This is a genomic window from Corynebacterium sp. ACRPO, assembly GCF_022347205.1.
Lineage (GTDB): Bacteria > Actinomycetota > Actinomycetes > Mycobacteriales > Mycobacteriaceae > Corynebacterium.
In genome coordinates this window covers 1-57671 of sequence record NZ_JAKRNE010000012.1, presented here as the reverse complement: position 1 = coordinate 57671, position 57671 = coordinate 1, and the positions used below count along the sequence as shown (strand labels likewise).

Sequence of the window (57671 nt, the reverse complement as noted above, 5' to 3'; positions counted from 1 at the left end):
ACTGAAGATGCCGCTGGTATCCTTGGTTTCTTCTCCCCAGGCTCCATCTGGCCGCTGGCTATGACTGGCGCCATTGGTCTCCTCGGCTTGGGAATCATTTTCCTCTACTTCTGGCTGATTGCCCTCGGCGCTGTCTGCCTCATCGCGGCCTGCACCGGCCTGTCCCTGCAGTACGGCCTACCGAAGGAAAAACACTAATTCCTCGATGTAAAGGAATCCCTGCCTAAAACTTCTCCGCCCTCCTAGCCATCATGGCTAGGAGGGCTTTGGCGATCCAGCGTCGTCTGTCGCGTCATAAAGTTCCCGAGATTTCTGAAAAGTTTTGCCGGTGGGGGAGTGACACCTGACTGTGTGACGTATTGTCGACTAGTCTTCTTCTGCATTCTGGCACGTAGAAGCCGATTTTAGCGGGGGTCGTTCGAAAGTTGTAAAGCTGGGCGTTTAGGGGGCTCGTGGAATGTGATTTATCTCTCTGGATGACTGGCATCGGGTGCGCTAATTGGCGCATCGACAAGTGTGGGCCGCAGGCGTCTGGGGTGCTTAGGAATTTCAAGGTAGGGCCCAGCTGGTGGTGTCACCTGCATCAATGGGGCGTCGGAAAGCGGGGCAAAAAGTTCCCGTTTGGAGGAATATTGTTTTTGGCCCTCGCGAGCTGAACGTTCGCTGGATGAAGTATCAAAAACGAATAGAGAAAGCGGGGGGAATCGAGGTGACTTTAGCGCCCAGAACAGCCATAATAGCCACTGTGACGAGCGTAGTTTCTAACCAAGGTATGACAGCACCACGTGCTGCCTCGCTGAACCGACCCAATATGGTCAGCGTGGGCACCATCGTGTTCCTGTCTCAGGAATTGATGTTCTTTGCCGGACTGTTCGCGATGTGGTTTACCTCGCGAGCAAACGGTCAGGAAGGCGATTGGGCGGAGCACACCGCCCATATCAACCTGCCCATGGGTTTCCTCATTACGGCAGTGCTGATTTCTTCTTCTGTGACCTCGCAGTTCGGCGTGTTTGCCGCAGAAAGGGGTGACGTTTACAAGCTTCGACTCTGGTACACCGTGACGCTAGTGCTAGGCGTTGTGTTCTTGGGCATCATGGCGTTCGAGTGGGCCGAGTTGATTCACGCAGGTGTGACTGTCCAGGCCAGCGTCTTTGGCTCGGTGTTCTATATCATCACCGGCTTCCACGCTGCGCACGTGACCGCGGGCCTGATTTCTTTTGCAATCATTCTCGCGCGCGTTGCTAAGTCCAAGTTCACGCCGGCACAGGCGACCGCAGCAATGGCAGTGTCCTACTACTGGCACTTCGTTGACGTTGTGTGGATCGGCGTTTTCACCGTTATTTACTTGGTTCAGTAGCACTGGCCAAGATCCCCAAACAGTCCTCCCGTGTTCGAGTTATCTAAAGGAAAATGATGGATAACAATTCGCAGTCCGTGGCAGTGGAGCAGACCACTGCGGCGGCTAAGAAGACCCGCCGTCGCCGCAAGGCGAAGCGCACCCTTGCCGGTGGCTTCGCTTTGGCGATTGGCCTGTCCGGTGCGGGCGTCTTGGCTTCTGCCTTGACCCCGGACGCACAGGTCGCCACGGCGGAAAAAGATGACCAAGCCCTCGTCCAAGAGGGTAAGGACATCTATGACACCGCTTGTATCACCTGCCACGGTGCCAATCTGCAGGGCATCGAAGGTCGCGGTCCGTCCCTCGTTGGTGTCGGTGCTGGTTCCGTGTACTTCCAGGTGCACTCCGGCCGTATGCCGATGATGTCTAACGACGCACAGGCAGAGCGTAAGGCTCCCCGCTACACTGAGCAGCAGACTCTGGCGTTGGCTGCATATGTTGCAGCCAACGGCGGCGGCGCTGACATTGTCTACAACGATGACGGAAGCGTTGCCCAAGAATCGCTGCGTGGTGCTAACTATAACGGCGAAATCCAGGCAGAAGACATAGCGAAGGGCTCCGAGCTCTTCCGCATGAACTGCGCATCCTGCCACAACTTCACCGGCCAGGGCGGCGCACTGTCTTCCGGTAAGTTCGCTCCGGAGCTGGCTCCGGCAAGTGAGCAGGAGATCTACCAGGCTATGCTGACCGGCCCGCAGAACATGCCTAAGTTCTCTGACCGCCAGCTGACCGCAGACGAGAAGAAGGACATTATTGCCTACCTCAAGTCTGCAAAGGAAACTCCTTCCCCAGCAGGTTGGGACCTTGGTGGTCTCGGCCCAGTAGCGGAAGGCCTGGCAATGTGGATCATCGGCATTAGCGCCCTGTGCGCTGCCGCTATGTGGATTGGATCGCGCTCATGAGCAATGTGAAGAAGAATTACACTAACGCTGAGCTCGACAAGATGAGCAACGATGAACTCGCTGCTCTTGGTACCGAGCTCGACGACGTCACCGTTGCGTTCCGCAAGGAGCGTTTCCCAGTCGAAGGCGACCCAGCAGAAAAGCGCGCTGGACGTAACGTTGCTATCTGGTTGTTCCTGTCCGTCATCGGCGGCCTTGGATTCCTTGGCGTTTACCTGTTCTGGCCGTGGCAGTACAAGCAGCTGGGGGAGGAGGGCCACATTTGGCACACTCTCTACACTCCGTTGCTAGGTATTACTGCAGCCCTCGCAATTTGTGGCTTGGGCATCGCCATCGTCCAGTACGTTAAGAAGATTCTCCCGGAGGAGATCTCCGTTCAGCGTCGTCACGATGGTCCTTCCGAAGAGGTTGACCGCCGTACCCTGACCGCCCTTCTGAACGATTCTTGGAAGACCTCGACTCTTGGTCGCCGCAAGACCGTTCAGGGTCTGCTGGGCGGCGCCGGCGTTCTGTTCGGTCTAACCGTGATTGCTCCGCTTGGTGGCGCAATCAAGAACCCTTGGAAGGTTCGCCACAATATGAACTATGCCGGCGACGGCACCCTGTGGACTTCCGGTTGGACCCTGCACAATGAAGGTGTCAAGCTTTACCTGGCCCGCGACACCGGTACTATTGCCGAGAAGCACTCTGGCGAAACCGGTGAGCACTACAGCACCAAGGGTGTTACCCGCTTGGTTCGTGTGCGCCCGGAGGATCTGGCGGCAGGCGGCATGGAGACCGTCTTCCCGCTGGCAGAAGAAGACGTTAACGATGGCGACAAGTACGATGCCGAGCGCGATGTCTACGAGCACCACATGCACTCGATTCACGGCAACCGCAATGCGGTCATGCTGATTCGCCTGCGTCACAACGACGCTCAGAAGGCAATCGAGCGCGAAGGTCAGGAAGACTTCCACCACGGCGATTACTACGCCTACTCCAAGATCTGTACCCACATCGGTTGCCCGACCTCTCTGTATGAGGCGCAGACCAACCGAATCCTGTGCCCGTGCCACCAGTCGCAGTTCGACGCTTTGCAGTACGGTAAGCCGGTCTTCGGCCCGGCTGCCCGCGCACTGCCACAGCTGCCTATCACGGTGGATGACGAGGGCTACCTCGTTGCACAGGGCAACTTCATTGAGCCTGTCGGCCCGGCATTCTGGGAGCGTAAGTCATAATGAGCAATAAACTCGCCCAAATGGGCAACAACATGGATGAGCGCTATAGCGCCGCCGGCGTGTTGAGGACTCAGCTGAACAAGGTCTTTCCGACCCACTGGTCCTTCATGCTTGGTGAGATGGCGCTATACAGCTTCATCATTCTTGTACTGACCGGTATCTACCTGGCGCTGTTCTTCGACCCGTCCATCACCAAGGTCATTTACGACGGCACCTATGCACCGCTTAATGGTGTAGAAATGTCCCGCGCATACGCCACCGCGCTGGATATCTCTTTTGAAGTTCGTGGTGGCTTGTTCGTGCGCCAGATGCACCACTGGGCAGCTCTGCTGTTCATGATGTCCATGGTTGCGCACATGCTGCGTATCTTCTTCACTGGCGCGTTCCGTCGTCCGCGTGAAGCAAACTGGATTATCGGTTGCGCACTTATCCTGCTGGGCATGATCGAGGGCTTCCTTGGTTACTCCCTGCCGGATGACCTGCTTTCCGGTGTTGGTCTGCGAATCATGTCCGCCATCATCCTGGGTCTGCCGATTATCGGCACCTGGCTGCACTGGGCAATCTTTAGCGGTGACTTCCCGTCCGACCTGATGCTGGATCGTTTCTACATCCTGCACGTTCTGGTTATTCCGGGCATCATCCTTGGCCTGATTGCAGCCCACCTGATTATGGTTTGGTTCCAGAAGCACACCCAGTTCCCTGGACCGGGCCGTGCGGAGAACAACGTCGTTGGCGTCCGCATTATGCCGGTCTTCGCCACCAAGGCTATTGGTATGGGCATGATGGTTGCTGGCGTACTGGCGCTGATGTCTGGTCTGCTGACCATCAACGCCATCTGGACACTTGGACCTTATAACCCATCCCAGGTTTCCGCTGGTTCTCAGCCGGATATTTACATGCTGTGGACTGATGGTGTTGCCCGTGTCATGCCGGCTTGGGAACTCTACATTGGCAACTACACCATTCCTTCCGCGTTCTGGGTAGCTCTGCTGTGTGGCCTCATGGTCGTCCTGCTAATGGCGTACCCGTTCTTGGAGAAGAAGTTCACCGGTGACGATGCACACCACAACCTGCTGCAGCGTCCGCGCGATGTTCCTACCCGCTCCGCTATCGGCGCTGCTGCCATCGTGTTCTTCCTGCTGGTCACCCTGTCCGGTGGTAACGACCACGTGGCACACTTCTTCCAGATTTCGCTGAACGCTATGACCTGGGTTGGTCGTATCGGCCTCATCGTGCTTCCTCCGATTGCGTACTTCATGACCTACCGCATTTGCGTTGGTTTGCAGCGCTCTGACCGGGAGGTTCTCGAGCACGGTATTGAAACCGGCGTTATCAAGCAGATGCCGAATGGTGCCTTCATCGAGGTTCACCAGCCGCTCGGCCCGGTTGATGCCGAAGGCCACCCGGTTCCGCTCGAGTATGCAGGCGCTCAGGTGCCGAAGCAGCTGAACCACCTCGGACTCGCTGACTCCGAGACCCAGGGCACCTTCAGCCCTGATGATTCGGCCCTCATGCACCGAGTGCACGAAATCCACTCGGATAACCACGACGAGGAAGCGGAGATGTTCCGCCGCCTCAACGAGGCTAACCGCCGTGAGGACGAGGAAAACGGCCGCATTTAGCCGCTTTTCCTGAGGATTACTCGAAACGCGCTCACAGAACCGCCCTTGCTCCTGCTGAAGGAGCAAGGGCGGTTTGCGTATGTACAGATAGATTCCGACCCCAGTCCTCATCCTTCTGGCTGCTACAGGAGTTGTTGAAGGGGAGCTGTTGCGTGCCTGTGAGTATTTATGAATCTAGAAGCATCTGAAGAACTGCTGAAGCTTGTTGTGCAGCCGGTTTAGTACATGTTCTGGTGCGCGGATTGTCGATAGTTTGCGGTTTTGTCGTGCTTTACAGTTTCAGGAGCCTAGTGCGTGGGCTCAGGTGGGTGTGCATGCCGAAAGGCTTTATTGTCTAGAGGTACGCTGCGCTCGTCGCTTGAGTGCCTTTGGGGCTTCAAGAAGCGGTTTAGCTAAAACGACCGCAAGGAAGGGTGGCAAAGCGGGGCGCCGTCGTGATGAAAGCGAGGCTCTAGACGTGCGTTAAAGGAGTGACATCGTGGGGGAGGAGGGACTGTCAAAATGGCGTAGTGTTGAAAGTCACAAATTAGAAAAGTCTTAATTGTTAAGCTTACTCTTAGTGAGGACACTTCTTGGTCGGATGTCCGGCATCCGCTGTCATTTGTGCTGCTTATGGTCTCGAGGCGGTGGATTCTGGCGGGTGCTAGCATCCATATGGAGGTTAAATCTCGGCAAGGTCAACGGAAGGTAACGAAGCGATAACAAACGTTACTTTGGTGTCGCGAATGGACATTGCTTGTAATGATTTCGTAACCTATTCGAGACATTGAGTTACCGCCCGAAAAGGTGCTCAATCTAAACAGAAGAATTACAGCGCCGCATCTGGCCCTTCCTACTGAGGGGCCGAGTGGAGGAAATCCTAAAGGAACGGATTCCCAACGAACGCTAGTCCCCCAGGGTCAGAGCTTCCTTTATTAGGGAAGTAGGCGCGCAGGAAGATTTGGAGTTTTACTCATGGCACAGCACCGTCGTCAGGGCATTAAGAACACCCGTCGCATCGCATCTACTGCAGCACTGGCTGCAACCGCAGCAGTCGTCGCACCGGGCGTCGCACAGGCAGCAGAGGTCGTCGTACCTAATACCGACTACCGCTTTGAGGTAGCAGGTCTGGAAAACGTCCCGAACATTGACCAGGTGCCGAACATTGACCGCTACGTTCCGTCCCTGGGTCAGGTTTCTAACCAGCAGAACACCAACTACGCAGCAGCTGGCCACAAGCAGGCCGCTCCGGCACAGCAGACCGTTGGCCAGAAGGCACTGGCAGCAGCCCGCTCCGTCATCGGTTCTCCGTACGTATACGGCGCCGCTGGCCCGAACGCTTTCGACTGCTCCGGTCTGACCAGCTGGGCATACGCTCAGGCTGGCAAGGAGATCCCGCGTACCTCTCAGGCACAGGCTGCCGCCGGTACCCCGGTATCCCTGGATCAGCTGCAGCCGGGTGACATCATCGCTTACTACGGTGGCGCTTCCCACGTTGGTATCTACACCGGCCACGGCACCATCATCGACGCCCTTAACTCCGGCGTGCCGGTTCAGGAGCGCGACCTGAACTACATGCCGATTCACTCCGCAGTTCGCTTCTAAGTGGCGGCGGATCTTGCCCTCCCCTTCGCGGGGAGGGCTTTGTCGTGCATCAGGGGGTAAAACCCGCTATAGTTAGTACGATTTTTAAATTTCTTAGTCTAAGGGTCCTTACGTGTCTAAACGAGTACTTCCTGCAGCTGCACTTGCAGCGGCTCTTGCTGTTACGTCGGTTTCTGGGATTTCGCAGGTTGTTGCGCAGGAGGCCGCTCCACAACAGGAGAGTGCCACCGAAAATGTAGACGCCTTGGTGGAGCGCGTAGGAGAAGTTGCGCGCAAAGTTTCTGCCAAGAACGAAGAAGTAAAAGAGCTCGAGGTCAAGCTTGAGGTGAAGCAGGCTGAGGTTGCTGAATCCGAGCAGGCCGCCGCTGAGGCACAAACGCGGGCGGACGATGCGAAGGGGGATGTTTCCACCCAGCAGGACCGTGTCAATGGCATCGCACAGTCGCGCTACCGCGGTGATTCCCGTTCGGCAGTGTCTGGAGCTTTGGCTGCAGAAGATCCTTCCGATGCCGTAGAGCGCATGGGCTACCTCGGCGCGCTTTCCCGCAAGGCCCAGCGCACTCTTGATGCAAAGGCTAATGCCGCTTCCATGGCGGAAGAGCAAAAGCATAAGGCTGCCGATGCCGCCGCGAAGGTGCGCGAGGAAAAGAAGGCGCTGGAAGAGCAGCGCGAGGAGCTTCTCAAGGAAAAGGAGGAGTTGGAAAAGCAGCAAAAGGACATCGAGAAGCAGGTGGACGCTCTCGATGAACAGCAGCGCGAGGCCTGGGAAGGCCAATTCGGCGGATCTGATAAGCCGGATATGGATCTGGGGGAGGTAGCTGATGGTGCTGTCTCGGCTGCCTTGTCGAAGCTGGGCGCCCCATATGGCTGGGGTGCGGCTGGACCCGACCAGTTCGACTGCTCTGGATTGATGTTCTGGGCGTATCAGCAGATTGGTAAGTCCATTCCGCGTACATCGCAGGCTCAGATTGCAGGTGGCACATCGGTACCGTTGGAAGACCTACAGCCGGGCGATATCGTGGGTTATTACCCTGGCGTAACTCACGTCGGCATGTATATCGGTAATGGTCAGGTAGTCCATGCCTCTACCTATGGCGTGCCCGTTCAGGTGGTGCCGTTGAAATCTATGCCGATTACCGGAACGGCGCGGTACTAAGTGGCCCGCGTTCTGCTGGTAACTAATGACTTTCCGCCCAAGATTGGCGGGATTCAGTCTTACCTGCGCGATTTCGTAGCAACCTTAGATCCGCGCGATGTCGTAGTCTTTGCCTCAACCCAGGAATCACCGGCGGAATTCGATGCCGCGGTGGACTACAAGGTCATCCGCTGGCCTCGCCGGGTGATGTTGCCGACGCTTGCCACGGTTCGTCGGATGCAGGAGATCATCCGCACAGAAAATATTGACATCGTCTGGTTTGGTGCAGCCGCGCCCCTTGCTTTGATGGGCAAGGCTGCAAAAGAGGCGGGGGCGACCCGTGTAGTAGCTACGACGCACGGGCACGAAGTGGGGTGGTCAATGGTGCCCGTTGCTCGGCAGTGCCTGCGCCGCATTGGTGACTATGCTGATGTGATTACCTATATCTCCGACTACACCCTGCGTCGGTTGCGTCGACCATTTGGACCGAACCCGTGCTGGGAGCACCTGCCTTCCGGAGTGAGTGTGGAGGGCCTTTCTCCAGCCACGCCGGAGCAACGTGCAGCGGCAAAGGCAGAGTTCGGAGTCAGCGGGCCGACCATCGTCTGCATTTCGCGGTTCGTTCCACGCAAGGGGCAGGATCAGCTTCTACGCGCTATGCCTCTCGTGCGTGAAGAATTTCCGGATGCACAGCTCCTACTTATTGGGCGCGGACGCTACCGCGCGGCTTTAGAACAATTGGCGGAAATCTACTGTCCAGACTCAGTGATTCAGGAAGCGGAAAGCATTGAGACTGCTTTGCACGCAGCGGATGTTTTTGCCATGCCGGCACGCACCCGTGGCGGAGGGCTAGACGTCGAGGGCTTGGGCATCGTCTATTTGGAGGCGCAGGCGTGCGGCTTGCCAGTTGTTGCCGGAGACTCCGGTGGTGCACCAGAGACGGTGACAGGGGAGACGGGGGTCGTCGTCAAGGGCGGATCTGTGCCGGAACTAGCTGGAGCGTTGAAAGCTCTCTTGGCCGACCCGCAGCGTAGGCTTCACATGGGGCAGGCGGGGCGTCGCCATGTAGAAGAGAATTGGACGTGGCGGATAATGGGGCAGCGATTGCGGCAGCTGATGTCTTGATGTGACCCTAACCCGGTTGTCGGTATATTCTGTTATGCATGCTTAAGAAGAACTCCGCCGATCTGACTATCGGCTTCGACGTCGGTGGCACCAACGTGCGCGGCGGAGTGATCACTCGGGAGGGTGAGATCCTCGCGAGCCGCACGGTTCCCACTTCCATGGACGTCGAGCAGCTGGAAGCGGACATTGTGGGCATCGTCGATGAGCTGCGCGCCGACTATGAGGTGGACGCCGTCGGCCTCGCCTTGGCGGGATTTTTGGATCCTACGTGTGAGGTAGTGCGCTTCGCCCCGCACCTTCCCTGGCGGCACGCCAACGTCCGAGAATCGCTTTCGCAGAAGCTCGGTATGCACGTGCGTTTGGAGCATGATGCCAATTCCGCCGCGTGGGGTGAGTGGTGCTTTGGAGCTGGCCGCGGAGCAGAGGATTGGGTTTTCTTTGCGGTAGGAACAGGAATTGGCGCGACGTTGATGACGCATGACACCATCTACCGCGGTGCGTTTGGTACCGCCCCAGAATTTGGGCATATCGTGGTGGTCCCCAATGGTCGGCAGTGCTCCTGCGGCAAGCGAGGCTGCTTGGAACGTTATGCCTCCGGTACCGCGTTGCCGGATACCTGCGCTGATCTGCGTGGAAGCTATGAGACCTCGCTGCCGGCTGATCCCACAGGCAAGGAAATTACCCAGGCGGCGCGGCGCGGAGATCCACTTGCCGTCGCGGTGATGGAAGACTTCAGCCGGTGGCTGGGCCAGGGCCTATCCATTGTCGCTGATGTATTGGATCCGGAACTTATTGTGCTCGGAGGCGGCGTATCTCAAGATGCGGACCTGTACCTCGAGGGCGCTGCCCAAGCCATGGGACAGGATGTTGTCGGGGCAGGGCACCGTCCCCTCGCACGTGTGGCCACCGCAGAATTAGGGTCGGCAGCGGGTATGATTGGCGTAGCCGATTTGGCCCGCAGCGGCCGTTAAAACTGACAAAGGACGACCTGGCGATGAAAAACAAGTGGTACTGGGCTTTTAAGCACATCTTTTTCGGACCTGCTCTGCGAGTATGGAATCGCCCGTGGAGTGAGGGCATCGAGAAAATCCCCGCTGAAGGCCCTGCGATTTTGGTGTCGAATCACCAGGCTGTCATGGATTCCTTCTTCTTTCCTTTGGTATGCCCACGTCAGATCACTTTCCCGGCTAAGTCGGAGTACTTCACCACTCCTGGCCTTGTTGGCAGCCTGCAAAAGTGGTTCTTTACCTCGGTAGGGCAAGTCCCTATCGAGCGCGATAGCGAGGACGCTGGCGACGCCATTGTGGAAACCGCAGAAGGTATTTTGTCCCGCGGCGATCTCTTCGGTATCTATCCGGAAGGAACTCGTTCCCCAGACGGCCGGGTGTACAAGGGTCGCACCGGTATGGGTCGCATCGCGATGGAGACTAATCAGCCAGTATTTCCCATCGCGATGATCAATTCGCGCAAGGCGAATCCCATTGGCTCGTGGATTCCCCGCCCCTTCAAGGTTGGCGTGCGGGTAGGAGACCCCATCTGGCCGCATGAGTGGGCCAAAGAGCGCGGGATGAATCCGGCCGAGCATGAGACTGTCCGCGCTTTCACGGATTTTGTGATGCGCAATTTGGCCGAGCTGAGCGATAAGCCTTATGTTGATGTGTACGCCTCCGATGTGAAGGCTTCGCTCAAGGCCGGCCATGGTTACCCCGCCGGCGCTGAATACAAGGGGAGGTAATCACTATTCCCAAGGCCCGCTTAGCTTGGCCAGATACCGCTAAAGGCGTATCCATTATCGGCGTTGTGCTCTTGCACGTCACGCTGGTGGTTCCGGAAGGTGAGCTAACGTGGTTGGCTGACCTAAACGTGTGGCTGGACCCGCTCCGCCTGCCCTTGTTTTTCCTCGTATCCGGCTATTTCTCTACCAAGATCTTCCGCTATTCATTCAGCGAGCTCTTTACCCGCCGCCTGTGGTTTTTCCTCGTGCCCTATACGGTGTGGATGACCGTTGAGCTGTGGACTAAGCGCATCGAGTACCACTGGGTATTTGGTGATCCCTATCTGCAGCTTACGGATCTGCTCTATAACCTGCTGTTGGGTCATACCATGGCGTGGTTCATTCACGCGCTCATCTTTTTCAACATATTTTTGTGGGCCGTACGCAAGTTGCCCGCGTGGGCAGGCATTGGCCTGAGCTTTGCGCCGCTGCTGTTTATAGCGTGGCAGCATCATTACTACTTTATTGGCAAGGCAATCATGTTCTTGCCCATCTTCGTCGGTGCGGCTTATCTCCGCGGGCCTATTACGCGGTTTGCCGACGCCGCCGAAGCACCCTTTAAAGGCACCTTCCGCAAGGGCTCTCTGTGGGCATATGGTGCGGCAATCATCAGCTACATCGCGGGACTTACCATTCGGCAAACCTGGAATGCCGTCGAAGGCGAGGTAGCGGTGCAGTGGCCACTTCCAGGCGGGGACATTCTTGGCCGAGGCGATCTAGACCTGTTGATCCGCTTTGCGGAGCAGACGCTTGAAACCCCAGCGGGCATCGTTGGTGCTGTACTTATTAGCCATGTTCCGGCTCTGTCCACTTTTGTAAAGTTCGTGGGCCGGCATACCCTGCCCATTTACTTGGCCCACCCAATCGGCATGACGCTGGGGTACGGCTTCTTCATGGCCCACCGCGACTATGTGGTGAGCCTTGCTGGCCAGTGGCCGATGGAAAATACCTGGTTCTGGATCGGAATGTGCTTCTTCTACTCCGCTGCGGCATCGGTAGCGCTCTGGGCCCTGGGAAAGGTTCCTATCCTTGGCTGGACGCTGGTTCCGCCGCGGATTGATAAGCGCCGACCCGTCGTAGAGCCAATGGTAGCGAGCAAAGAACCAGCAGAGCGGTAACGATGGCGTAGTCATTGCCCACGATGTGCTGCCACCATGCCCAGTCCAGCTCTTGGTCATTGGCATGGGGGACAAGCCAATGACCGCGGGCCAAAAGCGCCAGCCATGTCAGCGCAGCGAGTGCCCAGTGGTGCTGCGCCACTAGCAGCACGCCTGCCAATACCAGCCAGGTGAAGTGATGCGACCATGACACTGGCGAGCACAGGAGCGATACGGAAGCGGACAGCAGCATGAGTACCGCCTGGTTCTCGTGGGAGAGGCGCTCCATGGCAAACCATACGATGGCAACGACGAGGACAACGGTTACGAGCCACAGTTTTTCAGCGTGTTCAGGGGCTAGGCGGCTAAAGACACCGCGCAGAGATTGGTTGGAGCTATAGGCAAGTCCACCGATGCGGTTGGAATCGCGCAGCGTTTCGCTCCAGTACTGGATGGAGCTATGTGGATTGCAGGCGAAGGCGATGAGCCCAGCTGCCAAAAAGGAACCGAGAGCGGCGAAAAATGCGCGCCATTCGCGGCGGACGAAAAATACGGCGAGGAATACCGCGGGGGTGAGCTTGATCGCCATAGCGATACCAGTAAGCACGCCCCTGCCGCGTCCGGGGCGCAGCCAGAGAATATCGACCACAACGAGTGCGGTGAGCAGGATGTTGACCTGCCCGAAGCTAAAGGTCTCCGTAATCGGCTCAGTAAGCATCGCCGCTAGAAGCGCCCAGCCTGCCCAGCCCGGGCAGCCAAGAGAGCGCAGTACCAGGGCAACACAGACCCACAGGGCAAGAAAAGAGGCGACAGATACGAGGATGCTCGCGGCGGTGAGGGGAATCCAGCTCAGCGGGGCAAAAAGCAGCGCCGCAAAGGGTGGATAGGTGAAGGGAAGAGAGACATCGCGATTGCTGCCAACGAGGTAGTCCTTGGCGTAGAGGTCGCTGCCAAAGCCGGCCCCGCCTTCGCGGTAAACGTCCAGGTCAATGTGGTAATAGGTGGAGAAATCCCCGGAGAAAAGCTCCGGAATATCGATGAGCCACCAAAGAGCAACGAGGGCAGAGAGGCACAAGGGCAGAGCAGTAAACCACAAAGATTTCTTCACGCCAGAAGTGTACAACCGTCTCTTTAAGGGGCCAATTTATCGCCGCAGACTAGGCGGCGCTAGGCTTGGGAGACGTGCGCTACTTCTATGACACCGAATTTATCGAAGATGGACAAACCATTGAATTGGTCTCCATCGGCATCGTCGGTGAGAATGGCAGCGAGTACTACGCCGTGTCTACAGATTTCGATCCGTCCAAGGCCAATTCTTGGGTCAAAGACAATGTATTGGCCAAGCTGCCTAGCCCGCGGGACCCAGTATGGAAACCTCTGGCGACCATTCGCACGGAGGTCTTCGAGTTTCTTACCCAGAGCTCAACCCCGGTAGAGCTGTGGGCGTGGGTGGGCGCTTATGATCATGTGGTTTTGGCGCAGCTGTGGGGCGATATGGCTGGACTGCCTAAACGCATGCCCCGCTATACCCGCGAGCTGAAGCAGTACTGGGAGTTTGCGGGGCGTCCCAGCCTGCCGGCTGTCCCTAAGGGCAATCACGATGCGCTTGTCGACGCCCGCCATAACCTCGCCAAGTTCCGTGCCTGCGCCCAAGTTCTTCCGCTCTCTAAAGGCAATAGAATTAATATCTAGAATTTAACTAACGCGCGATAGGCGCTTGATGGTTAAATAGCAGTGTGAGTTGGACAGTAGATATTCCGCAAGGCGTTCTCCCAGACCTCCCGCCATTGCCCGCCGGCATCGAAGAGGTTTTCCAGGACGTCATCAAGCGTGACGCAAAGCAGCAGCCCAGCTGGGATACTTCCCAGGCCGATAACGTGCGCAAGATTCTCGAGTCCGTGCCGCCCATCGTGGTTGCGCCCGAGATCGAGGCGCTCAAGAAGAAGCTGGCAGACGTTGCCTTGGGTAACGCATTTTTGCTGCAGGGTGGCGATTGCGCGGAAACCTTTGAGTCCAATACTGAGCCGCATATCCGTGGCAATGTGAAAACGCTGCTGCAGATGGCCGTGGTGTTGACCTACGGCGCATCCGTGCCCGTGGTTAAACTCGGACGCATCGCCGGCCAGTACGCCAAGCCACGTTCTTCCGATACGGACTCCAATGGTTTGTTGAATTACCGCGGTGACATTGTCAATGGCGTGGAGCCGACCGATGAGGCTCGTCGCCACGACCCGGCCCGAATGATCCGCGCTTACGCGAACTCTTCGGCGGCAATGAACCTCGTGCGTTCTTTGACCTCTTCCGGCACTGCGGATCTTTACCGCCTGCATGAGTGGAACCGCGAGTTCGTGCGCAAGTCCCGCGCTGGTGCCCGCTACCAGGACTTGGCCCGGGAGATTGAAAACGGCTTGAACTTCATGAATGCCTGCGGCGTGCACGATGACACTCTGCGCTCGGCCGATATCTACTGCTCGCACGAGGCTTTGCTGAAGGACTATGAGCGCTCCATGCTGCGCTTGGGCCAGGACAATAACGGCGATACCAAGCTCTACGATCTCTCCGCACACCAGGTGTGGATCGGTGAGCGCACTCGTGGCATCGAAGATTTCCACGTGAACTTTGCGGCGATGATTGGTAACCCAGTGGGCATCAAGCTGGGGCCGGGCGTCACCCCGGAGCAGGCCGTGGAGTATGCGGAAAGGCTGGACCCGAATCGCGAGCCGGGGCGCCTGACCATGATCTCGCGCATGGGCCACGATAAGGTGCGCACGGTTCTGCCTGCCATTGTCAAGGCGGTGGAAGACTCCGGTCACAAGGTGGTATGGCAGTCCGATCCGATGCACGGCAATACCTTCACCGCTTCTAATGGCTACAAGACTCGCCACTTTGACAAGATCGTGGATGAGGTCCAAGGCTTCTTTGAGGTTCACCGCGAACTGGGCACCCACCCGGGTGGCGTACACCTTGAGTTCACCGGTGAAGACGTCACCGAGTGCTTGGGCGGCGCCGAGGACATTACCGACGTGGATCTGCCGGGCCGCTACGAGTCGGCCGTGGATCCGCGCCTTAATACGCAGCAGTCGCTCGAGCTCTCCTTCCTTATCGCGGAGATGCTACGTAACTAAATCCACAGGTGCGGCGTCGTGCCGTAGAGCGAGGAGCCGAACCACCACCCGCCGATAGCCACTGCGCCCACCGCAATCGCGACCACTACTAAGTACAGCACTAGTGACAGCGGATTGCGGTTGGTCAGCGGACGCTCGGCGGGTTCTTCATGCGCGCTCTGGACCGGCTGCTCGGGGGCAGGAGCAGGTACCGGTGCAGGCGCAGAGGCAGCTGCCGGCGCAAATGGTTTGAGTGGGGGCTCGGACGCGGAATACGGCTGTGCCTGGGGGCGTGACAATGATTGCGGCTCCGGTTCTGGAGCGGCCCCGGCCTGCGGCAAATCCAGTTTCGTCTCAAAGCTAAGGCGCTGCGGTGGGATGACTTCAGTCGGGCCACCGTCGAGATGCTCCGTTTCACCCTGTGGAATGCTGCGGGTGGGTTCGAAAATTTCCGTGGCTCCAGTGCCAGAAAAATCCGTGGGTGCTTGTGCCGTGCGCGCCGCGGCAGCGTTCCTTGGCACGGGGATGGTCACGTCCGGAAGATCGAGCTCTCGGCAAACATCATCGAGCGCCTCGAGGAATTCTCCGGCGTCGGCGAAGCGCTCGCGAGGGTCGCGGGCAGTGGCGGTGGCCACGAGGGCGTCGACAAGCTTGGGCACCCCAGAAATCCGCGAGGACGGCGCGGGGACGTCGGAATCCAAACGGGCCGTGGCATGCGCTAGGGGAGTATCCCCCGAGAATGGAACGGTGCCGGTAAGAAGCTCGAAGAGGACAATGCCGGCTGAATACACGTCCGAGGCCGGTGTAATTTCTTCGCCTGTGACCTGCTCCGGCGCGAGATAGGACACGGTGCCCACAATCATGTCCGAGGTAGCCTCGGCATTGGTGGCACGCACCAGCCCAAAATCGCCCACCTTTACCCGGTGGTGGGAGGTAATAAGCACATTATCGGGCTTGATGTCGCGGTGGATGAGCCCGGTTGAATGCACCTCTTCCAAGCCGCGCAGAACATTGCGCAGGGTAGAGGCGGCCGCCTGCACTGGAAAGGGGCCACCCTCAGCCAATAGCTCGCGCAGCGTACCGCCATCGATGAGCTCCATGATGAGATAAATGGGCTCGCCGTCAGCGGAAAAATCGTGAATAGCTACGAGATTGGGATGCTGCAGGCGGGCCATGGCGCGAGCCTCGCGAGAAAAACGCTTGATAAAGACCGGGTCATCGGAATAGCGCTCGTCCATGACCTTGGCCGCGACCGCTCGCCCCAGCCGCATGTCCACGCAGCGATAGACGGTAGACATGCCACCGCGGGCAATGGGGCGATCGATCCGGTAACGGTTCTCCAGAACGTCACCAATTTCCAACCTAGTCATGCTTCCCAGTATGGCTGATCATCTAGCCCGCGTTAAAGTAGAAGACGTGACTAACCAAGAAAAATCCCTCGATTCCTTGCTCGCAAACGAAGAACTGCTCAGCATGCAGCAGGTGGCAGAAAAGCTAGACCTGCCCATCACCCGCGCTTATGACCTGCTGCAGGACCGAAAGTTCATTGTCTGGGATTCCCCAGAAGGAAAGCGCGTACCGCTAGCTTTCTTTAATGACAAGGGCGTCATTGCCAAGCATGTAACCGCCGCAATTACCGTGTTGACGGACGGCGGCTATAAGGACAACGAAATCTTCAAGCATCTCTTTACCGAGGATGACTCGTTGCCGGGCCGCCCGATCGATGCTTTGCACGGTCATCTTGCCCGCGAGGTTATTCGGCGCGCGCAGGCTGCTGCTTTTTAGGCACGCCTTCAAAGATCCACTGGGTGGCAAACCATGCCACCACAATCATGCCGATGACCCAGAACCAGTTGTAGAGCTGGTGATTGCCATCGCCGGAGAAAGAGACGCCAATAAACAGGGCCACCCCGGTGGTGAATTTGATGAGCCAGAGCGGCGGCCGGAAAGTGCCCATCAGGGTAAAGATAGAGGCGTAGTACCACGGCAGGGTCACGGCATTGAAAACAAAGGCAACTTGGTATGCGGCCGCGGTGCCCATAACAGCGTCGCGGTTGTCCTTGCGGCAAAGCCACCACACCGTCACCAGCCCAATGAGCATGCAGGCCATGGCGATGCTGCGCAGTACGGCCAATATGGCGTTATAGGAGGCATCCGGCATAAATATTTGGACCGCTGGGAAGATAATATCGGTGGCCAAGGTGGGACCTGCCAGCGGGTTAATCACCTTGGAATTGCCGCTTACCTGCGATAGCCAGCCCCACGACGTGCCGGAAACCCACGTGATGAGGGCCACTGCGGCGATGATTTCTGCCACTGCGGCGATGCCAGATAGCACAAAGACAGCAAGTTGTCGCCACTTACTGGAGCCCTTGGGAGCGTAGTGGTGGAGCATCATCCATACGATAAACGGTGCCGCAATAACCGCAGTTGCCTTCATAGCCACGGCCGTGCCCACGAGGATGAGGGCGGCGTGGAAGCGCTGATGCAATGCCGCTAGCAGGCCGATAGACACGAGCCCCACCATGAGTGATTCATTATGCATGCCGCCGATAAGGTGCAAGATAATAACTGGATTAGCTACACCAAGCCACAGTGCTACCGCAGGATCCGCGCCGAGTTTGCGGGCGATGCGGGGGATTGACCAGGCGATGGTAACAAACCCGAGCAGAGAAAAAACCTTATAGATCACCACGCCTGCAGTGACGTTATCGCCTACCAGGCTGGTGACCAGTTCTCCTATCCACAGGTGAAGGGGACCATAAGGCGTGGTGGTATTGCGCCAATCTTGAGATACCTCAAGGAGGAAGGGTCCGGGGTTAACGGCGGCACCTTCGGTATACGGGTCGAAGCCATCGCGAACCATAGCACCTTGCATGAGGTAGGAATACACATCGCGTGAGGCCAATGGCCCGGCTAATAAAAGGGGAGCTACCCAGGCGATGAGGATGCGCTGGATGTCGCGCAAGCCGCCCTCAGGCAGAGGATTTTTGAGCTGCGGGCGAATGATGGTGCGCCCAGCTAGCACCCACGCTGCGGCTAAGAGGAAAATACCCACCCAGTACAGCGCGAGGCCGAGATTGCGCCCGTGCCCATAGGACAAGAAGCCAATATTTAATGCTTCGAGGAGTCCTCCACGGTTGCGGGTGGCACCGCCAGAGAAGGACGCGAGCAGTAAAATGCAGGAGGCAGATAGCCCTAGCGGCAGCGCGCGCGGAATGGGAAAAGAGTACGTCTTTGCCACGGCACAACCTACTTGCGGCGAGCAGTAGCCTTGATAGCCAACTGCTCTAGGGTTTCGGTGACCGCGGGATCTACCTGTGCGGAGTGCAGGTGTTGCAGTCCCGATTGTGTTAGGGAATCGATGCGGCGCTCAATTTCTTCTGGTGCGCCCGAATCAGCGATGATCTGGGCCAAGCGCGATAGCTCCTGGGGATCTGAGGTGCGGCCAATGAGCTTGCGCAAGGTAGCAGCAGCTTGTGGATCAGACTCATCCGCGCGCTGGAGCGCTAGCGCTAGAAGTTCGGTTCGCTTGCCTTCGCGCAGGTCATCACCGGCAGGTTTGCCGGTCACCGCGGGATCGCCAAAAACACCCAGCTGATCGTCACGCAACTGGTAGGCAATGCCAATATCGTGCCCATAGCCGCGGAAGGCAGCGATAAGTTCCTCGCTTGCCCCGGCGATAGCGGCGCCCAAGTGCAGCGGGCGTTCAATGGTATAAGCGGCCGTCTTATAACGGTTGACCGAATTGGCAAGCTCTACCGATTCGGAACCTGCCGCCTCCAAAGAGATATCCAAGAGCTGCCCGCCGATAACCTCAGTGCGCATGCCGCGCCAGGGGCCGCGAGCACGGTGCAAAGCGGCCGCACTCAGGCCGGAATCTTGGAACATGTCCTCTGCATACACCAGTGCTAAATCGCCTACCAAGATTGCCACGGAGGTGCCGAAGAACTCTGGATCCCCTAGGTACTCCGATTCGCGGTGCAGCTTTTCGACGCCCCGGTGCACCGTAGGATTGCCGCGACGGGTATTGGAAGCATCGATAATGTCATCGTGGATAAGGGCGCAGGCCTGGATAAATTCCAAAGAGGCGGCCGCGCGGAGCATGGCCGCGGGATCTTCTTCTCCTCGACCTGCGGCCAGGTAACCCGCCCAGGCATAGGTAGGTCGTACTCGCTTGCCACCGTCAAGCACGAAGGATTCCAAAAAGCTCACGGCCTTGGTCACAGGGGCGCCGATTTCGGCCACCTGCTCTCGGCGTTGATCGAGAAAGGTGGCGAGTTCCTCGCGCACCGCACCGGGGATGTCCGCAAGCTCAGGAATATTCTGCATAGTCACACCCCACACGATACCGGCTAGGCTGCGCAAGAAATAACAGAGGTTTACAGCGGCAGGCTTGCGCCCAATATGGCAAAGGGGCGAGCATCGGCGGGGTAGAGATGATCACGGAGGACATCGAAGAAGCCGACGGCTCTATAAAGACGGAAGGCACCGTTATCCTCGTTCGGCACCTCGGGTGTGGACAACAGCGCATAGCGCGCCGGGGCATTCCACAGCAATCCTTCCAAAAGCTTTCTGCCTAGGCCGTGCCCCTGGTACTGCGGCAAGACGTGGATCTCAGCCAGCTCAAAGTAGTTGCGCACAATGTCCCACTGCTCTTCGGTGGGCCCGCCTTGTAGGCGGAGCCCGCGGCGAAGTTCAGCGTCCCACCAGCTATCTGGGGAGCCTAAGAACCCATAGGCCACGCCGACGATGCCATTTTCATGGGTGACAATCTGCGCGCCGAATCCGGGGCGGGTCACGTCATTTCGCCAGCTTGAAATGCGGCTATGCAAGATTGCGGGATTGTAGTGCATTGCCTCGATGTAAATCTCAACCAACTGTGGGGCTAGCAGGGAGAATTCCGGCGGGGTTAGGCGGCGAATTTCAAAGCTCACTCTTCCTATGACACCAGAAGTCTGTGGCGGAGGGAAAGCAGGGCTCGCTATGTTCTTCGAAATTCACAAAATTGAATCGAACAAGAAGGCTGGAAAAAGCGTGTGGCCAGCTATTAACGTTGCTTAAATCGAACAGGTGAACTATGCTCGGGGGTGAAATGTCTAGCGGCTTGCTTAGGGTCAGGGGCAGTTCAACGACGTTATTTATTTAGTTAAGGACAGAGGCAATGGCACAGATTATTTCGGCAACGCGTACCCATTCTCTTGGGCGAGAAGGTGGTAAGCGGGCACGGTTCCTCTTTCAGGCACGAGAATTATTAGACGCCGCGCGAGGTTATGCGGCTGAGGGGCGATTCGATCAAGCCTTAGAGGTGGCGTACCAATCGGCTCTCCGTACTGCTGGCGCACGTGTAGCTGCATCTGTAGTGGCTCGGCGCCGCCGCCTTCCCTCCAGTGCATGGGATCGGTTAGCGCTCGTCGGTGTGGAAGGCAAACGGTGGGCTGAATCCTTTAAGGGATATTCGCGGACTCGTGCGCGCGTGTCTTCGGGGCTGGATGAAGCGCCGAGCGAGGAATATGTTTATGGTCTCATGCAGCATGCCGCACAATTTTTGGATGAAAGTGAGACAGGGACTACTTTCGGCGCTTTTGCTGCGTAGTCACTCCGTGGGGGCGCTCACTACCTTTTGGGGAACATACTGATTATTCTGGGCGTTAGTATAGGTAGAACCATTACCGCCCGAAGCTCAATCCCTAGTTGGAGGAACAGTGTCCCTTTCTGAGCAGGAGCAGCGTACGCTCCGTGAAATTGAGGAATCGTTACTTGCTGACGATCCTAAGTTTGGCGCTTCCGTTTCTGAGCCTACGTCGTTCGGCGGATCCGGCGGTGCGGTAACCCTCCGAGGTGTAGCGCTCGTTGTCGTTGGCCTTTGCATGCTTGTCGGCGGTGTTGCTCTCGCGCAGCAAAGCCTGTGGTTTATCGTGCTTTCTATCGCGGGCTTTTTGGTGATGTTTGCCGCAGGTGTGTGGATGCTGCGCGGAGATGGATCTGGGCATTCCGCCCAGGGCCATTATTCCAGCGCTCGTGCAAAGAAATCCGCGTCCCGCAGTGGTGGAGTCAGTGGCAAGTTGGAGGAAAACTTCCGTCGCCGCTTTGAGGAGCGTTAGCGCTTTTTAATTTAGTTCGCCCCGGTTGACCCAGTGAGGGTCAACCGGGGCACTTTTGTATCTCGCCAAAATTCCCCACTTTGCCCCACGGATGAGGCGCTGGGTGGGCAATCGTGGGGTAGTTGCCCCATGGGCTTAGGTAAAAGTCCTCGATAACACAGCATATGGGGTCGGTGGGTGGAGTGGGGCGCATTATATTGGTGTTACGGGTGGGGTGAGTGGGGTGATTGTAGTGAGCTGTCAAGGCCTTTCGCGGGATTTCTTCCCACTGGAAAAACCATTATCTAGCTGCACGTAATCGAGAGCTATCTGAGGGACACGCCGCTTTAAGTGGGTTAGGTGGGGGAAAGTGGGGTAGAGTGGGGCGCAGCGGAGGAAAGAGGGGCTTAAGGGCCTCGATTCTGAAGTAAGAGAATCCGGAGTTTTCGAGTAAGGAAGGTGGACGCCGGGATGTTTCTCGGAACCTACACTCCGAAGCTCGATGACAAGGGACGTCTTACGCTTCCGGCAAAGTTTCGCGATGAACTCGCGGGTGGCCTCATGGTCACCAAGGGGCAGGACCACTCGCTGGCCGTGTACCCGCGGGAGGAATTTGCGGCACGCGCGCGGAAGGCTGCGGCAGTTTCTCGAACCAACCCAGAAGCACGTGCTTTCATCCGTAACTTGGCAGCAAGTGCGGACGAACAGCGGCCGGACGGGCATGGGCGCATTACGTTGTCCGCGGGGCATCGGGAATATGCGAACTTGTCTAAGGAGTGCGTTGTGGTTGGCTCTGTGGACTTTCTCGAAATTTGGGACGCAGCCGCGTGGGCTGAGTACCAGTCGCAAACTGAAGATGCTTATTCGGCAGCAGATGCCGATGACGTACTGGCGGGCTTGCTCTAAGCCTGCACAAGAGTGCGTGTAAGGACTCTGTCCGAGGCGGATGATTCTGGTGTACTTCCCCGATATCAGAAACCTGCCTCGGACAGGGCCCTATACGCACTCGCATGCTTTCCACCACTGGAAGTCAGGAAATTTGAGAAAGGGGGTTGCGGGGAGACATGGCTACCAAAGACCTAAATTATGACGTGTCGGATAACCACGGCCACGTGCCAGTCATGCGCGAGCGCATGTCCGATCTCCTGCGCCCCCAGGTAGAAGCGGCGGGGGATAAGGCAGTGCTTGTCGACGCCACCTTGGGTGCCGGCGGCCATACCCGCTACTTCCTGGAATCTTTCCCCAAAGCTCGAGTCATTGGCGTTGACCGCGATAAGCAGGCGTTGCGCAATGCATCCGAACGTCTTGCGCCCTACGGCGATCGCTTCGTCGGCGTTAATGCACGATTCGATGAGCTGGGCAGCGCCATCGCGGAAGGGGAGGGCGATATCTTTGATTCGGCCCGCACCGTAGGCATTGCCGGCGCGCTCTTTGACCTTGGTGTTTCCTCGATGCAGCTAGACCAAGCTGACCGCGGATTCGCTTATAAAGCGGATGCGCCGCTAGATATGCGCATGGATCCTTCGCAGGGGATCACTGCGGCGGATGTACTCAATACCTATTCGCACGGTGACTTGGCTCGCGTCCTCAAAACCTACGGTGATGAGCGTTTCGCGGGAAAAATTGCCTCCGCCGTGTTGAAAGAGCGCGACAAGGAGCCTTTCGAGAACTCCGCGCGGCTCGTTGAGCTGCTATATGATGTCATTCCCGCTGCGACCCGCCGTACCGGAGGGCACCCCGCCAAGCGCACCTTCCAGGCGCTGCGGGTTGAGGTCAATCGCGAGTTGGAGGCTATCGAAAATGTCCTGCCGGTCATAACCCAGGCACTTTCGGAAGGCGGCCGTGCCGTATTCATGAGCTACCAATCTTTGGAAGACCGCATCGTTAAAGCAGCCTTCAAAGAACTGACCACTTCCAAGACGCCGGCTGGATTGCCGATGGATCTGCCGGGCACCGCGCCGAAGTTCAAGATCGTTACGCGCGGGGCGGAAAACGCCTCTGAAGAGGAAGTTACGGAAAATTCGCGAGCCGCGTCGGTGCGTGTTCGTGCCATCGAAAGGCTCGAGGGAATGCCAGAATTTCTACCGCCGGGAGGCAGGCAATGAGCACCATCCCACGCCGCAACCACCTAAAGACTGACAGCCGCGACAGAGAGGCCACTCGCACCATGGGCGCCAGCCGAGACTTCACCACCGGAATCGATACCGGAGCCCCGACGGCGCTGCGCGAGCGTCCCAGCACCAAGCGTGCTCCGAGCCGCACTCGCGTGCCGCACCGCAGCACGAAGCGCCTAGGTTCGAAGCAAGTAGTGAGCTTCCGCGGACGCCAGCTGCAGCCGCAAACGAAGAAGAACGGGCTCCTTACCCGGTTGGGCGTCATTTCCCTCACCCTGCTTATCGTCGGTGTGGCCTTGGCCATGTGGCTGTCTGGTCTGTCTACCAAGCAAACCTTTGCCATCCAGCAGCTCACCGTGCAGGAATCCCAACTGGATAACCAGATTGAGACCCTCAACCGCGATGCGGAGAATCTCAGCTCCTCGGCTGATATTGCGCGCCGCGCGGACGAAATGGGAATGGCCATTCCTAAGCAGCCGGGTATTGCGGAAGTTGGCGGCGATGGAAAGATCGTCGACAAGCGCGAAGGCACCCCGGATACCGAAAAGCTCATTGATGTCAACGGTGAACCAATCCGCCCGGGCCAGGCTTCCAGCGACCCAAAGGATACGGAGGGGATGTCGGATTCCCTCAATGCCGTGCCGCAGGGGCAGCAGCGCACCAGCAACGGTGGCGATGCCGACCGTAATTCGGATCGTGAGTCCGGCGAAGCTAATGCCGCCCAGAACAATGCGCGACCCAACCTTCCGGCCCGTGCGCCGTATGCCAGCCGCGCCGAGTAGCTAGGAAAGAATAATCGGTGAAAAAGATGATGCTCGCGCGTGGTGGCGCGGGCATTCTCACTTTTGTAGGGCACAATCAATACACGCAAGAAATTGTGGCGGAAATAGGGAAGGTGACACTGGACTGTGACTACGCCAAGTAAGGCTAGGCGCCGCCCGCGCCGCTCTGCCAGCTCCGCGGTGCCGCAAAAGAAGATGATGCGCAAACGCCTGCGCATCATCGTATCCGTGGTGCTCGTGGCGATGGTCGTCCTTGCCGGCCGCTTGGCCTGGGTACAGCTTGTGTGGGGCCCGGATCTTTCCGCCAAAGCCGTCACCCAGCGTGAGCGCGTCTATATTGAGCCGGCCCGGAGGGGAGAGATCTTAGACCGCGATGGCCAGCGCTTGGCCTACACGATGAAGTCTCGTTCCTTGACCGTCTCGCCGACCCGCCTGCGCGATGAGCTAAAAGACAAGGCCGAGATCGAGGCCCAAAAAGATGGCTCGACCGAGGGCATGGATGATAAAAAGCTGGATAGCTTCCTCACCAAGAAGATGGAGGAGACCCTCAAGGACATGTCTGAGGGAATCCCGAAGCTGATTGAGGATTCCGGCGCCTCGACCTCCAAGGTGGATAAGGACGACATCCTCAATAAGCTCAAAGCCGATACCCAGTATGAGGTACTGGTGCGCAATGTCGATCCGGATGTTGCCGTAGAGATCGCCAATAAGTACCACGGAGTGGCAGCGGACCGCCAAGACATCCGCCAATATCCCAACGGTGCCATTGGTGAAAACGTTGTGGGCAAGGTGTCGATGGATGGCCATGGACAGTTCGGTTTCGAGGCCGCGCGCGATACGGAACTTACCGGCATTGACGGCCAGTCCACCGAGGACGTATCCGCGGATGGCCAGGTAATTCCAGGCACGCTGCGTGACGTCGTGGATACCGTTGATGGTCGCGACGTCACCCTCACTTTGGATCTGGACCTGCAGACTTACGTTCAGCAAAAGTTGGAGAAGGCTAAGGCCAACTCCAAGGCTTCTGGTGCGGAAGCAGTGGTCCTCGATGCTGCCACCGGCCAGGTGCTTGCCATGGCCAATACCGATACCGTGGATCCCAATAAGAATGTTGAGGATCAGCTCGATGAAGGCAAGGACTTTGAAAACCGCAGCGTCTCCCATCCTTATGAGCCGGGTTCTGTAGCCAAGGTGGTTACCGCGGCTGCTGCACTGCAGGAGGGTGTGACCACCCCGGATGAGGTGCATCAGGTCCCCGGCTCCATCGATATGGCGGGCGTGACGGTCAACGATGCATGGGAGCACGGCACCGAGCCGTATACGACCACCGGCATCTTTGGTAAATCCTCCAACGTCGGCACCTTGATGATCGCCGATAAATTGGGCCAGGAAAAGTACGCCGAGTACCTCAAGAAGTTTGGGTTGGGCAATACCACCGGCGTTGAGCTGCCGAATGAATCGGCCGGTAGCGTGCCGGACTTGGAGCAATGGTCCGGCGGCACCTTCGCTAACCTGCCTATTGGTCAGGGCCAGTCGTGGACCACCTTGCAGATGGCCAGCGTGTATCAAGCGTTGGCCAATGGTGGCGAGCGTATCGAGCCGCGCATCATTGACTCGGTCAAGGGGCCGGATGGCAAGGACGAAAAGCTAGAGGAACCGGAAAAGAACCAGGTGGTAAGCCCGGAGACCGCCAAGACTACGGTGGATATGTTCCGCGCCGTCTTCCAAGACGATGATGCAGGCCTGCAAAACGGTACGGCCGGCAATGCGCAGCTTAAGGGTTATCAGCTTTCTGGCAAGACCGGTACGGCCCAGAAGGTGGACCCAAATACCGGGGCGTATTCGAATTCCGCCTATTGGATCACCTTTGCCGGCATTGCACCGGCCGATGATCCGCGCTTCGTTGTTGCAGTCATGCTGGATGAGCCCAAGTCCGGCGTGGAGGACAATGGAGGCGGCGGCCAGTCGGCGGCACCTATCTTCCGCGATATCGCCTCGTGGCTACTTAATCGTGACAATATTCCGACATCGAAACCAGCACCGCGGCTGACCCTGCGGGCACAATAGGAGCTTAGTATGACCGTTTCTTTGGATACTCTCGCCCAGCTTTCTGGCGGCCGCGTCATTGGTGATGCCTCCGTGGAGGTCGCCGCGTGCGGGCTGGATTCTTCCCGTTTGCCGGAAGGCGCGCTCTTTGCTGCCTTGCCGGGCACGCGCGTACACGGCGCGCAGTTCGCTCGCGATACCAAGGCTGCAGCTGTGCTTACCGACGCCGCTGGGCTCGCCCTGCTTACCGAGGCCCAGGAAACCCGCCCCATCTTAGTAGTAGAGGATATTCGTGCCGTGCTCGGCCCAATCTCCGCCGAGATTTATGGCCACCCCACCCGTGACCTGACGGTCATCGGCGTTACCGGCACCTCCGGCAAGACCACCACCAGCTACCTGCTGGAGGCTGGACTGCTGCACGCAGGGCATTCAGTGGGCCTTATCGGAACCACCGGTACCCGTATTAACCGCACGCCGGTTCCCACCTCGCTCACCACGCCTGAGGCGCCGACCTTGCAAGAGCTTTTCGCACGCATGAAGAACGAGGGCGTTACCCATGTGGTGATGGAAGTATCCTCGCATGCGCTGGAGCTGGGACGCGTGCGCGGAACTCGGTTTGCGGTAGGTGGGTTTACGAACCTGAGCCAAGACCACCTCGATTTTCACCCCACCATGGAGGACTACTTCCAGGCTAAGGCGAAGCTCTTCGCTGGGGAACAGGCGGCCGAGCGTGCCGTCCTCTGCATCGACGATGAGTGGGGCGAGCGCATGCGCGGCGTCGCCAAGAGCGCGGGCCACAAAGTCACTACGGTTGCCACCCAGGGCGCTTCGGCCACGATCAGCGCACGCCAAACCGCCACTGAGGCCACCGGTGCCCAGGAAGTAGCCCTGAATTATGACGGCGCCGAATTCACCTTCCGGCTGCCGCTGCCTGGCGAGTTCAATATCGCCAATGCTTGCTTGGCGCTCGGCATGGCCGCCGCGGTAGGAGAGGACCCAGCGGAGTTCCTGTCGGGCGTGGAGAAGGTCGCAGTCCCTGGCCGTATGGAGCGCATCGACCGCGGCCAAGACTTTGTGGCCGTGGTGGACTACGCGCATAAGCCGGCGGCCATCGCTGCGGTGCTCGACACCCTGCGCGGCCAGCTGGAGGGAACCAAAGGCCGCGTCGGCATTGTCGTCGGCGCCGGCGGAGACCGTGATAGCTCCAAGCGCCCCATCATGGGCGCAGCCGCAGCCAGCCGCGCTGACCTTACCGTGGTTACCGATGACAACCCGCGCTCCGAAGACCCTGCCACCATTCGCGCGGCGGTGATGGCGGGCGCACGTGACGCCTCCCCGGAGGGCGATATCCGCGAGGTAGGCTCCCGCGCCCGTGCCATCGATGAGGTCGTCGATTGGGCCGAGCCGGGCGATGCCGTCATCGTCGTAGGCAAGGGCCACGAAGTGGGACAGCTCGTGAACGGCACAACCTTGCACTTTGATGACCGCGAGGAAATGGCCCGCGCCATCGAGGAAAAGCTGGCCGGAACCCCGCACCGCGATACCCTTGGGAATGCGAAGGAGTAGACATGATTCCACTTTCTATTGCCGATATTGCCGAAATCACCGGGGGCAGCCTCGATTGCGTGTCTGACCCAGACCAGCGCGTTACCGGGTTCATCGAATTCGATTCCCGAAAGGTAACAAAAGGCGGGCTTTTCCTTGCCTTGCCCGGTGCCCGTGTGGATGGCCACGACTATGCAGCAAAGGCCATCGAGCAGGGCGCAGTGGCGGTGCTAGCTGCGCGGCCGGTGGGGGTTCCGGCGGTCGTCGTCAAGCCCCAAGGCCGCGTTACCGGTGATGCCGCCAACGCGGATATCTATGCCCACGACGAGGACGGCTCGGCCGCCGCGGTGGTGCAGGCGTTATCCGATATTGCGCGGGAGGTCACCCGCCGCTTGACCGCCGAGCAAGGCCTAGACATCGTGGGCGTAACCGGCTCGGCCGGAAAGACCTCCACCAAGGACCTACTGGCCACGATTTTCCGCGCTGAGGGTGACACCGTCGCTCCTCCCGGCTCCTTTAATAACGAGGTCGGCCTGCCGTATACCGCGTTGCGCTGCGATGAACACACTCGCTTCCTGGTTGCCGAAATGTCTGCCCGCGGCATCGGACATATTCGCCACCTGACCACCATTACCGCGCCCACCGTCGGCGTGGTACTCAACGTTGGTACCGCTCACCTGGGTGAGTTCGGCTCACGCGAGAATATCGCCCAAGCCAAAGGCGAGCTCGTGGAAGCATTGCCCTCGGCCGCTGAGGGCGGCGTCGCCGTACTCAATGCCGATGATCCCTTCGTCGCCGGCATGGCGCCGCGCACTTCGGCCAAGGTCGTCTACTACTCGGCCAATAAGCCGCCAGCTTCCGACGCCCAGTACTACGCCAGCGATATCCAGCTCGATGACGTCGCCCGCCCCTCGTTTGTGCTGCATGCGCCGGGAACGGACCCGCTTCCGGTAAAGCTGCAGGTCTTTGGCAAGCACCAGGTCTCTAACGCTTTGGCAGCGGCCGCGGCTGCCATCGAATCGGGCATGGACCCGCAGGTGGTAGCTAACGCGCTATCCGGACACCAGAATGCCTCGGAACACCGCATGGACGTGCGTACCCGCCGCGATGGAGTAACCACCATCGACGATTCCTATAACGCCAACCCCGATTCCATGCACGCGGCCATTGCGGCGCTGGCCTATACCTCGGCCGCCCGACCGGATGCCCGCGCCATCGCCGTGCTCGGTGAGATGGGCGAGCTCGGAGGAGAAGCAGTGGCCGCCCACCGTGCATTGGGAGAAGTGCTTTCCAAATACCACGTTGACCACCTCGTGGCCGTGGGAGACAACGATAATATGAGGGCCATGGTTGAGGCCGCACAGGCGCGGGGTATAAATACTACTATCAGCCCGGATGTTGACGCCGCTGCGGCGGCGGTCGAAGACATCATTAGGGTAGCGCCTGCCGGCATCGAAGATTGGACGGGGCGCGAGGCCAAAGATGTAGTCCTTATCAAGTCATCGAATGCCCAGCGCCTGTGGCGCGTGGCAGAACAGCTCAATCGCCGTTAGTCCTCAGTACAAGGAGAAAGACCTTTAGCAATGACTCAGATCATTATCGCGGGCATCCTCAGCTTCCTCGTCGCGATCTTTACCACTCCCATGTTGGTGCGCTACTTTTCCGGGGTAGGCAAGGGACAAGAAATCCGCGAGGACGGACCGCAGCTGCACCTGCGCAAGCGCGGCACCCCCACCATGGGCGGACTGGCGATTTTGCTGGCCATCACCGTGGCCTACCTCGTGGTGGGAATTTACGCCCGCGTGACCGGTAACGGTGGTTTTAGCCCCTCCGGTCTCTTGGTCTACTTCCTCACGATGGGCCTTGGCGGTCTGGGGTTTGCCGATGACTTCATCAAGCTATTCAAAAAGCGCAACCTCGGCCTGAACAAGACCGCCAAGCTGGTAGGTCAGCTGGCCGTGGCGCTCATCTTCGGCATCCTGGCGCTGCAGTTCCCAGATGCACATGGATTGACCCCAGCGTCTACCAACCTTTCCTTCGTCCGCGATTTTGATACCTTCGACATCGCCGTGGGCGGCGCGGTCATCGGGACCATTGTTTTCTTGGTCTTTCTCTACCTACTCATTGCTGCGTGGTCAAACGCCGTAAACCTCACCGACGGACTCGACGGCTTGGCCGCGGGCACTACCGCGATGGTGATGGGCGCCTATGCTCTGATTTCCTTCTGGCAGTTCCGCAACTCTTGCGCCGTGTCGCCAGCGGCAGGGTGCTATGAGGTTCGCGATCCGCTCGACTTGGCCGTGCTGGCTGCAGCTGGTCTGGGCGGTTGCTTGGGCTTTTTGTGGTGGAATGCCGCACCGGCAAAGATCTTCATGGGCGATACCGGTTCGCTAGCACTCGGTGGCCTCGTCGCCGGCCTATCGGTGACCACTCGCACCGAGCTGCTCATGATCATCATCGGCGCTATCTTCGTGATTGAGACGGTCTCCGTGGTTATCCAGATCATCGTCTTCCGCAGCACCGGTAAGCGCTTCTTCCGTATGGCGCCCATCCACCACCACTTTGAAAATGGTGGCTGGGCCGAGACCGCCGTAGTCACCCGCTTCTGGCTGCTGAGCGCCATGGCCGCTATTGCCGGCGTATGCATCTTCTACGGCGACTGGCTGTCTGCCGTCGGCTTTGCCTCCTAAGACTCACGCCTTTTAGCTTTATCGAGGAAAGAGGAATAGAGATGACCGAGTTGCCATCCTCGTTGCGCGGGCGAGTGCTCGTGGCCGGGGCGGGAGTATCGGGGCGCGGTTGCGTCGCTATGCTGGCAAGCCTCGGGGTGGATACCACCGTGGCAGATTCCAACCAGACCGCGCTGGCGGAATTGGCGGAGGAATTCGGGGTAGCAACCGTCTCCGTCGATTCTGCCGCCCAAGGCGATTTTGACCTTGCGGTTACTTCGCCGGGCTGGCGTCCCGATTCGCCCTTGTTGGTCGCCCTCCAGGACGCTGGGGTAGAGGTCATCGGCGACGTGGAGCTCGCGTATCGCCTGGATCGTGCGGGTGTCTTCGGCGCGCCGCGTACCTGGCTGGTAGTTACCGGAACCAACGGCAAAACCACCACTACGGGTATGTTGGCCCAGATTATGCAGGCAGATGCCAAGCGCACCGGCAAGCGCGCACTGGCGGTGGGCAATATCGGCGTTTCGCTTTTCGACGCCCTCACTGCCACCCCTCGCGTCGACGTTCTCTGCGCCGAGCTATCTTCTTTCCAGTTGCATTGGTCCAGCCACCTGCGCCCGGATGTGGGCGTGCTACTGAATTTGGCTGATGACCACCTGGATTGGCATGGATCGTTCGATGCCTATGCCCGAGCGAAGGCCAAGGTGCTCTCTGGTGAGGTTGCCGTGGTGGGCAAGGATGACTCCGAGGCGGTCCGCTACGCCGCGGATACCGCAGACCTCTTCCGTTTTACTGCCGCTGAACCTACACAGGGAGAGGTGGGCGTAAGTGCCGGCCGTCTTGTCTCGCGGCTTGACGGGAAGCGTGAGGATCTCGCGTCCGCAGAGGGCATTGAGCCCGCCGGCCTGGCAGGAGTTCTGGACGCTGCGGCCGCAGCCAGCGTCGCGCGTCTGGCAGGCGCCACCCCGGAATCCATTGCGCAGGGGTTGGCCGCATATACCGTCGCCGGGCACCGCGGCGCTGTGGTCCATGAGCATTCCGGCATCACGTTCATCGATAATTCCAAGGCCACCAACCCGCACGCGGCGGATGCGGCGCTCAAGGGGCTCAATTCCGTGGTCTGGATTGCCGGCGGGCAGTTGAAGGGCGCGGAGGTAGACGGGCTCGTCGCCAAGCACGCCGCCCACATCAAGGCCGCGGTAGTCCTAGGCGTGGATAGGGAAGAGGTAGCCCGGGCCCTCGCGGCGCACGCGCCGCATGCCCCGGTGGACGTCATCGAGACGCAGGAGCCTTGTGCAGCCATGAATGCTGCGGTGGAGGCTGCACTGCAACACGCCGACGCCGGGGATACCGTTCTTTTGGCGCCAGCTGCGGCATCGTTGGATATGTATACCGGCATGGCTCAACGCGGTGATGTATTCGCCGCGGCCGCGCGGGAACTTACCCGTAACTAGAGCTATAGATTTAAGGATCAGGAGAACACATGACGGCCACCTCCCAGCAGCGCCCGCGCTCCAAGAGTTTTGGCGACCGCGTTCGCGAGCTGCGCGAGCGCGCCCGCCAGGAAGCAGGCCTTGATTACCAGCTGCTGCGCCTAATCATCTTTTTCCTCGTGGGCATCGGCGTGCTCATGGTCTTTTCTTCCTCCATGGCTACCTCCCTGACCGAGGACGGCGGAGTATGGAACCAGGCATTGCGCCAGTGCGTGATGGTGTTCTTGGGCCTCGTTGCCTTTTGGTTTGGTCTCAAGGTGTCGCCGCATACCCTGCGCAAATGCGTGCCGTGGATTGTGGGCTTGTCCATCATTTTGCTCATCGCCGTGCTGATCCCCGGCGTGGGCACCGGCCGCGAGGAGGTAGGTTCCCAGTCCTGGATTTACTTGGGACCGTTCTCCCTGCAGCCCTCGGAGCTTGCCCGCGTCGCCGTAGGCATGTTTGGTGCCACCGTGTTGGCGGATAAGGAGCACAAATCCATGAAGGTGACGGATCCCTTCATGATGTACTCCCTCATTGCCGGCGTTATGTTCTTGCTCATCGTCCTTCAGGGCGATTTGGGCATGGCTTTGTCCTTTGCCCTCGTGGTTGTCTTCACCCTGATTTTCGCGGGCGTCGACTGGCGCGTCCCCGCGACCATCGGCGTCGCAGCCGTGTGTGGTTTGCTGTTTATCTTCCTTTCTGGCGGCTTCCGCTCCAACCGCTTCCACACCTATTTCGACGCCCTAGTGGGCAATATCTCCGATACTCAAGGTACGGGTTTCCAGTCCTATCAGGGCTTTCTCTCGCTTGCCGACGGCGGCTTCTGGGGCGTAGGCATCGGCCAATCCCGTGCCAAGTGGTTCTACCTTCCCGAGGCGAAGAATGACTTTATTTTCGCCATCGTGGGCGAGGAACTCGGCTGGTGGGGCGGTGCGCTCGTCATCGTGCTATTCGCCGCGTTGGGCTATGTGGGCCTGCGCACCGCAATGCGGGCGCAGAACCAGTTCCAGTCCCTGCTCGCCGCAACGCTGACCATCGGTGTGGTTACGCAGGCCTTCGTGAATATCGGCTACGTCATTGGTTTGCTGCCGGTGACCGGTATTCAGCTGCCCATGATTTCTGCCGGCGGTACCGCGGCTATCATCACGATTGGCTCGATGGGCATTCTGTGCAATGTGGCGCGTCATGAGCCGATGCAGATTTCCGCCATGCAGAACTTTGGCCGCCCGCTGTTCGACCGCCTCCTTTTCATCGGCGAGCCGCAACCGGTGCCGAAGCCGAAGAAGAAGGGCCGTCACGCTCGTCCGCAGGAGCCGCGATCCCGCGTGCGCGAGGAGCGCTTTGGCCGCCCCGTGACCGGAAGCGGCCGCCGCTATCCGCGCGCCGAGCGCCGCTATCGCTAGGTGGCGCTGGTAGCCTTTAGGCTATGAATTCCACGCCTATTTCCGTCGTCATCGCAGGTGGCGGCACCGCCGGACACATTGAACCCGCCCTCGCCGTGGGCGAAGCTTTGCGCGAGCGCCACGGCGCACGCATCACCGCTCTCGGTACCGAAAAGGGCCTCGAGCGCGATATCATTCCCGCACGCGGCGTGGACCTTAGCCTGATAACCCCCGTGCCAATCCCGCGCAAGGTCAACGCGCAGCTCTTCAAGCTACCGTTCAACCTCTCCCGCGCGGTGGGAGAGGCCAAGCAGATACTCAAGGACGTCGAGGCGGATGTCGTCTTCGGCACCGGCGGCTACGTGGCCGGGCCGGCTTATATTGCTGCGCGGTCCCTCGGTATCCCGTTCTATGTTCTTGAGACCAATGCCTTGGCTGGAATGGCCAATAAGCTCGGCGTGAAGATGGGTGGCATTGGGCTCAACGCCCACCCGGATTCTGGCATGCCGGGCGAGGTCGTTGGCATCCCCGTTCGCCCGAGCCTGGCGGAGGACCCGAATGGCAACCTGGCCGCAGACGCGCGCACCAAGTGGAACTTGGCCGAGCTTCCCACCATTCTCATCACCGGCGGCTCCCAAGGCGCGGCCAGCATCAACCGCGCCGTTGCTGGAGCGGTGGAGGACTTGGCGCAGGACTTCCAGCTCCTGCACGCCTATGGCAAGAAGAATGACCCGCCCGCAGAACACCCGAACTACGCCGCACTGCCGTATATCGAGGACATGGGCTCCGCACTTGCGGTAGCCGACCTCGTCGTGTGCCGCTCCGGCGCGATGACCGTTGCCGAAGTATCCGCCGCAGGCCTGCCGGCCATCTACGTTCCGCTGCCGCACGGCAATGGCGAACAGGCGCTCAATTCCCGCGAGGTGGTCGAGGCAGGCGCCGCCATCCAGATTCCGGATGCGGAGCTGACCGCAGAGCGACTCATCTCCGAGGTACGCGGCATTCTCGATGACCCGCAACGCCTCGAGTCGATGACGCACGCCGCCGCCCATGCCAGCTCCGGAGACGTGGCAAATTCCATCGCAGACCGCATCGCCGCCCGCGTATCCGAGGCCGAAGACGCGGCTGGAAGGAAGGATAAGTAAATGACTGATCCCGCACACTACGATCTGCGCCGCGTCCACCTCATCGGCATTGGTGGTTCCGGCATGTCAGGGCTCGCGCGAATCCTCGCCGCTCGCGGCGGAGTGGTCACAGGTTCCGATGTCAAAGACTCCACCCCGGTTGAGGTGTTGCGCACCATGGGCGCCAAGGTCGCCATCGGTCACGCCGCGGATAACCTGCGACTGTCTGGTGAACTGCCCACCGTCGTGGTTACTTCTTTTGCCGCCATTCCCCAAGACAACCCGGAGCTAGTGGCCGCAAAGGATAACGAAATCCCGGTAATTCGCCGCTCCGATCTGCTCGCCGCCTTGATGGAAGGCCACAAGCAGGTGTTGCTGGCTGGCACCCATGGCAAAACCTCCACCACGTCGATGACCGTGAGCGCGATGCAGCACGCTGGTCTCGATCCTTCCTTTGCCATCGGCGGCCAGCTCAATCGCGCGGGTACCAATGCCCACGGTGGCACCGGGGAAGCTTTCGTTGCCGAGGCCGATGAATCCGATGCCTCCCTGCTGCGCTATAGCCCCGACGTTGCGGTCCTCACCACCATCGAGCCCGATCACCTCGACTTCTTCCACAGCGAGGAAGCGTATATCCAAGTCTTCGATGACTTTGCTGATTTGGTCACCCCGGAGACCGGCTACCTCGTTGTGTGCGCCGAAGACGAGCACGCTGCCCGGGCTGGCGAGCGGGCGCTGGAGCGCGGGATCAACGTCGTGGCCTACGGCTCGCCGGAGAAGTCTTTTACCTCTACCGTGCCGCTGGCCGCCGAGCTGGTCCGCGAAGAGACCACCGCGGAAGGCATGGACACCACCGTCAAGCTCGACCTTCCTGGCGTTTCTGAAACCGTGCGCTACGAGCTGCAGATCCCAGGCCACCACATGGTGCTCAATTCCATGGGTGCCTTGATCGCCGGTGTGCTCTCCGGCGGCGCCCCGGCTGCCATCGCCGAGGGATTGGCTGTCTTTAGCGGTGTGCGCCGGCGCTTTGAGTACCGGGGGAGCGTCGACAAGCAGGGCAAACCCGTGCGGGTCTTTGATGACTATGCCCACCATCCCACCGAGGTTGCGGCAGTGCTGCGGGCCGCACGCGCCAAGGTCGAGGCTGAAGGCCACGGCGGGCGCGTCATCGCGTGTTTCCAGCCGCACCTGTACTCGCGTACCATGGAATTCGACGCCGAGTTTGCCCAGGCACTCTCGCTTGCCGACGCCGCCGTGGTACTCGACATCTACGGCGCTCGCGAACAGCCCGTGGAGGGAATTACCTCTCGCATCATTACCGATAAGATGCCCGCTGATATGCAGGTCATCTTCGAGCCGGATTTTTCCGCCGCTGCCCGCGACGTCGTGTCGGTGGTGGAGCCGGGCGATGTGGTGCTGACCATTGGTGCTGGCTCGGTAACCATGGTGGCAGCAGAAATCCTCGATGAATTGCGGGCAAGCTAGTGCGTGTATCCGCAAAGCTCATCGCTGGGGTCATCGCCGCAATTGTCGCTGTGGCCCTCATAGCGGCCGCCGTGATGTGGACAGTTCCCGTCCTGAAGGTACGCAATTTTCAGGTGGAAGGTGTCCACCAGCTTGATCCCGCACAGGTGGAGGAGGCCTCTGGGGTTCCCAAGGGCGAAAATTTGCTACGCGTGAACGCGCGTGAGGCAGCTTCCGGCGTTGCTGGATTGGACTGGGTCGATTCGGCGACAGTCTCCCGCGATTTCCCTTCGACCTTGACCATCAACGTGTCCGAGCACAAGGCCGTGGCGTTTGTAAAGCGCGATAATAAGCCCTACCTGATCGATGATAAGGGCGAGGAATTTACCTCCGCTGAGCCTCCGGCGGGCGCGGTTGAGGTGACCGGCTCCGTCGATAGTGGCTCCCCGCAAACTCAGGATGCCGTGCGGGCGATCGCAGCGCTTTCCGACGATGTCCGCAACCAAGTAGCAAAGCTCGAAGTAGCGGGCGAGTACTCGCTGACTTTCACCACTAAAGATGGCCGGCGCGTCTTCTGGGGTGCCAGCGATTCCAACGATGAGGACAAGGCGCATGCCTTTGCCACAGTATTGAAGATGGAAGGCCGCGAGTGGAATATTTCCAACCCTGAGTTGGTCACCACACGCGGATAGGGCGACGGGTGCCCCCGCAGGTGCTTTTTATCGCTCTTGTGGGCCCGTGCAGCACCGCTTAGGCGTGTGCGCTGCACGGGCTCTTTTTAGTACCTGAACCATGGGGCGGATGATACGGGTGTGACTTATAAAACCGCAGGTGAGAAACCCTAAAGTGGAACTTGAGGGTCTCGACACGCGGAAAATGTGCGTGAAAATTACACCGCTGTCGTTAAAGATGGAAAGGAACGCGATTCGCCTTCGGCGGAGCGCATTACATTCCTCGTTTAATGCACGTGCAGACTTAAAGTAGCGAAAGGTGAGACCTACTCACATGATCTCTTCCAATAACAATCTCGCGGATATCAAGGTCGTCGGCGTCGGCGGCGGCGGCGTCAACGCCGTCAACCGCATGATCGAAGAAGGCCTCAAGGGTGTTCAGTTCGTCGCCATCAACACCGACTCCCAGGCCCTTATCTTCTCCGATGCAGACACCAAGCTCGACATTGGCCGTGAGGCCACCCGCGGCCTCGGTGCCGGCGCTAACCCTGAGGTAGGAAAGACCTCCGCAGAAGATCACAAGTCCGAAATTGAAGACGCCCTAGAGGGCTCCGATATGGTCTTCGTGACTGCCGGCGAGGGTGGCGGCACCGGCACCGGTGCTGCTCCAGTCGTGGCGTCTATCGCGAAGAAGATGGGTGCGCTGACCGTCGGTGTTGTCACCCGTCCGTTTAAGTTTGAAGGCGCTCGCCGTACCCGCCAGGCCATGGCCGGCATTGAGGAGCTGCGCGAGGTCTGCGATACCCTCATCGTCATCCCGAATGACCGCCTGATGCAGCTCGGTGGGGAAGAGCTTTCCATCGTCGAGGCTTTCCGCGCTGCCGATGAGGTGCTGCACAATGGTGTGCAGGGTATTACCAACCTGATCACCATTCCGGGCATGATCAACGTCGACTTTGCGGACGTTCGCTCCGTCATGTCTGACGCTGGCTCCGCGCTGATGGGCATCGGTTCCGCCCGCGGTGATAACCGCGCCATGACCGCTGCTGAGCAAGCCATTAACTCCCCGCTGTTGGAATCCACGATGGAAGGCGCCAAGGGCGTGCTGCTGTCCATCGCCGGCGGCTCCGATCTTGGCCTGCACGAGGTTAATGCCGCCGCCTCCATGGTGGAAGAGCGCGCTGACGAAGACGTCAACCTCATCTTCGGTACCATCATCGATGACACCCTGGGCGATGAAATCCGCATCACCATCATTGCCACCGGTTTCGATGCCGAGGCGAATATGACCCAGGCCGCTGCGCAGCAGCAGCCTGAGCAGGAACAGCGCAAGCCGGGCTCCCTTTTTGACAGTCGCCAGCGCGAGGCCGCAGAGCCCGTCACCCCGGCACCGGCGCAGCCCGCTGCCGCTCAGCCGGTACAGGATGACTACTCCCCGCGCCACTCCTACGAGCCGCGCGCCGGCCAGGAGCGAGAGCGCTACACCCCGCAGCGCCCTGCCGAGGAGCGTCGCCCAGAATCTAGCGGTCTGTTCACCAACTCTGACCGTTTCTCCCGCGAGGAGCGCCGCGATGACTACCGCCTGTCCCGCCCATCCCAGCGTCGTGATGATGACGGCGACGACGATCTGGACGTGCCTTCCTTCATGCGCTAAGCGCAAAGCGCTACGCTGGTGTGCATGCCAGTAAACGAGGAACATCGCACCACCCGCCCCGTCCGCATGGTTTTTACTAGCCGTGCTGGCGGGGCGTCTGCTATTCCATACGATTCCTTTAACTTGGGGCACCACGTCGGCGATGACCCCGACGCGGTTGCCGCTAACCGCGAGCGCCTGAAGCGCGTGACCGGTCTGGACAATATCGTGTGGATGGAACAGCTTCACACCAATACCGTCACCGTCGTTGATGGTCCACAGGACGAGCCCGTGCCAGCCACAGACGCAATTGTCACCACCCAGCGCCGCTTGGGCTTGGGCGTCCTTGTTGCGGATTGCACGCCGGTACTGCTTGTCGACGTCGCCGCTGGTGTCATCGCCGCCGCCCACGCCGGCCGCCTTGGCGCCCGCAACGGCATTGTGGTCAATACCGTGCGCGAAATGCAGAAGCTTGGCGCACAGCCCGAGCGCATTCAGGTGGTTATGGGGCCGGCTGCTTCGGGAAAGAACTATGAAGTGCCCGAGGAAATGGCCACTGACGTCGAGCGTCGTTTGCCCGGCTCCAAGACACAGACGTCGAAGGGCACGTGGGGCATCGATGTGCGCGCAGGGCTGATTCGCCAGCTTATGGGGCTAGGTATCACCGCGATTGAATCCGACCCGCGCTGCACCATCGAAGACGAAGACTTCTTTTCCTATCGACGCGAAGGCGTCACCGGCCGCCAGGCTGGACTAATTTGGTTGGAGGCTAAGTAATGTCAGACCGAAAGGCACAGCTAGAACAAAACCTAGCGGCCACCCGTGCCGAGATTGAACGGCTAGCAGCGCAGTCAGAGCGAAAACCACCGCAGCTGTTGCCGGTGACGAAGTTTCACCCAGCTGCCGATATTGCCCTGCTGGCAGATTTAGGGGTTACCGATGTCGCCGAAAACCGGGAACAAGAGGCCCGTGCCAAGGCCGCTGAGCTGCCGCAGCTGCGTTTCCACATGATTGGCCAAATCCAAACCAAGAAGGCCAACCACGTAGCCCGATGGGCAGCCAGCGTGCATTCGCTTGATTCCCTCAAGCTCGCCCACGCGCTGGAGCGGGGAGTTTCCTTAGCCAAGGAACGAGGCGAGCGTGAAAGCAATTTGCCGGTATTTATTCAAGTCTCCGCCGACGGTGATGGTGCTCGCGGCGGTGTTTCTCCTGAGGCGCTCGATGAGCTCGTGCGTGCCGTAGAAGACGCGCAGCACCTAGAACTCGCCGGACTCATGGTGGTTCCGCCACTTGATGCCGATGCTGGCGAGGTATTTCGAAACGTCCGCGGAGAGGTAGATCGTCTATCCTCTGAGCTTAACCGACCGCTGAAAATGTCTGCTGGAATGAGCGCGGACCTGGCCGAGGCAATTGTTGCGGGCAGCGATATCGTGCGTGTCGGAACCAGTATCATGGGACCGCGACCAGTAGGTTAAAAATATCGCAAAAGCGCATTTCACAGCGTAAATCACATGAGTCACACCAGACACATTTTACGCGTTTAGACTTGTACAAATTTAGGTCAGAGGGAGACCCAAAAATGTCATTCATTGATAAGACGAAGGATTTCTTCGGGCTGGGCCCGGTGGACATCGAAGAGGACGATGCCTACTACAACGAGGAGCCGCGTTACTCCGAAAATAGCTCCTCGGCCTACGCGCCTCGCCGCGCCCCGCAGTCCTATGAGCCGGCCCCAGTGCAGGAGGAATTCGTTCCGACCATCGTGGCTATTTCGCTGACGTCTTTCAATGATGCAGCCAAGGTGGGCGAACCTTTCCGTGACGGTGATGCCGTTGTCTTCGAGCTGACTGACGCAGAAAAGGCCACCGCCAAGCGCTTCATCGACTTCGCTGCCGGCCTCTGCTTCGGCCTGGAGGGTCGTATGCTCAACCTCACCAAGGGCATGGACACCGAGCGCAAGGTCTTTTCTATCGTGCCTAAGTCTGCGGACATTGCAAAGCACGAGCTCGAGCGCGCCGCAGGCTTGCGCTAAAGCAGCAGGTCTCACTTAGCCCCCGTGGGGTGCCGATTGGGCATCTGCGGGGGTTTATTCGATAGGCTCGGTTATTGTGACACAACTCGGAATTATTCTTATCCTGCTCGTGCGGATCTATACGTGGGTGCTCATCGCTCGCATAATTATTGAAATGATCCAGTCCTTCTCGCGGCAGTTCAACCCTCCACGCTGGTTCATGGTTGTAGCGGAGCCTCTGTTTGTAATTACGGATCCGCCGGTCAAAGCGTTGCGCCGCCTGATCCCGCCTCTGCAAATGGGTGGCGTAGCGCTTGATGTATCGGTGCTTGTGCTGTTCGTCTTGCTCTCGATACTCACAATGATTTTGCGGATAATTTTCCTGAGTTAGCACCCCCGTCGCCTCGAAACCTGTGGTAAACGTTGAGACTCGGCGGGGCGTCGATTATTGTGGGCGTTTGGTTACGATAAATCGCGATAACCCGTATTATGAACCACATGTACCTTTGTGGGGAAGGTTTAGTTAGACCTGAACCGCACTCCTAAGGCCCTGGAAGCTCCGGGGTTGTACCAACCTGAAGGGGAAGAGAAGACATGCCACTGTCACCAGCTGATGTTCACAACGTCGCGTTCAGCAAGCCGCCAATTGGCAAGCGCGGCTACAACGAAGACGAGGTGGATCAGTTCCTCGACCTCGTAGAGGACGCCCTTGCCCAGCTGCAGGATGAGAACGAAGACCTGCAGGCGCAGGTTAGCGATCTGAACTCCCAGGCCAAGGCGGGTGCTGGCGCCGGTGCTGCTGGTACCGCAACTGCGGCTTCCACCCGTACCGATGAGGCTGCGCTGCGCAAGGAGATTGAGGCCAAGCTGCGCGCCGAGTACGAAACCAAGCTGGCGGACTCCAAGTCCGAGGTTTCCCGTGCCAAGGAAGAAACCAAGAAGGCACAGGAGCAGGTTAAGGCTGCCCAGGCTGAGGCTTCTAAGGCGCAGGCGTCTGGCTCCGCTGCTGCTTCCTCTTCTGCAGACCTGAAGGCAGCCCGCGAGGAGGCTGCTCAGGCGAAGAAGGATGCAGAGGCAGCCCGCGCGGAGGCAGCACAGGCTAAGAAGGAACTCGAGGCCTCCAAGAAGGAAAACGACGAGCTGAAGAAGTCCGCTTCTGCAGCTGGTTCTTCCAAGGCTGGTGCAGCGGCTGCGGGTATCGCAGGCGCTGGTGCTGCTCAGACCGCCGATGGCCTGGCTACCCCAGAAACCCACATGCAGGCTGCCCGCGTTCTGGGTCTGGCACAGGAGATGGCAGATCGCCTGACCTCTGAGGCTCGTGCAGAGTCCGAGTCCATGCTGTCCGAAGCACGCACTGCCGCCGAGAAGCAGCTGACCGATGCTGATTCTCGCTCCAAGGCGCAGCTTGCCGACGCCCAGAAGAAGTACGACGCCCAGCTGCAGGATGCAGATTCCCGCTCCAAGAAGCTGGTATCTGACGCTGAGGCTAAGGCAAAGCAGACCGAGTCCGATGCTTCTTCCCGTGCCGAAGCACAAATCCGTCAGGCCGAGGAGAAGGCTGCTTCGCTGCAGGCCGATGCCGAGCGCAAGCACACCGAGGTTATGAACACCGTCAAGCAGCAGCAGACCGCACTGGAGGCTCGCATCTCCGAGCTGCGCACCTTCGAGCGTGAGTACCGTACTCGCCTGAAGACCCTGCTGGAGTCTCAGCTGGAAGAGCTGGCTACCCGCGGCACCGCCGCACCGAACGGCGAAGCTGGCAACAACTAAGCCACTCTGTTCTTCTTAGCGCCCCCGCCACCGCAGCGGGGGCGCTATTGTTGTTTTAGACCGTAGTGTCTTAGCCCGCTCCTACCGAAAGGAACCATTGTGCTCGTTGCCGCTTTAGTTCTCGCCCTCGTGGCATTCGTGGCCTTGGTCAACTTCGTTATCTCGGGAGCCGATTGGTCGTTGTATATCGTTTTTGCCGCTGCTGGACTCGGACTTGTGTGTTTCATCCTGGACTGGGCGCATAAGCATCGCGCTGACAAAGCCCAGGCAACTGAATCACCTGAGCAGGAGGCTCTGCGCGCAGCCTTTCGCGAGGACTAACGCCGCGAGACCCCAAGCCTCCGGTAGCAGGCATGCCAATAAGGCGCACTAGGCGCCTCATTTCGCGGTCGGGCTCTAGCAATCGGGCGGTTGCCACCGAATCTGTCCATTCGTTCGGGTCAGCCGCCCGCGCAGCGGAGGGGCATTGGGATCGTCATCGTTGGCGCCATTGTGGTACGCGCAAGCTGTGGATAAGTTCGCGATATTGGTCAATCCACCGTGCAACCACGGCTCCAGATGGTGAATTTGGCATTCATCGGCAGGCTTAGCGCACCGCGGCCATGGGCATACCGGATTTTCCGCGCCCGCCATCAACCGCTGCTTGGCATTGGCGAAGCGCTCCGTGCGGTACAGGTTCACCGCGCCTTCATAGGGGCTCATTAGGGTTATGAGCCCATGCTCCTTGAGCGTGCGTTGCAAGTATTGCGCCCCCGTAAGCGTCGCTCCGTTGGTCATCTGCAAAGTGATTTCTTCACCATCACCGTTGACGATGCGCACGTAGTCTTCCAGCCGCACGATGACATTGGTTACCACCGTGCTTCGTTGCGCCGTATCTCCTCCGAAAAACGTATCTTCCACTACATCTAACGGCTTCCTATCCTGGTTTTCCACCGCCGCGTGAAGATCCGCAATAAACGAAGACGAGCCGTCGATCGCTAGCGTCCACGGCGCATCCTTGCGTCTGATGATGCGTATACCAGGCTTCACCTTGCGCTTTTTCTTCGGAACCTTGGATTGCGCCAGCTTTTCTAGTGCCGCTGCTGTGGCCTTGGTGGTGCATAGTTGTTCGCGGAGAACCCAGGCGTCGAAAAGCGTGGGCATCTTGCGCGCATACTTTTCAATGATGGATAGAGCAACAATGGAATGCCCATTGTGCTGAGCACCTTCGATAGCACGACGACGCTTCCTCGTGAACTTGGTCGTGCCGCAGTACGCCTCTTTTAGCAATGCCAACTCGCGGGCCGTCTTTTCAGCGGCACCTCGCGCGCAGAGGTCCTCCTCGGACATGCCTGCGCACCCGAGGACGATGTCCATCCCGGGTGCCATGGCTGCGAGGTAAGTATCTAGCGCGTTCACGACTCACAATTTATTTCCCCGCGCAAGCCCTCACAAGGGAAAATTTTTAGCCTGTGGATAACTTATTGTGCACGAAGATTCAGGGGCGCTATACTGTGGCCTACACGCAGTGATCCGGCCATCACCGGGGAGCAATTCAGAAGAACAGCCAGTGTGGCCCAGTAGAACTGAACGGGTGGGACCGTCAACTCCTTCACCGAAACGAAGCGGAGCCTGCGGGCTCAAGCAGGGTGGTACCGCGAGCCATATTGGCGCGTCCCTGCACCGTGTTAAGAGTGAAGGATAATTATGGCGAAAAAGATTTACCCCAAGGTCGACATGACGGGTGGCTCCAGCCGCTTCCCAGATATGGAAGAGGAAGTCCAGAAGTACTGGAAGCAGGATGATACCTTCCAGGCTTCGCTAGAAAAGACCAAGGACTGCCCAGAGTACATCTTCTATGATGGTCCTCCATTTGCCAATGGTTTGCCGCACTATGGCCACCTGCTGACCGGTTATGTGAAGGATATCGTCCCGCGCTACCGCACGATGGCTGGCAATTTCGTTCCTCGCGTCTTCGGCTGGGATACCCACGGTCTGCCCGCTGAGCTGGAGGCGGAAAAGCAGCTGGGTATCACTGAAAAGGCGCAGATCGAGGACATGGGCTTGGAAAAGTTCAATGAATACTGCGCTAAATCCGTGCTGGAGTACACCGACGAGTGGGAAGAGTACGTCAACCGCCAGGCCCGCTGGGTGGACTTTGAAAACGGCTACAAGACCATGGATATCAACTACATGGAATCGGTCATGTGGGCGTTCAAGGAGCTTTATGACAAGGGCCTCATCTACAAGGGCTTCCGAGTTCTTCCGTACTCCTGGGCGGAGCACACTTCTTTGTCCAACCAGGAGACCCGCCTGGATGATTCTTATAAGATGCGCCAGGATCCGACGCTGACGGTTACCTTCCCAGTGGAGGGCGCGCGCGAGGGAAGCGCGGCAGAAAAGACGTTGGCGGAGCACCCTGCGCTTGCCGACGCCTCCTTCCTCGCCTGGACCACCACCCCCTGGACCTTGCCTTCGAACGAGGCCTTGGCGGTTCATCCAGAGGTTTCTTACGTGCTTTTTAAGGCTACGGAGGGCGATTTCGCTGGCCGTACCTTCATCATGGCGGAAAACCTGCTGTCCACCTTGGAGAAGGAACTGGGTGAGGCCGAGGTACTGGAGTCCTTTACCGGCGCGCAACTCGAGGGCTTTACCTATGAGCCTATCTTCGGCTTCTTCCCGGATCTGCGCAATGCCTACCAGGTCTTGATCGCTGATTACGTCACCACAGAGGACGGCACCGGTGTGGTACACCAGGCTCCTGCGTTTGGTGAAGACGATATGAATACCACCAACCAGTACGACATCGAGCTGGTTATCCCGGTGGATGAGGATGGCAAGTTCACCTCGCAGGTTCCGCCGTATGAAGGCCAGCTGGTCTTTGATGCAAATAAGGACATCATCAAGGACTTGAAAGCCGCTGGGCGAGTGGTGCGACACGTAACCATCGAGCACTCTTATCCGCACTCATGGCGCTCGGGCGAGCCACTTATCTACATGGCACTGCCGGCCTGGTTTGTGAAGGTAACCGAGTTCCGCGATCGCATGGTGGAGCTTAACCACAAGGAGATTGAGTGGCTGCCGGAGCATATCCGGGATGGCCAGTTTGGCAAGTGGCTCGAGGGTGCACGCGATTGGAATATCTCTCGTACCCGCTACTGGGGTGCGCCTATCCCGGTGTGGATGTCTGATGATGACAATTACCCGCGCATGGATGTCTACGGCTCCTTGGATGAGCTGGAGCGCGATTTCGGAGTTCGTCCGGAGTCGCTGCACCGTCCGCACATCGACGAGTTGGTGCGCCCGAACCCGGATGATCCGACTGGTAAGTCGATGATGCGCCGCGTGCCAGACGTGCTGGATTGCTGGTTTGAGTCCGGCTCGATGCCGTTTGCGCAAAAGCACTACCCATTCGAGAATAAGGAATGGTTTGAAACCCATTCGCCGTCCGACTTCATTGTGGAGTACTCCGGTCAGACGCGTGGTTGGTTCTATGTGATGCACGCACTGTCCACCGCGCTTTTTGATCGCCCGGCGTATAAGAAGGTCGTGGCCCATGGCATCGTGCTGGGCAACGATGGCCTTAAGATGTCTAAGTCCAAGGGCAACTATCCAAACGTCAACGAGGTCTTTGATCGCGATGGTTCGGATGCCATGCGCTGGTTCCTGATGTCTTCGCCTATCCTGCGCGGAGGCAACCTCATCGTGACCGAGCAGGGCATTCGCGAGGGCGTGCGCCAGGCTATCCTGCCTATCTGGAATGCCTATACCTTCCTGCAGCTCTACGCAGAGAAGGAAGCAAAGTTCGATACCAGCTCCACGCATGTTCTGGACCGCTATATCTTGGCCAAGACCCACGATGTGGTGGCCAATGTCAACGCGGCGCTTGCCGATACCGATATCGCCACGGCAACCGAAGAGGTGCGCCTGTTTGCCGACGTCCTGACCAACTGGTACGTCCGTCGCTCGCGCGATCGTTTCTGGGAGGGCGAGGACGCCCATCCTGAGGCGTTTAATACCTTGTACACCGTGCTGGAGACCGTGACTCGCGTGGTGGCACCGCTGCTACCGCACGTGGCGGAGGTAATCTACCGCGGGCTTACCGGTGAGCGTTCGGTGCACCTGGCAGACTACCCGCAGGCCGCGGATTACCCGTCTGATGCAGGTCTCGTCTCTGCGATGGATGCGACTCGCGCGGTGGCCTCGGCAGCGTCTTCGGTGCGCAAGTCCAATAAGCTGCGCAATCGCTTGCCGCTGCCGAAGCTGACGGTGGCCCTCGATGGGGCGCAGCGCCTGGCGGACTTTGCCGATATCATCCGCGACGAGGTCAATGTCAAGGAAGTTGAGCTTACTGACGACGTCGATTCGGTAGGTACCTTCCAGGTGGTCTGCAACGCGAAGGTCGCCGGCCCGCGCTTGGGCAAGGACGTGCAGCGCGCCATCAAGAACCTCAAGGCTGGCAACTATGAGCGCCGCGGCGACGAGGTTGTAGTGGACGGCGATATTGTGCTTGGCCCGGATGAGTACACCGAGCGCCTGCAGGCAGCGAATCCGAAGTCGACCGCGCGTATCGAAGGCCTTGACGGCCTGGTAGTACTCGATACCGAGGTGACCGAAGAGCTTGAAGCCGAAGGTTGGGCGGCGGACGTGATCCGCGGTCTTCAGGATGCCCGCAAGGCTTCTGGGTTCGAGGTTTCCGACCGCATCGCGGCCGTACTTTCTGTCCCTGAGGAGAAGAAGGCCTGGGCGGAGCGTCACGCCGACCACATCGCCGGTGAAGTGCTCGCCACCGATTTCCAGGTGACCACCGAGGCGCTCGATGGTGCGGAAGTGCACGAGGTGGTCAAGGGGGTTAGCGCTACCGTCGTCAAGCAGTAGCGCGTACGTTGCCACCTAAAAGAATGATTGCCCAGCCAGTGCGGCTGGGCAATTTTTTATGAGTGATAGGACTTAACGGACCGGGCCGGGCAGGTGAGAGCGCCAACCGAGGACCACGTTAACGAGGCAGCACAGTGCGAGCACGGCGCCAATGAGGAATAGGGTGGTAAAGCCGAGCAGCGGGGCAAGTGCGCTGAAGGCCATGGGGATAAAGAAGCCGGTATAGGACACCGAGTAGTAGACGGCGGTGAGGCCGGCGAGTTCTTCGGCACGGGCGATGCGCTGGACCTCGGAGAGACCGGCGACAAGGGCGAGGCCGTAGCCTGCGCCCATGACCGCTGCGCCGGCGATTCCGAGCGGCAGGGAGCGAGTATGGGAGGCAACCGCGCCGAGGATGGTGCCCACAGTGATAACGCCCATGGCAACTGCGGAAGCGCGGGCGGAGCGGCTGGTATCGATGACCTTGCCGAGCATCTGGATGCCAACGCCGCAGCCCAAGGTGATAACTGTCATGAGGCCCGAGAAAGCGATGGGGGCATCGCCGGCGGACTTGGACAAAAGCTGGGGCAGGAGGGCATAGGCGGCGCCAGCGCAGCCGAAGACCCACGGTGCGACCGGCAGGACAATGCGCACGAAGCGGCGGTGCGCTGCGGAGGGAATGTGCAGCATGCGCAGCATGTCGCGGATGCTCAAATCAAGGAAGGTGTCTTTTACCGTAGCGCCCCGCGGTGGGCGGGTTTCCGGGGTCTTCATCAGCCAGATAGCGGTGGCGACGGTGAGGAGGATGTGCAGGATATACGCCAAGTGGGTCGGCCACGGACCCCATTGGGCCAGCACCGAAGCGAGGCCGGCACCGATGAGGAAGCCTAAGGTCAGGCACAGGGAAGCGTGGCGCGGGCCGGCAGCAGGATCACCGCCAGCGCGGGTAATGAGCTCTGCCACCCACGTGGAGCCGACCGCCATGACGATGCCTAATGCCAAGCCACACATGATGCGGCCCACGGCGATGACGAGCGGCTCGTTCGGCGCGATGGATAAGAGGAACGAACCCAACAGTGACAGCGGTGCGGCAGGCAGCATAGTGGGGCGGCGGCCAATGTAGTCCGAAAGCGGGCCAGAAATGAGCAACGCCGGCACGATGCCGAGCACATAGGCGGCCAAGAGACCATTGACGGTAACCTGCGAGAAGTGCGACTCCTCGCGGTACATCACTAGGAGAGGGGTGAACTCATTGCCGCCCCACGCGACAGCGACCATGCTGCCAGCGACGGGAAACCATGAGTGTTTGGCAAACTTTTCGGTCATAGTTGATTCCTCGAGTTGGTTAGGTGGGTGTCCAATGCGGAAAGGTAGGCGTCGAGGTCGCCGGTGCGGAGGGCATCGGCAAGCGTGCGGTGCTGATCTACGAAGGTGCGGGCGCGGGCTACGTTGCGGCCAATGGCCGTGGCGGTAAAACGCTGCTGGCGTTCGCGCAGCTGGTGTCCCAGCCCGGCCAGCAGGGTATTGGCACCGCCATCCATGATGATCTGGTGGAAACGCGCATCAAGATGTGTATAGGTATGCAGGTCCGCGCTATCCAACGCAGTATCTTGCTCCGCGATGGTCGCATCTAGCTGATCAGCGATGTCCGCGCGCTCGGCATCAGACATTGCGCAGATCTTTTCAGCGCAGTGCCTATCTACAAGCAAGCGTGCCTCATAGACCTCGCGGATTTCTTGCGGGCTGATCGGCACGATGAGCGCACCCCGCCTGGGGTAGAGCTGTAGAAAGCCTTCGACCTCTAGGCGCAGGAAAGCCTCGTGCATTGGGGTGCGGCTAATTCCCATTTCGGTAGCCAGGGAGGCCTCGGAAAGCATCTGCGAGGGCTCGAAGGAGCCGTCAATGATCTTCTCTTTGACGAAGTCATAGGCGCGCTCCGCGGCGGGCTGCATTCGTTCATTGGACATGCATCCATCTTGCATACAAGCTTGCATGCAAGCAAGAATATGAGGGGGATTTGTGGGGAACGAATCTAGTCATGCGAACGTGTGACGTGGCACGTATCAGGGTCGAAGAGTAAGCCGTGGCCCATGCCGACCCAGCCGATGAAGGGGGCGTCGGCAAGCGTGTGCGGGGTGTGGACGTGCCCAAGGATCCAGGCATCGGCCTCGCAGGCCTGTAGCTCAGCCACGGAAAGCGGCAGGCAGGTGCCTTTAGAAAACTCACCGGTGACGGAAGAATGTAGGAGGCCGAGGACCGGGCCGTCGCTGCGGCGGGGAGGAAACTGGAGGCGGCGCGGGTCCGGATCGGTGGCCACCGCTGCGGTTAGAACCGTGGTGTTTCCTATATGAAAGGTATGCACCTGCGTGCCGTGGACCGTGACCTCGGGCGGGAAGTCCAGGTTGTGGTGGGTATCGTGGTTGCCGGAAATGAAGTGGACTTCGTTGAACAGGGTGACAGCATGGGCCATAATGGTGCGGATCTGAGGCACGAACTCGGCCGAGTCCGCGTTGCGGTCAATGATATCGCCCAAGCACACGCACGCCGTGGCCCCACTATTGGCGGCAACCTCGAGTGCTTGCAGGGCCCAGTCCAAGCCGGGGGCGCCAGGGAGACCCAAGTGGAGATCTGAAAAGACGAAGATGCTAGCGGGCATGTGCGGCCTTTCGATTGTGCTACCAAGACGAAGGGGATACATGCAATTGCGATTGTTTCCGCAGGGCTGTGGGGTCGATATGTTCGGCTCGGGCAGTAGGGAGTGAGGAGAGTTGTGGACTCCGTGTGCAACTATGGAGGCTTCATAGGCTGAGGGGTGTTTTCTGGAGAAAGTGTCCTTGAAAACCTAAATAGATGACTTTGCGAGCGGGTGGCGATGAGATGGAAAGAAATAAAAGCTTTAATTAACGGCGCACAAACACCCAGGAGTGCATGTGGAGGTGTGCCTATTAGACTGGGCCGCATGCAACGCTGGGTTTTACATATCGACATGGACGCGTTTTTCGCCTCCGTCGAGCAGCTGACCCGGCCTACGCTGCAGGGGCGTCCCGTTTTGGTGGGAGGCACCAGTGGGCGCGGCGTGGTGGCCGGCGCCTCCTATGAGGCGCGCGTGTACGGTGCGCATTCGGCCATGCCGATGTACCGCGCACAGCAGCTAGTTGGACTTCGCGCGGTGGTAGTGCAGCCGCGCCGGGCGGTGTATTCGGCGGCGTCGCGGCGCGTCTTCGGCATCATCGCGCAACACGTGGAGGTAATCGAGCAGCTTTCTATCGATGAGGCCTTTATGGAACCCGCCTCCTTGGAGGGGGCGAGCGCGGAGGAGGTCAAGCGCTGGGCGGATGAGCTGCGCGCGCTCATTCGGGAAGAGACGGGTCTGCCGTGCTCCATTGGGGCGGGATCGGGCAAGCAATTTGCCAAGATCGGATCGGGCGAAGCGAAGCCTGATGGCACCTTTGTTATCCCAGCGGAGCGCCAGCTAGATATGCTGCACCCCCTTGCGGTGAACAAGTTGTGGGGAGTCGGCCCGGTGACCGGCGCGAAGCTCAAGTCCATCGGCGTCGAGACCATTGGGCAGCTGGCGGCGATGACGCGCAAGGAAGTAGAAATTTCCATCGGCAGTGTGGTGGGGCTGCAACTGTGGCAGCTAGCCCGTGGCATCGATGACCGTGAGGTGGCGCCGCGTGCTATTTCTAAGCAGATTTCTACTGAGCACACCTACCCGAAAGACCTGCAGACCGCCCCCGAAGTCGATGCAGCCATCACTCGCGCGGCGGAGGGCGCTCACCGCCGGTTGCTTAAGGATGGGCGCGGCGCGCGCACCGTAACGGTGAAGCTGCGCATGGCGGATTTTCATATCGAATCGCGCTCGACCACCTTGCCCTACGCGACTGACGACGCCGCCGTGCTTACCGCTGCCGCCTTCAAGCTTGCCCGCTACCCCGATGAGCTGGGGCCCATCCGCTTGGTGGGGGTGAGCTATTCCGGGCTAGAGGCCGCTCGCCAAGACGTGCTTTTTCCAGAGCTCGACCGCGAGATCGTGCGTCCTGCTCCGGCGGATACGGACTATGAAACTGGGGTAAGCGACGACGCAACGCCGACCATTCCAGCGCCTACAGTGACGGTGGAAGAAGAAACCGATAACCAGTGGCACGCCACGCAGGATGTTTTCCACCCTGATTACGGCCACGGTTGGATTCAAGGCGCCGGCCACGGGGTGGTGAGCGTGCGCTTTGAAACGCGCGCCACGGGGCCCGGGCGCACCACATCCTTCGCGGCCGACGATCCCGCGCTCGTGCCGGCAGACCCGCTCGACTCGCTGGATTGGCAGGACTGGCTGACCAGCGAGGACTAGCCCTCCTGAGCGAAAAGATCCGCCGGATCGGTGCCGGTGGCCAGCGCCGCCGCGAGCAGGATTCGCGCTTGGCTCGGGCGGAACCATCCGGCGTTGATGGCGCCACGCTTCCCCAGGCTCGCGCCACCGCCGTCGCCACCGTAAGCCAGCGCCGTCGGGCCATAGGGTGTGCGGGTAGAAATGATGACGGGGAGGCCGGCGCGGAGGGCGTCGGCAAGCGCGCGGCCCATCTCCTCGCCCATATTTCCCGAGCCCATGGCCTCCACAATGAGACCGGTGGTGGGGGAGTTTACGGCGGCGTCGACCAGCAGGCGCCCCGCTCCCGGATAGGCGGGGATGATCTCGATACGCTGCGACGCCAGCGGGGCAGGATTCAAACGCGGGGTGGTGCCAGGAACGGGCAGCGACTCAAACCCGCGCAGGTCACTGGTGTGCCGCTTGCGCGCACCGCGCGCCGGGATGGTCTCCCCGCCAAAGCAGAGGAAAACCCCAGGGCGCCCGCTGGCCGCAAGCTCGCGGGCAGCGCGCAGATTGGTGGGGCCGTCGGCCGCGGGGTGATCGTAGGCGCGCTGCGCGCCCGTAAGCACGATGGGTTTTGCCCCTGCACAGAAAGTCTCCAACGCCAGCGCGGTTTCCTCCATGGAGTCGGTGCCATGGGTGATGATCACGCCACCGATATCCTCGCGCGCGGTGTGCTCGTTGACTACTGCAATGAGCTCATCGAGGTCCGCCAAAGTAATAGAGGACGAATCGAGCTGGCGAAACTCCACTACCTCGGCGTCGATTTCAGCGGCAAGGTCTGCGCCGGAGATGGTGGGAACCAGGGAACCATCGGCCACGGTGGTGCACGCGATCGTGCCGCCGGTGGCGATCAAAGCAAGTTGGGTCATGCACTCAAGGTTAAAGAAATCTCCGCCCACGCGGCGGGCGCAGCCCGGAAAAAGCTGGTGCAGCTGTAAACTGATGGGAGTTTAGAACCCAGACGTGAGGAGTTAGAAGTGAAATTCCGCAAGTTTAGCGCCGCGTGCCTCGCACTGACCGCGGCCACCGCCCTGGCCGCCTGCTCTTCCGATGACGAGCAGGACGATACCGCCGCCGCCAACACCGAGGCGCAGGAATCTGCCTCTTCTGACGGCGATTCCGCTGCCCCAGCGCTGCCGTCCCCGGCGGATCTCAACGCCATCTTGGCCAAGGCCACGGATCCGAACGCTTCTGAGCAGGAAAAGACCGCCACCGTGCAGGGCGGCGAGACCGCACCGGAAATCTTTGACACCATGGCACAGTCCAAGCAGGAATCCGGCGCCGAGTTCGAGGTCGTTGATCCTGTGCTTCCGGGCTATGACCCGCAGTCCGTGCTGACCACCGTGAACTTCACCACCGCTGACGGCCAGCAGCAGACCGCTGACCAGGTGGAATTCGTCTACGAAGACGGCACCTGGAAGCTTTCCAAAGCCTGGGCTTGCACGCTCATCCAAAACACCGTGCCGCCGGAGCAGGTTCCGGAGATGTGCGCGGATACCGGCGCCGGTGCCTCCGCACCTGCCCCGGCACCGGCCGAGGGCGACGCTGCCCCGGCTGAAGGCGACGCCCCCGCGGCCGGCGCCGAGCAGGCCCCAGCTGAGGCCCCAGTAGAAGCCCCGGCCGAGTAACTAGGAAAAGTTCAGCTCCGTCAGGCTCGACTGCACCACGCGCAGCTCCGAGCCGGCGGCGCCATAAATGACCTTCGTGTCGAAAGACACGTTACCGCCCACGGGCAGCGGCTTGCTCAGGTCTACCGTGATGTTGCCCTTGGACTGGGTGCTGGAGTCCACAACCTTGAGCTCCTTGTCCTCCAACTCCGTGCCCTGGGCCTGACCCTCAAAGGACAGTGCGCCTAGCGACGGCCGCTGCTCTACCTCCACGTTGAGCTTGACCTGGTCGCCTTCGATGGAAGCGACCGTATAGCGCGTGGTCTGCAGCAGGGTGGACTCGCCGGTAACGCGCGAATCCACCGTCCAGCTCGCTCCCTTGCCTACCTCCTCGGTGGGGAAAACCACGGGTAGGGCCGTCAGCTTCATAATCGCCTGTTCCACGGAGCCACGGGCTTCATCCGTGGCGTCTTGGGGTGCGGCCAAGCGCAGCGAATTCATCTGGCCATTGTCTTGGCCACGCCAGCCAAATTGGAATCCCTCGGCCGAGGAGACGTCGGTGTCGCCAGAAGTTTCCGGCGCACCGGCCGTGACGAAGGCATTGCGGGTAGCGGGCAGCTGATCTTCGACGTCCTCGCTGGCCTTATCTACCTTGGCCGATAGCGGCAGGGTAGTGGTGGTGGATTCGACGTCGGAGGCCTGAAACTTCTCGGCCGCGGACCTTTTGAGCAAGTCCTGCGAAAACCCCTCGGTAACGCGGTAGTTCACGTCCTGCGTGGAGTCGATATCGCGGTATTCCAGGAGTTTTTTCTCCCCGGTGCCGGGATTGTCCACGGTGACGCGTGGGGCGTCGATAGTCAGGCCCACGGGCTGTTCTACCGCGGGTCCCGGCTTTTCATAGGAACACGCCGTAAGCGCTACGGCGGCTGTGGTCAGGGCTGCAAAAACTTTGACTCGAAACACGCTTACCAAAATACCGGACGCTCCCGTTTAGAATAGAGCGGGTGAGTCAAAAACGAAGGAGCAAGACAGGACTTATCGCCGCGGTTGTCATCGCCGTGGCGCTGGTGGACCAAGCCGTGAAACAACTAATGCTCTCCATCCTTACAGAGGGCGAGCCCCTGCCGGTCATGGGGGATTGGTTCCGGTTTACCCTGCTTTTTAACCCTGGCGCCGCCTTTTCCATGGGCGGGGAGGGATCGACGTGGCTTTTTACCACTATTCAGCTGGTCTTTGTGCTCGGCGTGGCCATTGCCGCCCCGCGCATTACCCATTCCGGCCAGGCGGTGGCCCTAGCGCTCATCGCCGGTGGCGCGTTGGGTAATTTCGCTGACCGCATCTTCCGTGCCCCCGGCTTCTGGTTTGGGCACGTGGTGGACTATATTTCGGTCGGCTCTTTCGCCGTGTTCAATATTGCGGACGCGGCCATTACCTGCGGCGTGGTGATCTTCATCATCGCCATGGTGCTGGAGGAAAGGAAGGCCGAGCATGAATAGGCAGATGCGCAGCTTCCCCATTCCTGAAGGCCTAGAAGGCATGCGTGCCGACGCCGCCCTGGCCAAGCTCCTTGGCCTTTCCCGGAGCGCCACCGCGCAGCTGTGCGCCGAGGGCAACGTGACCATCGATTCCCAGGAGCTGGGCAAGTCCGAGCGGTTGACCTCCGGCAACGTGGTTTCGGTGCTTTTGCCGGAGCCAGAAAAGCCGTTGCTGCCGCGCGAAGAGCTGGTCGAGGGCATGGACGTGCTCTACAGCGATGCCGATATTATCTGCGTGCATAAGCCGGTGGGTGTGGCCGCGCACCCCAGTGTGGGCTGGGACGGACCGACGGTGATTGGCGGGCTGCGCGCGGCCGGTTATACAGTCGCTTCGTCCGGGCCGACCGAGCGCCAGGGCATCGTGCACCGCCTCGATGTGGGCACCTCTGGCGTGATGGTCGTGGCTTCCTCGGAGCGCGCTTATTCCGCGCTCAAGCATGCTTTTAAGTACCGCAGCGTAAAAAAGACCTACCACGCCGTGGTGCAGGGGCTGCCGGATCCCATCGAGGGCACCGTTGATGCGCCTATCGGCCGTCACCCCAAGTCGGGCTGGAAATTCGCCGTGCTTGACGACGGCAAAGCGGCCGTCACCCATTACAGCCTCATCGAGGCCTTCCGCGAGGCCAGCCTCATCGAGGTGCACCTAGAGACCGGCCGCACCCACCAGATCCGCGTGCACATGTCCGCCACCGGCCACCCGTGCGTGGGCGATCCGATGTACGGCTCGGATCCCAACCTGGCTAAGCGCCTTGGGCTTAAGCGCCAGTGGCTGCACGCGGTAAAGCTCGGCTTTACTCACCCCGGCACCGGCAAGTGGTTCGAGATTGAAGCGCCGTACCCGGCCGATCTCGAGCACGCCTTGGAGGTTCTGCGGGGATGAGGAAGGTCTACCGGCGGCGTCGGCTAGCGGCCTTGGCGGTGCTTGCGGTGCTTTTCTTGGCCGCGCTCGCGCTTTTTGGCGCCCTAGGGACCCAGGCTTCTTCGCAGGTACAAGGAGACCAGCTCGGCCCGGATGGCGAATCGCGCGCGGAGTATATTGCGCGCGTGTCCGGCAGCGACATTCCAGACGCGCCTGCCTACGCCCTTGTCACCTTTGACGAGGACCTGCCGCCCGTAGCCGCCGCGGCCGCCGTTGCCGCAGCCCCGCGCATGGACGCCATCCTTATCGGTTCCACCGCCCCCATCGACGTGCCCGAACCCACCGCCGGCGAGGATCGCGCCGCCGTCATCCAACGCGCCTTCGACCGCATCGATGCCTCCTATGGGCAGCGCCCCTCCGCGGTGAGCGCCGCTGTGGTGTGGGGGTCGGGTGCCCAGCTTGCCGACGTCGCCTCCACCCCCTCCGTCGCCGCCGTCGAACCCGCGCCTGCCGACGCCGCCTGGGGCAGCTTCGCCATCCGCCCTCCCAGCTAATATCGCCCTCCTGGTCCCTATGGCGCGCGGTGGCCGCCCAGTGCTTTTAGCATCTAAGGCATGGAACACATTCGGGCTTATATCGCGGCGCTCAACTCGGCGATGGACATCCTCGCCGAGGCCGCCGATGCCTCCGTCGCGGACCTTACTGCCGCCGGCATGCCCGATGCCACGGCTGACACTATTGCGCAGCTCGCGCAGGTCTACTTGGGGACCACCAGCTTTCGCCGCCGCCAACGCCGCGCGGTGGACGGGGCCCGCCGCAACCGGCATTCGCTGCCGACGCTGGAGGTCATCGAAAAGCATGCGCGGCGCGCGCCCACCCAAGCCCGCGCCTGGGCCCTGCGCGCCGAGCTCACCCATATCGCGTGTGATACGCGGGAGATGGAAAGGCGTGCTCGCAAGAAGCTGCGCGAGATGCGCGCGCCGCGCGAACCCAAGCCGGGGGTGCGGCTGCGGCGCCGCGCCGCCGGAAAGCCGTGGACTCTGTCTATCACTGGCCCTTCCGCGCTGATTGCAGAACTTCACCAGCATGCCGGCTCGCTTGCCGACGTCGCCTCCTTCTTCCGCACCGGTACCAGTGCCGCCACCTCCACCGTGCGCACCAACGTTGTGGTGCCGCTGGATAAGTTGGTTGGCGTGGCCCATGGCAGCGACGATGTAGTGCTGACCATGACCAATGGCGCGCAGATTACGGGCTCCGAATTGGCCCAGCGCGCGCTTGCCGAGGAGGGATTTGTCACCCTGCTCCACCCCGTAGAGGGCCCAGTGAACCTGTACCGCATGCGCCGTGGGGCCACCTGGAAGCAGTTCATGATGGCTGCGGCGGAAAATCCCACATGCCCGGTCAGGGGCTGCCATAAGCCTGCCGATGAGTGCCAGGTCCACCACATCTTCAGCTGGGCTGGTGGTGGGTGGACCAATGCGAAGAACCTCACCACCGCCTGCGCCTATCACAACGGCCGCAATGATGACCATCGCACCGGCCTGCCGCGCAATGGCCGCTTCGAGCGCACGGCCCGCGGCGTGCGCTGGGTCAACCCTTGGGATCCGCCCCCACCGGACCTCGTCGATACCGGGCCTGCGAATACGACTACCGCGTAGGCTAGACCTATGTCCTCACAGCAGCCCTTTTCGCAGTGGATGCCCAACTACAAATTTGGCTATATCGCCGCGTGGGTCGCGGTGGTGGTTTCCGGCATCGCGCTTCTTATCAGCCTTGTCACCGGCGGCACCTCGATGACGCTGGTGTTTTCCGGGATCGTATGTGCCTATGGCATCTTTCTCGTCGTGGTGATGCCGCGCTGGGCGCTGCGGGCAGAAGAGGAACAGGCGGCGCGTCGCCGGGCCCGCGCTGCCCGCGAGGAACTTAGGCGCTCCTAGCCATGCGCACCAAGTCGGCGACGTAAATCGCCACCGCCACGCCGATGATGCCGAAGCCGATCCAGCGGTGCGTCGAAAAGTGCTCGTGGGTGACAAAGAGCGCCCACAGCATCTGCATGATGGGGGTGAGGTATTGGAGCATGCCGATCGTCGATAAGCGCAGCGTCCGTGCGCCCTCTGCAAAGCAGAGTAGCGGCAGCGCGGTAATCAAGCCGGCGCTGACTAAAAGCAGCGCGTGGCCGACGCCCTCGCTGGCGAACGTGCCCTGGCCGCTTGTTTCTAGCCACAGGATGTATCCCACCGCCAACGGTGACATCACGAGCGCCTCCGCTGCGACCGAGACGGCCGAGGACACTCGAACCTGCTTTTTGAGCAGCCCATAAAAGCCGAAGCTGAACGCCAGCAGCAGCGAAATGTATGGCGCCTGGCCGGTAAAGAACGTCAAATACAGCACCGCGATGGCCGCAACGCCCGAGCGTGTCAAGTTGTTTGTGTGTGGGGTTAGGTTTATAGGTATTTGTCGAAGCGGTCGGGGTAGGCCACGGCCATTTGGTTGATGGCTTGTTTCCAGCCGGAAACTCGGGCTCCTTCCATGAGTCTGCCGGCTGTCGCTGAGACTCGTTTGCCCTGCTTCGCTCTCTTTGCAGCTCGTTTGTCTTCGATATTGCAGATCATCAGCCACAGCGTCTTGAGCGCTGATTCATCGTTGGTGAACTGTACCCTGTTGCGGGTAGCTTTACGCAGTTCATTGTTGAATGATTCAATCGAGTTCGTCGTATAGATTACTTTTCTGGCCGCTGGTG

The 57671-nt window shown here is 59.9% G+C and carries 55 protein-coding genes and 1 pseudogene (1 of these 56 running past the window's edge); 43 read left to right on the top strand and 13 right to left on the bottom strand.

Annotated features, from left to right (window positions below):
- The 11 genes from MHY22_RS08750 to MHY22_RS08700 all read left to right on the top strand — a co-directional run.
- Positions 1-198 carry the 3' portion of a cytochrome c oxidase subunit 4 gene (locus MHY22_RS08750; protein WP_005328946.1) on the top strand. Its footprint begins 234 nt before the window's first position, so only the last 198 of its 432 coding nucleotides appear in the window; the start codon falls outside the window, past its left edge; its stop codon occupies positions 196-198.
- Positions 199-772: 574 nt separating this feature from the next.
- On the top strand, positions 773-1357 hold the full coding sequence (locus MHY22_RS08745; protein WP_225746702.1) for a heme-copper oxidase subunit III: 585 nt from the start codon (positions 773-775) through the stop codon (positions 1355-1357).
- 53 nt (positions 1358-1410) lie between these two features.
- Positions 1411-2298 (top strand): c-type cytochrome, encoded by an 888-nt coding sequence (locus tag MHY22_RS08740; RefSeq protein WP_225746703.1) that lies wholly within the window; start codon positions 1411-1413, stop codon positions 2296-2298.
- The gene (locus MHY22_RS08735) at positions 2295-3515 is read left to right on the top strand and encodes a ubiquinol-cytochrome c reductase iron-sulfur subunit (RefSeq protein ID WP_198491715.1); all 1221 of its coding nucleotides are present in this window, start codon (positions 2295-2297) and stop codon (positions 3513-3515) included. Before MHY22_RS08740 ends, MHY22_RS08735 begins: the two co-directional genes overlap by 4 nt.
- Positions 3515-5137 (top strand): cytochrome bc complex cytochrome b subunit, encoded by a 1623-nt coding sequence (locus MHY22_RS08730; RefSeq protein WP_239228194.1) that lies wholly within the window; start codon positions 3515-3517, stop codon positions 5135-5137. The genes MHY22_RS08735 and MHY22_RS08730 overlap by 1 nt, the downstream gene beginning before the upstream one ends.
- Positions 5138-6091: 954 nt before the next feature.
- Positions 6092-6721, top strand: a complete 630-nt coding sequence (locus MHY22_RS08725) for a C40 family peptidase (protein ID WP_239278971.1) — start codon at positions 6092-6094, stop codon at positions 6719-6721.
- Positions 6722-6833: 112 nt separating this feature from the next.
- Positions 6834-7877, top strand: a complete 1044-nt coding sequence (locus MHY22_RS08720; RefSeq protein ID WP_239278969.1) for a C40 family peptidase — start codon at positions 6834-6836, stop codon at positions 7875-7877.
- Complete coding sequence (locus tag MHY22_RS08715; protein WP_225746706.1) at positions 7878-8981, top strand: glycosyltransferase family 4 protein; 1104 nt, start codon at positions 7878-7880, stop codon at positions 8979-8981.
- 38 nt (positions 8982-9019) lie between these two features.
- Complete coding sequence (locus tag MHY22_RS08710) at positions 9020-9952, top strand: ROK family protein (protein ID WP_239278968.1); 933 nt, start codon at positions 9020-9022, stop codon at positions 9950-9952.
- A 23-nt stretch (positions 9953-9975) separates the two neighbouring features.
- Positions 9976-10716, top strand: coding sequence for a 1-acyl-sn-glycerol-3-phosphate acyltransferase (locus MHY22_RS08705; protein WP_225746708.1), 741 nt, complete (start codon positions 9976-9978; stop codon positions 10714-10716).
- A gap of 65 nt (positions 10717-10781) precedes the next feature.
- The gene (locus MHY22_RS08700) at positions 10782-11873 is read left to right on the top strand and encodes a hypothetical protein (RefSeq protein WP_239278967.1); all 1092 of its coding nucleotides are present in this window, start codon (positions 10782-10784) and stop codon (positions 11871-11873) included.
- Here MHY22_RS08700 and MHY22_RS08695 read toward each other — a convergent pair.
- Positions 11779-12960, bottom strand: a complete 1182-nt coding sequence (locus MHY22_RS08695; protein ID WP_239278966.1) for a glycosyltransferase 87 family protein — start codon at positions 12958-12960, stop codon at positions 11779-11781. The two genes, MHY22_RS08700 and MHY22_RS08695, sit on opposite strands and share 95 nt — an antisense overlap.
- A gap of 74 nt (positions 12961-13034) precedes the next feature.
- On the opposite strand from MHY22_RS08695, the gene MHY22_RS08690 reads away from it, so the two are divergent.
- Together MHY22_RS08690 and MHY22_RS08685 are read left to right on the top strand one after the other, a co-directional pair.
- Entirely contained in the window at positions 13035-13544 is a 510-nt protein-coding gene (locus tag MHY22_RS08690; RefSeq protein ID WP_225746711.1) for a polyadenylate-specific 3'-exoribonuclease AS, read from the top strand.
- A 44-nt stretch (positions 13545-13588) separates the two neighbouring features.
- Positions 13589-14977 carry a class II 3-deoxy-7-phosphoheptulonate synthase gene (locus MHY22_RS08685; RefSeq protein ID WP_225746712.1) on the top strand — a complete coding sequence of 463 codons (1389 nt, stop codon included), beginning with the start codon at positions 13589-13591 and terminating at the stop codon, positions 14975-14977.
- On the opposite strand, the gene MHY22_RS08680 is transcribed toward MHY22_RS08685, so the two are convergent.
- Positions 14974-16326 (bottom strand): protein kinase, encoded by a 1353-nt coding sequence (locus MHY22_RS08680; RefSeq protein WP_239278965.1) that lies wholly within the window; start codon positions 16324-16326, stop codon positions 14974-14976. The two genes, MHY22_RS08685 and MHY22_RS08680, sit on opposite strands and share 4 nt — an antisense overlap.
- Before the next feature lie 10 nt (positions 16327-16336).
- Between MHY22_RS08680 and MHY22_RS08675 the strand changes: the two genes are divergently transcribed.
- Positions 16337-16741: an Rv2175c family DNA-binding protein gene (locus MHY22_RS08675; protein ID WP_239278964.1), complete on the top strand. Its 405-nt coding sequence runs from the start codon at positions 16337-16339 to the stop codon at positions 16739-16741.
- Here MHY22_RS08675 and MHY22_RS08670 read toward each other — a convergent pair.
- Genes MHY22_RS08670 through MHY22_RS08660 form a run of 3 tightly spaced genes read right to left on the bottom strand, consistent with a single transcriptional unit; the run spans position 16710 to position 19893 of the window.
- On the bottom strand, positions 16710-18200 hold the full coding sequence (locus tag MHY22_RS08670) for an alpha-(1->6)-mannopyranosyltransferase A (protein WP_239278963.1): 1491 nt from the start codon (positions 18198-18200) through the stop codon (positions 16710-16712). The genes MHY22_RS08675 and MHY22_RS08670 overlap by 32 nt on opposite strands.
- Before the next feature lie 8 nt (positions 18201-18208).
- Positions 18209-19288: a polyprenyl synthetase family protein gene (locus tag MHY22_RS08665; protein WP_239278979.1), complete on the bottom strand. Its 1080-nt coding sequence runs from the start codon at positions 19286-19288 to the stop codon at positions 18209-18211.
- A 50-nt stretch (positions 19289-19338) separates the two neighbouring features.
- The gene (locus MHY22_RS08660) at positions 19339-19893 is read right to left on the bottom strand and encodes a GNAT family N-acetyltransferase (RefSeq protein ID WP_239278962.1); all 555 of its coding nucleotides are present in this window, start codon (positions 19891-19893) and stop codon (positions 19339-19341) included.
- Between the two features lie 227 nt (positions 19894-20120).
- On the opposite strand from MHY22_RS08660, the gene MHY22_RS08655 reads away from it, so the two are divergent.
- The 21 genes from MHY22_RS08655 to MHY22_RS08555 all read left to right on the top strand — a co-directional run bounded on the left by MHY22_RS08655 (position 20121) and on the right by MHY22_RS08555 (position 42046).
- The gene (locus tag MHY22_RS08655) at positions 20121-20552 is read left to right on the top strand and encodes an SAV_6107 family HEPN domain-containing protein (RefSeq protein WP_239278961.1); all 432 of its coding nucleotides are present in this window, start codon (positions 20121-20123) and stop codon (positions 20550-20552) included.
- Between the two features lie 109 nt (positions 20553-20661).
- Positions 20662-21060: a DUF3040 domain-containing protein gene (locus MHY22_RS08650; protein ID WP_239278959.1), complete on the top strand. Its 399-nt coding sequence runs from the start codon at positions 20662-20664 to the stop codon at positions 21058-21060.
- Positions 21061-21510: 450 nt separating this feature from the next.
- Positions 21511-21945 carry a division/cell wall cluster transcriptional repressor MraZ gene (gene mraZ, locus MHY22_RS08645; RefSeq protein ID WP_005324499.1) on the top strand — a complete coding sequence of 145 codons (435 nt, stop codon included), beginning with the start codon at positions 21511-21513 and terminating at the stop codon, positions 21943-21945.
- Between the two features lie 158 nt (positions 21946-22103).
- Complete coding sequence (rsmH, locus tag MHY22_RS08640) at positions 22104-23144, top strand: 16S rRNA (cytosine(1402)-N(4))-methyltransferase RsmH (protein ID WP_239278958.1); 1041 nt, start codon at positions 22104-22106, stop codon at positions 23142-23144.
- Complete coding sequence (locus tag MHY22_RS08635) at positions 23141-23935, top strand: hypothetical protein (protein WP_239278957.1); 795 nt, start codon at positions 23141-23143, stop codon at positions 23933-23935. The genes rsmH and MHY22_RS08635 overlap by 4 nt, the downstream gene beginning before the upstream one ends.
- Positions 23936-24130: 195 nt before the next feature.
- Positions 24131-26002 carry a peptidoglycan D,D-transpeptidase FtsI family protein gene (locus MHY22_RS08630; protein WP_370658848.1) on the top strand — a complete coding sequence of 624 codons (1872 nt, stop codon included), beginning with the start codon at positions 24131-24133 and terminating at the stop codon, positions 26000-26002.
- A 9-nt stretch (positions 26003-26011) separates the two neighbouring features.
- A complete protein-coding gene (locus tag MHY22_RS08625) occupies positions 26012-27547 on the top strand; it encodes a UDP-N-acetylmuramoyl-L-alanyl-D-glutamate--2,6-diaminopimelate ligase (RefSeq protein WP_239278956.1) in 1536 nt (511 codons plus the stop codon).
- 2 nt (positions 27548-27549) lie between these two features.
- Positions 27550-29079 (top strand): UDP-N-acetylmuramoyl-tripeptide--D-alanyl-D-alanine ligase, encoded by a 1530-nt coding sequence (gene murF, locus MHY22_RS08620; RefSeq protein ID WP_239278955.1) that lies wholly within the window; start codon positions 27550-27552, stop codon positions 29077-29079.
- A 30-nt stretch (positions 29080-29109) separates the two neighbouring features.
- Positions 29110-30216: a phospho-N-acetylmuramoyl-pentapeptide-transferase gene (mraY, locus tag MHY22_RS08615; RefSeq protein WP_239278954.1), complete on the top strand. Its 1107-nt coding sequence runs from the start codon at positions 29110-29112 to the stop codon at positions 30214-30216.
- A gap of 41 nt (positions 30217-30257) precedes the next feature.
- Positions 30258-31649, top strand: a complete 1392-nt coding sequence (murD, locus tag MHY22_RS08610; RefSeq protein ID WP_239278953.1) for a UDP-N-acetylmuramoyl-L-alanine--D-glutamate ligase — start codon at positions 30258-30260, stop codon at positions 31647-31649.
- Positions 31650-31678: 29 nt separating this feature from the next.
- Positions 31679-33073: an FtsW/RodA/SpoVE family cell cycle protein gene (locus tag MHY22_RS08605; RefSeq protein ID WP_239278952.1), complete on the top strand. Its 1395-nt coding sequence runs from the start codon at positions 31679-31681 to the stop codon at positions 33071-33073.
- A gap of 23 nt (positions 33074-33096) precedes the next feature.
- Entirely contained in the window at positions 33097-34197 is a 1101-nt protein-coding gene (gene murG, locus MHY22_RS08600) for an undecaprenyldiphospho-muramoylpentapeptide beta-N-acetylglucosaminyltransferase (protein ID WP_239278951.1), read from the top strand.
- Positions 34198-35661 carry a UDP-N-acetylmuramate--L-alanine ligase gene (murC, locus tag MHY22_RS08595; protein WP_239278950.1) on the top strand — a complete coding sequence of 488 codons (1464 nt, stop codon included), beginning with the start codon at positions 34198-34200 and terminating at the stop codon, positions 35659-35661.
- Complete coding sequence (locus MHY22_RS08590; protein ID WP_239278948.1) at positions 35661-36332, top strand: cell division protein FtsQ/DivIB; 672 nt, start codon at positions 35661-35663, stop codon at positions 36330-36332. Before murC ends, MHY22_RS08590 begins: the two co-directional genes overlap by 1 nt.
- Before the next feature lie 313 nt (positions 36333-36645).
- Positions 36646-37965 (top strand): cell division protein FtsZ, encoded by a 1320-nt coding sequence (gene ftsZ / locus MHY22_RS08585; protein ID WP_239278946.1) that lies wholly within the window; start codon positions 36646-36648, stop codon positions 37963-37965.
- Positions 37966-37989: 24 nt separating this feature from the next.
- Positions 37990-38721 (top strand): peptidoglycan editing factor PgeF, encoded by a 732-nt coding sequence (gene pgeF, locus MHY22_RS08580; protein ID WP_239278945.1) that lies wholly within the window; start codon positions 37990-37992, stop codon positions 38719-38721.
- A complete protein-coding gene (locus tag MHY22_RS08575; RefSeq protein ID WP_239278944.1) occupies positions 38721-39419 on the top strand; it encodes a YggS family pyridoxal phosphate-dependent enzyme in 699 nt (232 codons plus the stop codon). The genes pgeF and MHY22_RS08575 overlap by 1 nt, the downstream gene beginning before the upstream one ends.
- 104 nt (positions 39420-39523) lie before the next feature.
- Positions 39524-39976, top strand: a complete 453-nt coding sequence (locus MHY22_RS08570; RefSeq protein WP_005324522.1) for a cell division protein SepF — start codon at positions 39524-39526, stop codon at positions 39974-39976.
- A gap of 76 nt (positions 39977-40052) precedes the next feature.
- The gene (locus MHY22_RS08565; protein WP_239278943.1) at positions 40053-40346 is read left to right on the top strand and encodes a YggT family protein; all 294 of its coding nucleotides are present in this window, start codon (positions 40053-40055) and stop codon (positions 40344-40346) included.
- A 203-nt stretch (positions 40347-40549) separates the two neighbouring features.
- Positions 40550-41725, top strand: coding sequence for a DivIVA domain-containing protein (locus MHY22_RS08560; protein WP_239278942.1), 1176 nt, complete (start codon positions 40550-40552; stop codon positions 41723-41725).
- A 99-nt stretch (positions 41726-41824) separates the two neighbouring features.
- Positions 41825-42046, top strand: a complete 222-nt coding sequence (locus MHY22_RS08555; protein WP_049377639.1) for a hypothetical protein — start codon at positions 41825-41827, stop codon at positions 42044-42046.
- Positions 42047-42121: 75 nt separating this feature from the next.
- Here MHY22_RS08555 and MHY22_RS08550 read toward each other — a convergent pair whose 3' ends face one another.
- On the bottom strand, positions 42122-43123 hold the full coding sequence (locus MHY22_RS08550; protein WP_225746730.1) for an HNH endonuclease signature motif containing protein: 1002 nt from the start codon (positions 43121-43123) through the stop codon (positions 42122-42124).
- A gap of 288 nt (positions 43124-43411) precedes the next feature.
- Here MHY22_RS08550 and ileS point away from each other — a divergent pair, with 288 nt between their 5' ends.
- On the top strand, positions 43412-46582 hold the full coding sequence (gene ileS, locus MHY22_RS08545; RefSeq protein ID WP_239278941.1) for an isoleucine--tRNA ligase: 3171 nt from the start codon (positions 43412-43414) through the stop codon (positions 46580-46582).
- Between the two features lie 72 nt (positions 46583-46654).
- Here the strand turns inward: ileS and MHY22_RS08540 are convergent, their stop codons facing one another.
- The 3 genes from MHY22_RS08540 to MHY22_RS08530 all read right to left on the bottom strand — a co-directional run bounded on the left by MHY22_RS08540 (position 46655) and on the right by MHY22_RS08530 (position 49217).
- Positions 46655-47887, bottom strand: coding sequence for an MFS transporter (locus MHY22_RS08540; protein ID WP_239278940.1), 1233 nt, complete (start codon positions 47885-47887; stop codon positions 46655-46657).
- Positions 47884-48528, bottom strand: coding sequence for a GntR family transcriptional regulator (locus MHY22_RS08535; RefSeq protein WP_239278939.1), 645 nt, complete (start codon positions 48526-48528; stop codon positions 47884-47886). The genes MHY22_RS08540 and MHY22_RS08535 overlap by 4 nt, the downstream gene beginning before the upstream one ends.
- 65 nt (positions 48529-48593) lie before the next feature.
- Positions 48594-49217, bottom strand: a complete 624-nt coding sequence (locus tag MHY22_RS08530) for a metallophosphoesterase (protein ID WP_239278938.1) — start codon at positions 49215-49217, stop codon at positions 48594-48596.
- Positions 49218-49520: 303 nt separating this feature from the next.
- Here MHY22_RS08530 and MHY22_RS08525 point away from each other — a divergent pair, with 303 nt between their 5' ends.
- Positions 49521-50909: a DNA polymerase IV gene (locus tag MHY22_RS08525; protein WP_239278937.1), complete on the top strand. Its 1389-nt coding sequence runs from the start codon at positions 49521-49523 to the stop codon at positions 50907-50909.
- On the opposite strand, the gene MHY22_RS08520 is transcribed toward MHY22_RS08525, so the two are convergent.
- Positions 50906-51799, bottom strand: a complete 894-nt coding sequence (locus MHY22_RS08520; protein ID WP_239278936.1) for an asparaginase — start codon at positions 51797-51799, stop codon at positions 50906-50908. The two genes, MHY22_RS08525 and MHY22_RS08520, sit on opposite strands and share 4 nt — an antisense overlap.
- Positions 51800-51907: 108 nt before the next feature.
- Between MHY22_RS08520 and MHY22_RS08515 the strand changes: the two genes are divergently transcribed.
- Positions 51908-52558 carry a hypothetical protein gene (locus MHY22_RS08515; protein WP_225746737.1) on the top strand — a complete coding sequence of 217 codons (651 nt, stop codon included), beginning with the start codon at positions 51908-51910 and terminating at the stop codon, positions 52556-52558.
- Here MHY22_RS08515 and MHY22_RS08510 read toward each other — a convergent pair whose 3' ends face one another.
- Positions 52559-53500: a hypothetical protein gene (locus tag MHY22_RS08510; protein ID WP_239278934.1), complete on the bottom strand. Its 942-nt coding sequence runs from the start codon at positions 53498-53500 to the stop codon at positions 52559-52561.
- Between the two features lie 41 nt (positions 53501-53541).
- On the opposite strand from MHY22_RS08510, the gene lspA reads away from it, so the two are divergent.
- From lspA to MHY22_RS08485, 5 genes are read left to right on the top strand one after another with little or no spacing between them, the layout of a single operon-like run.
- Complete coding sequence (gene lspA, locus MHY22_RS08505; protein ID WP_370658847.1) at positions 53542-54033, top strand: signal peptidase II; 492 nt, start codon at positions 53542-53544, stop codon at positions 54031-54033.
- Complete coding sequence (locus MHY22_RS08500; RefSeq protein ID WP_239278933.1) at positions 54026-54952, top strand: RluA family pseudouridine synthase; 927 nt, start codon at positions 54026-54028, stop codon at positions 54950-54952. The genes lspA and MHY22_RS08500 overlap by 8 nt, the downstream gene beginning before the upstream one ends.
- On the top strand, positions 54949-55485 hold the full coding sequence (locus tag MHY22_RS08495) for a hypothetical protein (RefSeq protein WP_239278932.1): 537 nt from the start codon (positions 54949-54951) through the stop codon (positions 55483-55485). Before MHY22_RS08500 ends, MHY22_RS08495 begins: the two co-directional genes overlap by 4 nt.
- A 60-nt stretch (positions 55486-55545) precedes the next feature.
- Positions 55546-56589, top strand: a complete 1044-nt coding sequence (locus MHY22_RS08490) for an HNH endonuclease signature motif containing protein (RefSeq protein WP_239278931.1) — start codon at positions 55546-55548, stop codon at positions 56587-56589.
- A 9-nt stretch (positions 56590-56598) separates the two neighbouring features.
- Entirely contained in the window at positions 56599-56868 is a 270-nt protein-coding gene (locus tag MHY22_RS08485; protein WP_239278930.1) for a permease, read from the top strand.
- On the opposite strand, the pseudogene MHY22_RS08480 reads toward MHY22_RS08485, so the two are convergent.
- A pseudogene (locus MHY22_RS08480) lies at positions 56855-57340 on the bottom strand (EamA family transporter); the annotation flags it as partial. The gene MHY22_RS08485 and the pseudogene MHY22_RS08480 overlap by 14 nt on opposite strands.
- Positions 57341-57375: 35 nt before the next feature.
- On the bottom strand, positions 57376-57671 hold a 296-nt coding region (locus MHY22_RS08475; RefSeq protein ID WP_239278929.1), incomplete at its 5' end, for a transposase.

Bases quoted from the DNA above. Each gene is read 5' to 3' on its own strand.
- MHY22_RS08745 (WP_225746702.1), top strand. From the start codon at position 773: ATGACAGCACCACGTGCTGCCTCGCTGAACCGACCCAATATGGTCAGC.
- MHY22_RS08740 (WP_225746703.1), top strand. From the start codon at position 1,411: ATGATGGATAACAATTCGCAGTCCGTGGCAGTGGAGCAGACCACTGCG.
- MHY22_RS08735 (WP_198491715.1), top strand. From the start codon at position 2,295: ATGAGCAATGTGAAGAAGAATTACACTAACGCTGAGCTCGACAAGATG.
- MHY22_RS08730 (WP_239228194.1), top strand. From the start codon at position 3,515: ATGAGCAATAAACTCGCCCAAATGGGCAACAACATGGATGAGCGCTAT.
- MHY22_RS08725 (WP_239278971.1), top strand. From the start codon at position 6,092: ATGGCACAGCACCGTCGTCAGGGCATTAAGAACACCCGTCGCATCGCA.
- MHY22_RS08710 (WP_239278968.1), top strand. From the start codon at position 9,020: ATGCTTAAGAAGAACTCCGCCGATCTGACTATCGGCTTCGACGTCGGT.
- MHY22_RS08705 (WP_225746708.1), top strand. From the start codon at position 9,976: ATGAAAAACAAGTGGTACTGGGCTTTTAAGCACATCTTTTTCGGACCT.
- MHY22_RS08680 (WP_239278965.1), bottom strand. From the start codon at position 16,326: ATGACTAGGTTGGAAATTGGTGACGTTCTGGAGAACCGTTACCGGATC.
- MHY22_RS08675 (WP_239278964.1), top strand. From the start codon at position 16,337: ATGGCTGATCATCTAGCCCGCGTTAAAGTAGAAGACGTGACTAACCAA.
- MHY22_RS08665 (WP_239278979.1), bottom strand. From the start codon at position 19,288: ATGCAGAATATTCCTGAGCTTGCGGACATCCCCGGTGCGGTGCGCGAG.
- MHY22_RS08655 (WP_239278961.1), top strand. From the start codon at position 20,121: ATGGCACAGATTATTTCGGCAACGCGTACCCATTCTCTTGGGCGAGAA.
- mraZ (WP_005324499.1), top strand. From the start codon at position 21,511: ATGTTTCTCGGAACCTACACTCCGAAGCTCGATGACAAGGGACGTCTT.
- rsmH (WP_239278958.1), top strand. From the start codon at position 22,104: ATGGCTACCAAAGACCTAAATTATGACGTGTCGGATAACCACGGCCAC.
- MHY22_RS08635 (WP_239278957.1), top strand. From the start codon at position 23,141: ATGAGCACCATCCCACGCCGCAACCACCTAAAGACTGACAGCCGCGAC.
- MHY22_RS08630 (WP_370658848.1), top strand. From the start codon at position 24,131: ATGATGCGCAAACGCCTGCGCATCATCGTATCCGTGGTGCTCGTGGCG.
- MHY22_RS08625 (WP_239278956.1), top strand. From the start codon at position 26,012: ATGACCGTTTCTTTGGATACTCTCGCCCAGCTTTCTGGCGGCCGCGTC.
- murF (WP_239278955.1), top strand. From the start codon at position 27,550: ATGATTCCACTTTCTATTGCCGATATTGCCGAAATCACCGGGGGCAGC.
- mraY (WP_239278954.1), top strand. From the start codon at position 29,110: ATGACTCAGATCATTATCGCGGGCATCCTCAGCTTCCTCGTCGCGATC.
- murD (WP_239278953.1), top strand. From the start codon at position 30,258: ATGACCGAGTTGCCATCCTCGTTGCGCGGGCGAGTGCTCGTGGCCGGG.
- MHY22_RS08605 (WP_239278952.1), top strand. From the start codon at position 31,679: ATGACGGCCACCTCCCAGCAGCGCCCGCGCTCCAAGAGTTTTGGCGAC.
- murG (WP_239278951.1), top strand. From the start codon at position 33,097: ATGAATTCCACGCCTATTTCCGTCGTCATCGCAGGTGGCGGCACCGCC.
- murC (WP_239278950.1), top strand. From the start codon at position 34,198: ATGACTGATCCCGCACACTACGATCTGCGCCGCGTCCACCTCATCGGC.
- ftsZ (WP_239278946.1), top strand. From the start codon at position 36,646: ATGATCTCTTCCAATAACAATCTCGCGGATATCAAGGTCGTCGGCGTC.
- pgeF (WP_239278945.1), top strand. From the start codon at position 37,990: ATGCCAGTAAACGAGGAACATCGCACCACCCGCCCCGTCCGCATGGTT.
- MHY22_RS08575 (WP_239278944.1), top strand. From the start codon at position 38,721: ATGTCAGACCGAAAGGCACAGCTAGAACAAAACCTAGCGGCCACCCGT.
- MHY22_RS08570 (WP_005324522.1), top strand. From the start codon at position 39,524: ATGTCATTCATTGATAAGACGAAGGATTTCTTCGGGCTGGGCCCGGTG.
- MHY22_RS08560 (WP_239278942.1), top strand. From the start codon at position 40,550: ATGCCACTGTCACCAGCTGATGTTCACAACGTCGCGTTCAGCAAGCCG.
- ileS (WP_239278941.1), top strand. From the start codon at position 43,412: ATGGCGAAAAAGATTTACCCCAAGGTCGACATGACGGGTGGCTCCAGC.
- MHY22_RS08540 (WP_239278940.1), bottom strand. From the start codon at position 47,887: ATGACCGAAAAGTTTGCCAAACACTCATGGTTTCCCGTCGCTGGCAGC.
- MHY22_RS08535 (WP_239278939.1), bottom strand. From the start codon at position 48,528: ATGTCCAATGAACGAATGCAGCCCGCCGCGGAGCGCGCCTATGACTTC.
- MHY22_RS08530 (WP_239278938.1), bottom strand. From the start codon at position 49,217: ATGCCCGCTAGCATCTTCGTCTTTTCAGATCTCCACTTGGGTCTCCCT.
- MHY22_RS08525 (WP_239278937.1), top strand. From the start codon at position 49,521: ATGCAACGCTGGGTTTTACATATCGACATGGACGCGTTTTTCGCCTCC.
- MHY22_RS08520 (WP_239278936.1), bottom strand. From the start codon at position 51,799: ATGACCCAACTTGCTTTGATCGCCACCGGCGGCACGATCGCGTGCACC.
- MHY22_RS08500 (WP_239278933.1), top strand. From the start codon at position 54,026: ATGAATAGGCAGATGCGCAGCTTCCCCATTCCTGAAGGCCTAGAAGGC.
- MHY22_RS08495 (WP_239278932.1), top strand. From the start codon at position 54,949: ATGAGGAAGGTCTACCGGCGGCGTCGGCTAGCGGCCTTGGCGGTGCTT.
- MHY22_RS08490 (WP_239278931.1), top strand. From the start codon at position 55,546: ATGGAACACATTCGGGCTTATATCGCGGCGCTCAACTCGGCGATGGAC.
- MHY22_RS08485 (WP_239278930.1), top strand. From the start codon at position 56,599: ATGTCCTCACAGCAGCCCTTTTCGCAGTGGATGCCCAACTACAAATTT.